This window comes from Arthrobacter sp. YAF17, assembly GCF_052113365.1.
Lineage (GTDB): Bacteria > Actinomycetota > Actinomycetes > Actinomycetales > Micrococcaceae > Arthrobacter.
This window is the reverse complement of sequence record NZ_JBFRDB010000001.1, coordinates 227855-285525: the sequence shown is the minus strand read 5'-3', so window position 1 is coordinate 285525 and position 57671 is coordinate 227855. Positions and strand designations below refer to the sequence as shown.

Annotated in this window: 52 protein-coding genes (2 of these 52 running past the window's edge); 29 read left to right on the top strand and 23 right to left on the bottom strand. The window is 67.3% G+C overall.

Annotation, left to right across the window (positions count from 1 at the left end):
* Together AB4Y67_RS01385 and AB4Y67_RS01380 are read right to left on the bottom strand one after the other, a co-directional pair.
* Window positions 1–940: the 5' portion of an ABC transporter ATP-binding protein gene (locus tag AB4Y67_RS01385; protein ID WP_441404316.1), read on the bottom strand. 773 nt of this gene lie to the left of the window's left edge; the window shows 940 of its 1713 coding nt (coding positions 1–940); the start codon lies at window positions 938–940; the stop codon falls past the left edge of the window.
* A gap of 165 nt (window positions 941–1105) precedes the next feature.
* Entirely contained in the window at window positions 1106–1885 is a 780-nt protein-coding gene (locus tag AB4Y67_RS01380) for a trans-aconitate 2-methyltransferase (RefSeq protein WP_441404028.1), read from the bottom strand.
* Between the two features lie 129 nt (window positions 1886–2014).
* On the opposite strand from AB4Y67_RS01380, the gene AB4Y67_RS01375 reads away from it, so the two are divergent.
* From AB4Y67_RS01375 to AB4Y67_RS01365, 3 genes are all read left to right on the top strand, one after another.
* Window positions 2015–4561, top strand: coding sequence for a DEAD/DEAH box helicase (locus AB4Y67_RS01375; RefSeq protein WP_441404027.1), 2547 nt, complete (start codon window positions 2015–2017; stop codon window positions 4559–4561).
* Window positions 4562–4618: 57 nt separating this feature from the next.
* Window positions 4619–5116, top strand: coding sequence for a GNAT family N-acetyltransferase (locus AB4Y67_RS01370; protein WP_441404026.1), 498 nt, complete (start codon window positions 4619–4621; stop codon window positions 5114–5116).
* Between the two features lie 136 nt (window positions 5117–5252).
* Entirely contained in the window at window positions 5253–6527 is a 1275-nt protein-coding gene (locus AB4Y67_RS01365) for an alpha/beta fold hydrolase (protein ID WP_441404315.1), read from the top strand.
* 39 nt (window positions 6528–6566) lie between these two features.
* Here the strand turns inward: AB4Y67_RS01365 and AB4Y67_RS01360 are convergent, their stop codons facing one another.
* The 4 genes from AB4Y67_RS01360 to coaE form a co-directional block, all read right to left on the bottom strand.
* On the bottom strand, window positions 6567–7970 hold the full coding sequence (locus AB4Y67_RS01360) for an MFS transporter (protein WP_441404025.1): 1404 nt from the start codon (window positions 7968–7970) through the stop codon (window positions 6567–6569).
* Between the two features lie 27 nt (window positions 7971–7997).
* Entirely contained in the window at window positions 7998–9026 is a 1029-nt protein-coding gene (locus AB4Y67_RS01355) for a TerC family protein (protein WP_441404024.1), read from the bottom strand.
* A 177-nt stretch (window positions 9027–9203) separates the two neighbouring features.
* Window positions 9204–11285: an excinuclease ABC subunit UvrB gene (uvrB, locus tag AB4Y67_RS01350; protein WP_441404023.1), complete on the bottom strand. Its 2082-nt coding sequence runs from the start codon at window positions 11283–11285 to the stop codon at window positions 9204–9206.
* A 40-nt stretch (window positions 11286–11325) separates the two neighbouring features.
* On the bottom strand, window positions 11326–12609 hold the full coding sequence (coaE, locus tag AB4Y67_RS01345; RefSeq protein WP_441404022.1) for a dephospho-CoA kinase: 1284 nt from the start codon (window positions 12607–12609) through the stop codon (window positions 11326–11328).
* Window positions 12610–12631: 22 nt separating this feature from the next.
* Between coaE and AB4Y67_RS01340 the strand changes: the two genes are divergently transcribed.
* Window positions 12632–13333, top strand: coding sequence for an IMPACT family protein (locus tag AB4Y67_RS01340; RefSeq protein WP_441404021.1), 702 nt, complete (start codon window positions 12632–12634; stop codon window positions 13331–13333).
* Window positions 13317–13841: a GNAT family N-acetyltransferase gene (locus AB4Y67_RS01335; protein ID WP_441404020.1), complete on the top strand. Its 525-nt coding sequence runs from the start codon at window positions 13317–13319 to the stop codon at window positions 13839–13841. The genes AB4Y67_RS01340 and AB4Y67_RS01335 overlap by 17 nt, the downstream gene beginning before the upstream one ends.
* 608 nt (window positions 13842–14449) lie before the next feature.
* On the opposite strand, the gene rpsA is transcribed toward AB4Y67_RS01335, so the two are convergent.
* From rpsA to polA, 3 genes are all read right to left on the bottom strand, one after another.
* Window positions 14450–15925 carry a 30S ribosomal protein S1 gene (gene rpsA / locus AB4Y67_RS01330; protein ID WP_441404019.1) on the bottom strand — a complete coding sequence of 492 codons (1476 nt, stop codon included), beginning with the start codon at window positions 15923–15925 and terminating at the stop codon, window positions 14450–14452.
* A 213-nt stretch (window positions 15926–16138) separates the two neighbouring features.
* Complete coding sequence (locus AB4Y67_RS01325; RefSeq protein WP_441404018.1) at window positions 16139–17431, bottom strand: GNAT family N-acetyltransferase; 1293 nt, start codon at window positions 17429–17431, stop codon at window positions 16139–16141.
* Between the two features lie 82 nt (window positions 17432–17513).
* Window positions 17514–20276 carry a DNA polymerase I gene (gene polA / locus AB4Y67_RS01320; RefSeq protein ID WP_441404017.1) on the bottom strand — a complete coding sequence of 921 codons (2763 nt, stop codon included), beginning with the start codon at window positions 20274–20276 and terminating at the stop codon, window positions 17514–17516.
* 133 nt (window positions 20277–20409) lie between these two features.
* Between polA and AB4Y67_RS01315 the strand changes: the two genes are divergently transcribed.
* Window positions 20410–20874 carry a hotdog fold thioesterase gene (locus AB4Y67_RS01315; RefSeq protein WP_441404016.1) on the top strand — a complete coding sequence of 155 codons (465 nt, stop codon included), beginning with the start codon at window positions 20410–20412 and terminating at the stop codon, window positions 20872–20874.
* Window positions 20875–20924: 50 nt separating this feature from the next.
* Here AB4Y67_RS01315 and AB4Y67_RS01310 read toward each other — a convergent pair whose 3' ends face one another.
* The 5 genes from AB4Y67_RS01310 to AB4Y67_RS01290 all read right to left on the bottom strand — a co-directional run bounded on the left by AB4Y67_RS01310 (window position 20925) and on the right by AB4Y67_RS01290 (window position 24814).
* On the bottom strand, window positions 20925–21476 hold the full coding sequence (locus AB4Y67_RS01310) for a dihydrofolate reductase family protein (protein ID WP_441404015.1): 552 nt from the start codon (window positions 21474–21476) through the stop codon (window positions 20925–20927).
* Window positions 21477–21550: 74 nt separating this feature from the next.
* Window positions 21551–21772 (bottom strand): hypothetical protein, encoded by a 222-nt coding sequence (locus tag AB4Y67_RS01305; RefSeq protein WP_441404014.1) that lies wholly within the window; start codon window positions 21770–21772, stop codon window positions 21551–21553.
* The gene (locus AB4Y67_RS01300; protein ID WP_441404013.1) at window positions 21772–22986 is read right to left on the bottom strand and encodes an anion permease; all 1215 of its coding nucleotides are present in this window, start codon (window positions 22984–22986) and stop codon (window positions 21772–21774) included. Before AB4Y67_RS01300 ends, AB4Y67_RS01305 begins: the two co-directional genes overlap by 1 nt.
* A 180-nt stretch (window positions 22987–23166) precedes the next feature.
* Window positions 23167–23850 carry a hypothetical protein gene (locus AB4Y67_RS01295; protein WP_441404012.1) on the bottom strand — a complete coding sequence of 228 codons (684 nt, stop codon included), beginning with the start codon at window positions 23848–23850 and terminating at the stop codon, window positions 23167–23169.
* A gap of 94 nt (window positions 23851–23944) precedes the next feature.
* On the bottom strand, window positions 23945–24814 hold the full coding sequence (locus AB4Y67_RS01290; RefSeq protein WP_441404011.1) for a universal stress protein: 870 nt from the start codon (window positions 24812–24814) through the stop codon (window positions 23945–23947).
* A gap of 159 nt (window positions 24815–24973) precedes the next feature.
* Between AB4Y67_RS01290 and AB4Y67_RS01285 the strand changes: the two genes are divergently transcribed.
* On the top strand, window positions 24974–25696 hold the full coding sequence (locus AB4Y67_RS01285; RefSeq protein WP_441404010.1) for a hypothetical protein: 723 nt from the start codon (window positions 24974–24976) through the stop codon (window positions 25694–25696).
* Window positions 25697–25913: 217 nt separating this feature from the next.
* On the opposite strand, the gene AB4Y67_RS01280 is transcribed toward AB4Y67_RS01285, so the two are convergent.
* Window positions 25914–26297, bottom strand: a complete 384-nt coding sequence (locus tag AB4Y67_RS01280) for a hypothetical protein (RefSeq protein ID WP_441404009.1) — start codon at window positions 26295–26297, stop codon at window positions 25914–25916.
* Between AB4Y67_RS01280 and AB4Y67_RS01275 the strand changes: the two genes are divergently transcribed.
* Complete coding sequence (locus AB4Y67_RS01275; protein WP_441404008.1) at window positions 26266–28095, top strand: long-chain-fatty-acid--CoA ligase; 1830 nt, start codon at window positions 26266–26268, stop codon at window positions 28093–28095. The genes AB4Y67_RS01280 and AB4Y67_RS01275 overlap by 32 nt on opposite strands.
* A 13-nt stretch (window positions 28096–28108) precedes the next feature.
* Here AB4Y67_RS01275 and AB4Y67_RS01270 read toward each other — a convergent pair whose 3' ends face one another.
* The gene (locus AB4Y67_RS01270; RefSeq protein WP_441404007.1) at window positions 28109–28933 is read right to left on the bottom strand and encodes a dienelactone hydrolase family protein; all 825 of its coding nucleotides are present in this window, start codon (window positions 28931–28933) and stop codon (window positions 28109–28111) included.
* Between the two features lie 212 nt (window positions 28934–29145).
* Between AB4Y67_RS01270 and AB4Y67_RS01265 the strand changes: the two genes are divergently transcribed.
* Complete coding sequence (locus tag AB4Y67_RS01265) at window positions 29146–31497, top strand: FdhF/YdeP family oxidoreductase (protein ID WP_441404006.1); 2352 nt, start codon at window positions 29146–29148, stop codon at window positions 31495–31497.
* 241 nt (window positions 31498–31738) lie between these two features.
* Here the strand turns inward: AB4Y67_RS01265 and AB4Y67_RS01260 are convergent, their stop codons facing one another.
* Window positions 31739–32056, bottom strand: a complete 318-nt coding sequence (locus tag AB4Y67_RS01260; protein WP_441404005.1) for a DUF6457 domain-containing protein — start codon at window positions 32054–32056, stop codon at window positions 31739–31741.
* A gap of 117 nt (window positions 32057–32173) precedes the next feature.
* On the bottom strand, window positions 32174–33154 hold the full coding sequence (locus AB4Y67_RS01255) for a LysR family transcriptional regulator (RefSeq protein WP_441404314.1): 981 nt from the start codon (window positions 33152–33154) through the stop codon (window positions 32174–32176).
* Between the two features lie 120 nt (window positions 33155–33274).
* On the opposite strand from AB4Y67_RS01255, the gene AB4Y67_RS01250 reads away from it, so the two are divergent.
* From AB4Y67_RS01250 to AB4Y67_RS01200, 11 genes are read left to right on the top strand one after another with little or no spacing between them, the layout of a single operon-like run.
* Window positions 33275–34153, top strand: a complete 879-nt coding sequence (locus AB4Y67_RS01250; protein ID WP_441404004.1) for an FAD binding domain-containing protein — start codon at window positions 33275–33277, stop codon at window positions 34151–34153.
* Window positions 34154–34158: 5 nt separating this feature from the next.
* On the top strand, window positions 34159–34719 hold the full coding sequence (locus AB4Y67_RS01245; RefSeq protein ID WP_441404003.1) for a (2Fe-2S)-binding protein: 561 nt from the start codon (window positions 34159–34161) through the stop codon (window positions 34717–34719).
* Window positions 34716–37109: an aerobic carbon-monoxide dehydrogenase large subunit gene (locus AB4Y67_RS01240; RefSeq protein ID WP_441404002.1), complete on the top strand. Its 2394-nt coding sequence runs from the start codon at window positions 34716–34718 to the stop codon at window positions 37107–37109. Before AB4Y67_RS01245 ends, AB4Y67_RS01240 begins: the two co-directional genes overlap by 4 nt.
* A 1-nt stretch (window position 37110) precedes the next feature.
* Window positions 37111–38058 (top strand): XdhC family protein, encoded by a 948-nt coding sequence (locus AB4Y67_RS01235; protein ID WP_441404001.1) that lies wholly within the window; start codon window positions 37111–37113, stop codon window positions 38056–38058.
* Window positions 38042–38686: a nucleotidyltransferase family protein gene (locus AB4Y67_RS01230; protein ID WP_441404000.1), complete on the top strand. Its 645-nt coding sequence runs from the start codon at window positions 38042–38044 to the stop codon at window positions 38684–38686. The genes AB4Y67_RS01235 and AB4Y67_RS01230 overlap by 17 nt, the downstream gene beginning before the upstream one ends.
* Window positions 38683–39606: an AAA family ATPase gene (locus AB4Y67_RS01225; RefSeq protein ID WP_441403999.1), complete on the top strand. Its 924-nt coding sequence runs from the start codon at window positions 38683–38685 to the stop codon at window positions 39604–39606. The genes AB4Y67_RS01230 and AB4Y67_RS01225 overlap by 4 nt, the downstream gene beginning before the upstream one ends.
* Window positions 39607–39613: 7 nt before the next feature.
* Window positions 39614–40879, top strand: coding sequence for a vWA domain-containing protein (locus AB4Y67_RS01220; RefSeq protein WP_441403998.1), 1266 nt, complete (start codon window positions 39614–39616; stop codon window positions 40877–40879).
* Complete coding sequence (locus tag AB4Y67_RS01215) at window positions 40879–41703, top strand: SRPBCC family protein (RefSeq protein ID WP_441403997.1); 825 nt, start codon at window positions 40879–40881, stop codon at window positions 41701–41703. The genes AB4Y67_RS01220 and AB4Y67_RS01215 overlap by 1 nt, the downstream gene beginning before the upstream one ends.
* Complete coding sequence (locus AB4Y67_RS01210) at window positions 41696–42823, top strand: XdhC family protein (RefSeq protein ID WP_441403996.1); 1128 nt, start codon at window positions 41696–41698, stop codon at window positions 42821–42823. Before AB4Y67_RS01215 ends, AB4Y67_RS01210 begins: the two co-directional genes overlap by 8 nt.
* 10 nt (window positions 42824–42833) lie before the next feature.
* Window positions 42834–43487: a DUF5134 domain-containing protein gene (locus tag AB4Y67_RS01205; protein ID WP_441403995.1), complete on the top strand. Its 654-nt coding sequence runs from the start codon at window positions 42834–42836 to the stop codon at window positions 43485–43487.
* Window positions 43488–43539: 52 nt separating this feature from the next.
* Window positions 43540–44160: an L-threonylcarbamoyladenylate synthase gene (locus tag AB4Y67_RS01200; protein WP_441403994.1), complete on the top strand. Its 621-nt coding sequence runs from the start codon at window positions 43540–43542 to the stop codon at window positions 44158–44160.
* A gap of 11 nt (window positions 44161–44171) precedes the next feature.
* On the opposite strand, the gene AB4Y67_RS01195 is transcribed toward AB4Y67_RS01200, so the two are convergent.
* Window positions 44172–44471 (bottom strand): hypothetical protein, encoded by a 300-nt coding sequence (locus tag AB4Y67_RS01195; protein WP_441403993.1) that lies wholly within the window; start codon window positions 44469–44471, stop codon window positions 44172–44174.
* Window positions 44472–44645: 174 nt separating this feature from the next.
* Between AB4Y67_RS01195 and AB4Y67_RS01190 the strand changes: the two genes are divergently transcribed.
* Window positions 44646–45242, top strand: a complete 597-nt coding sequence (locus tag AB4Y67_RS01190) for a dihydrofolate reductase family protein (protein ID WP_441403992.1) — start codon at window positions 44646–44648, stop codon at window positions 45240–45242.
* Window positions 45243–46077: 835 nt separating this feature from the next.
* Window positions 46078–47019 carry a hypothetical protein gene (locus AB4Y67_RS01185; protein WP_441403991.1) on the top strand — a complete coding sequence of 314 codons (942 nt, stop codon included), beginning with the start codon at window positions 46078–46080 and terminating at the stop codon, window positions 47017–47019.
* 103 nt (window positions 47020–47122) lie between these two features.
* Here the strand turns inward: AB4Y67_RS01185 and AB4Y67_RS01180 are convergent, their stop codons facing one another.
* Window positions 47123–47812, bottom strand: a complete 690-nt coding sequence (locus AB4Y67_RS01180; protein WP_441403990.1) for an SDR family NAD(P)-dependent oxidoreductase — start codon at window positions 47810–47812, stop codon at window positions 47123–47125.
* The gene (locus AB4Y67_RS01175; protein WP_441403989.1) at window positions 47809–48573 is read right to left on the bottom strand and encodes a class I SAM-dependent methyltransferase; all 765 of its coding nucleotides are present in this window, start codon (window positions 48571–48573) and stop codon (window positions 47809–47811) included. The genes AB4Y67_RS01180 and AB4Y67_RS01175 overlap by 4 nt, the downstream gene beginning before the upstream one ends.
* A 253-nt stretch (window positions 48574–48826) precedes the next feature.
* Here AB4Y67_RS01175 and AB4Y67_RS01170 point away from each other — a divergent pair, with 253 nt between their 5' ends.
* The 4 genes from AB4Y67_RS01170 to AB4Y67_RS01155 all read left to right on the top strand — a co-directional run bounded on the left by AB4Y67_RS01170 (window position 48827) and on the right by AB4Y67_RS01155 (window position 52205).
* A complete protein-coding gene (locus tag AB4Y67_RS01170) occupies window positions 48827–49258 on the top strand; it encodes a DUF2975 domain-containing protein (protein ID WP_441403988.1) in 432 nt (143 codons plus the stop codon).
* Between the two features lie 500 nt (window positions 49259–49758).
* Window positions 49759–50190 carry a LexA family protein gene (locus AB4Y67_RS01165; RefSeq protein ID WP_441403987.1) on the top strand — a complete coding sequence of 144 codons (432 nt, stop codon included), beginning with the start codon at window positions 49759–49761 and terminating at the stop codon, window positions 50188–50190.
* Window positions 50183–51475 (top strand): Y-family DNA polymerase, encoded by a 1293-nt coding sequence (locus tag AB4Y67_RS01160; protein ID WP_441403986.1) that lies wholly within the window; start codon window positions 50183–50185, stop codon window positions 51473–51475. Before AB4Y67_RS01165 ends, AB4Y67_RS01160 begins: the two co-directional genes overlap by 8 nt.
* Before the next feature lie 112 nt (window positions 51476–51587).
* On the top strand, window positions 51588–52205 hold the full coding sequence (locus AB4Y67_RS01155) for a dihydrofolate reductase family protein (RefSeq protein ID WP_441403985.1): 618 nt from the start codon (window positions 51588–51590) through the stop codon (window positions 52203–52205).
* Window positions 52206–52220: 15 nt separating this feature from the next.
* On the opposite strand, the gene AB4Y67_RS01150 is transcribed toward AB4Y67_RS01155, so the two are convergent.
* Both AB4Y67_RS01150 and AB4Y67_RS01145 read right to left on the bottom strand, forming a co-directional pair.
* Window positions 52221–53183 (bottom strand): AfsR/SARP family transcriptional regulator, encoded by a 963-nt coding sequence (locus AB4Y67_RS01150; protein WP_441403984.1) that lies wholly within the window; start codon window positions 53181–53183, stop codon window positions 52221–52223.
* 513 nt (window positions 53184–53696) lie between these two features.
* Complete coding sequence (locus AB4Y67_RS01145; RefSeq protein ID WP_441403983.1) at window positions 53697–54677, bottom strand: S1C family serine protease; 981 nt, start codon at window positions 54675–54677, stop codon at window positions 53697–53699.
* Window positions 54678–54859: 182 nt separating this feature from the next.
* Between AB4Y67_RS01145 and AB4Y67_RS01140 the strand changes: the two genes are divergently transcribed.
* The 3 genes from AB4Y67_RS01140 to AB4Y67_RS01130 all read left to right on the top strand — a co-directional run.
* Window positions 54860–55363, top strand: a complete 504-nt coding sequence (locus AB4Y67_RS01140; RefSeq protein ID WP_441403982.1) for an HtaA domain-containing protein — start codon at window positions 54860–54862, stop codon at window positions 55361–55363.
* 130 nt (window positions 55364–55493) lie between these two features.
* Window positions 55494–57293: an amylosucrase gene (locus tag AB4Y67_RS01135; protein WP_441404313.1), complete on the top strand. Its 1800-nt coding sequence runs from the start codon at window positions 55494–55496 to the stop codon at window positions 57291–57293.
* Between the two features lie 235 nt (window positions 57294–57528).
* Window positions 57529–57671: the 5' end (the start) of an ATP-binding protein gene (locus tag AB4Y67_RS01130; protein ID WP_441403981.1), read on the top strand. Its footprint extends 1321 nt past the window's final position; 143 of the gene's 1464 nt are visible here — the first part of the coding sequence; the start codon lies at window positions 57529–57531; the stop codon falls past the right edge of the window.

Genomic DNA, 57671 nt, shown 5'->3' with positions numbered 1-57671 from the left:
TGATCGCCGGCGCCGTGTCGAGGACCGCCTGGATCCGCTCCGCGCAGGCTGCCGCCCGCGGGGCCGTCATAAAGACGTACATGGCCATCATGATGGCGATCAGGATCTGCAGGATATACGCGATGAACGCCGTCAAGGCGCCCAGCCGCATCTCGCCGGCCTCGATCCGGTGTCCGCCGAACCAGACCACACCGACAGAGGACAGATTGACCACCAGCATGATCAGCGGCATCATTCCGGCGACCAGCAGCGCGGACCGCAGGTTGTTCTTCGTCAGGTCCTTGTTGAGCGAGTCGAAACGCCGGATCTCGTAACTTTGGCGGACAAAGCCGCGGATGACATTGGCCCCGATGATCTGCTCACGCAGCATCCGGCTGGTCCGGTCGATGAGTTCCTGGCCCTGCCGGTAGAGGGGCACGAGCCGCCGGACGATCAGGATCATGATGACGGCGAGCACCGGGATCACAGCGACCACGATTCCGGACAGGGCGATGTCCTGGTGCAGGGCCAGCACGATCCCGCCGACAAAGATCGCCGGCGCGGCGACCAGCATCGTGAACACGAGGACCACCAGGTTCTGGATCTGCGCGACATCGTTGGTTGCCCGCGTGACCAGGCTGGCAGCGCCGAACGCGGCGACTTCCTGGGAGGACATGGACTGCACTTTGGCGAACAGCTCTGCGCGAAGTTCCCGGCCCAGCTCCATGGCCGCGACGGCGCCCAGATAGCCGGCGGCAATGGCCGTGACGACCTGCACCAGGGCGATCGCGGCCATCCAGGACCCCAACCGCAGGATCGCCGGGACGTCCCCGCCGACTACTCCGTCATCGATGATGGCCGCGTTCAGGGTGGGAAGGAGGAGGCTGGCAGTGGTCTGCACCAGCTGCAGGAGCACGATGGCGAGCACGGTCCCTTTGTGGGCGGCTAACAGCCGGCCCATCAGGCCTATAAGCACCGATCCTCCATCGCTAATTTAGGGCATGGATTCAGCTTCGCGACTGCAGCGGCCCCCACGCTGCCCCGACATTGTAAGCACGATCACACAGTGCTCTGTTGTCACACGTCGGCCGGCCGCGGTGGCCGTTCAGAAAGGAGCGTCCGCGGGTCATTCCCGCTTGCGGGCCACGGCGAAGATCCGGCGGAACGGGAACACGGTTCCGTGCGGTCCGGCCGGGTACGCCAGGGCCAGCTGCGCCGAGTATTCGGCTTCGAAATCGCTGGCGTCCGGGGCGGACAGGGCGGCCAGCACCGGCCTGAGTCCGGTGCCGCGCACCCACTCCAGCACGGGATTGTCGCCGTGGAGCAGCTGGTAGTAAGTGGTTTCCCACACGTCCGCGTCGCAGTCGGCGTCGAGCATGATCTTCAAGTATTCGTCCGGTTCGCCCACGACGTCGTCGTGGCGCAGCACACCGGCGAGCCGGCCCGCCCACCCTGCGGACTCCGCCAGTCCGCGCATCAGTGCGTGCGAGGGTGCGTTGAAGTTGCCGGGGACCTGCAGCGCGAACCAGGCGCCGGGCTTGAGCGCCGCGAGCCAGCGGGCCAGCAGGTCCCGGTGGCCGGGCACCCATTGCAGGGCGGCGTTGGTGACGACGACGTCCGTCCCGGCAGAGGGCATCCAGCCGGCGATATCCGCCAGGCCGAAGGACAGATGGGGCAGCCGGCGGGTGTGCACCRCAGATCGGGCCAGCATGTCCGCGGACGAGTCCAGGCCGGTGACTTCAGCCGCGGGCCAGCGTTCGGCCAGGGTGGCGGTCAGGTTCCCGGGACCGCAGCCGAGGTCGACCACGTGGCGGGGTTCGTCCGCATGGATTCGGGCTGTCAGGTCGAAGTACGGCCGGTCCCGGTAGTCCCCGAACTGCACATACTTGGCGGGATCCCATTTCACGGTGTTTCCTCCAGTTCCCGTTCCTCCAGCCACCGGCAAACGACGCGACCTCCGAAGCCTATCCCCGGCCGGGACGGCGGCCAAGGAGGCGCGCACCCGGGACAGAGCAGGCCACTAAGCTGGGGAGCGATGAAACTTGTTGAACAGCTCCCCGCCCCGGCCGCCCGGGTCCCAGGCCGGACAGGCCTCGACCCGGACGAGCTCTACACCCGCTTCGTCGAGTGGACGGAAACCCGCGGGCTGGCCCTGTACACCGCCCAGGACGAGGCCATCATGGAGCTTGCCTCCGGCGCCAACGTCATCCTGGCAACCCCCACCGGCTCCGGCAAATCCCTCGTTGCCATCGCCGTCCACTTCCAGGCCATGGCCCGCGGACAGCGCAGCTACTACACCGCCCCGATCAAGGCCCTCGTCTCGGAGAAATTCTTCGCCCTGTGCGAGATCTTCGGCGCGGAGAACGTCGGAATGATCACCGGCGACTCAGGTGTCAACCAGGACGCCCCGATCATCTGCTGCACCGCGGAGATCCTGGCCAATATCGCGCTCCGCGAAGGCGCCGCCGCCGAGCTCGGCGCCGTCATCATGGACGAATTCCACTTCTACTCCGACCCGCAGCGCGGCTGGGCCTGGCAGGTGCCGCTCCTGGAGCTCCCCCAGGCACAGTTCCTGCTGATGTCCGCGACGCTCGGCGACGTCAGCCGCTTCGAAGCCGGCATCACCGAGCTGACCGGCCGCCCGACGACGACCGTCAGTTCGGTGGAGCGGCCCATCCCGCTGCACTATTACTACGAGCAGACGCCCGTCCACGAGACACTCGAGGAACTCCTCGCGACCAAGCAGGTTCCCGTGTACGTCGTGCACTTCAGCCAGGTGGAGGCGATCGACCGGGCCCAGAACCTGATGAGCATCAACGTCTGCACCCGCGAGGAGAAGGACAAGATCGCGGAGCTGATCGCCGGGTTCCGCTTCGCCGCCGGTTTCGGTAAGACCTTGAACCGGCTGGTCCGGCACGGCATCGGTGTCCACCACGCCGGCATGCTGCCCAAGTACCGGCGGCTGGTGGAACAGCTCGCCCAGGCCGGGCTGCTCAAGGTCATCTGCGGGACGGACACGCTCGGCGTGGGCATCAACGTCCCCATCCGCACCGTGCTGCTCACCGCGCTGAGCAAGTACGACGGCGTCCGCACCCGGCTTCTGAACTCCCGCGAATTCCACCAGATCGCGGGCCGCGCCGGACGTGCCGGCTACGACACCGCAGGAACCGTTGTGGTGCAGGCCCCGGAGCACGTCACGGAGAACGTCAAGGCGATGGCCAAGGCCACTGCCAAGTTCGGCGACGACCAAAAGAAGCTCCGCCAGGTGGTCAAGAAGAAGCCGCCGGAAGGCTTCGTGTCCTGGGGCGAACCGACCTATACACGCCTCGTGGAGTCCGTGCCGGATCCTCTGACCTCAAGCTTCACCGTGACCCACGCGATGTTGATGAACCTGATGGAACGGCCGGGAGATCCGTTCAAGGCCGCCCGCCGCCTGCTCACGGAGAACCATGAGCCGCGCTCGTCCCAGCTGCAGCTGATGAAGAAGGCCCTCGGGATCTACCGCGAATTGCTGGCCGCCGGCGTCGTGGAACGGATCCCGTCTGAGGAGCAGGGCACGGACGGCCGCACGGTCCGGCTGACGGTCCATCTGCAGGCCAACTTCGCCCTGAACCAGCCGCTGTCCCCCTTCGCTCTGGCGGCGCTGGAACTGCTGGATCCGGAGTCGCCGTCGTACGCCCTGGACGTCGTGTCCGTGATCGAGTCGACGCTGGAGAAGCCTCGGCAGATCCTGTCTGCGCAGCTGAAGAAAGCGCGCGGTGAGGCAGTCGCCGCGATGAAGGCGGACGGCATCGACTACGACCAGCGTATGGCCATGCTGGATGAGGTCACCTACCCGCAACCGCTCGCGGAGCTCCTCGGCGAGGCCTTCGATGTCTACCGCCGGGCCGCCCCGTGGATCGGTGACTTTGAGCTTGCGCCCAAGTCGGTGGTCCGGGACATGTACGAGCGGGCGATGAACTTCGGCGAGTTCGTCCAGTTCTACGGACTGGCCCGGTCCGAGGGCATTGTGCTGCGCTATCTCGCCGACGGCTTCAAGGCCCTGCGGCAGACCGTCCCGCAGGACGCCCTCCGCGAAGACCTGGAAGACCTCATCGCGTGGCTCGGCGAACTGGTCCGCCAGGTCGACTCCAGCCTGCTGGATGAGTGGGAGGAGCTCACCTCCGGCAAGGCGCCGACGCCGCACGATGCTCCCCCGCCCCCGCCGCCGTCGCTAACCTCCAACGTCCGGGCGTTCCGGGTGATGGTGCGCAACGAGATGTTCCGCCGGGTGGAGCTCTTCGCGGACGAGGACGCCACTGCCCTCGCCGAGCTCGACGCCGGTTCCGGCTGGGATGCCGAGCGCTGGGAGGACGTGCTGGATGACTACTTCGACGAACACGACGACATCGGCACCGGCCCCGACGCCCGCGGACCCGGCCTGCTGATGATCACCGAGGAACCCGGGACGTGGAAGGTGCGGCAGATCTTCGAGGACCCGGCCGGGAACCACGACTGGGGCATCTCCGCGGAGGTCGACCTCGCGGCATCCGACGAGACCGGCACCGCCGTCGTGCGTGTCACGGATGTGAACCGGCTCTAAACGGTCCTGCACGTGGGGTGGGCCCAGTCGGGCCCGGTCAACTTGTAAACTCGAACAATGAGTGTAATCCGGCCCGCGACGGCGAATGATGTCCCCGCAATCCTGCAGATGATCCATGACCTGGCCATCTACGAGAAGGAGCCGGACGCCGTCCGGAACACTCCGGAGATGCTGAGCGAGGTCCTCTTCGGCGAGAATCCGCGCGTGTTCGCCGCCATGGCCGAGAACGAGGACGGCGACGTCCGGGGGTTCGCCCTCTGGTTCCTGAACTACTCCACGTGGGAAGGCGTCCACGGTATCTACCTGGAGGACCTCTACGTGCGGCCCGAGGCCCGCGGCGAGGGCCACGGCAAAGCACTCCTGCAGCATCTGGCCGCGACCGCCGTGGACCGCGGCTACGCGCGCGTCGAATGGAGCGTCCTGGACTGGAACGAGCCCTCCATCAATTTCTACAAGAAACTCGGCGCCAACCCGATGGAGGAATGGTCCACGTTCCGCCTTACCGGCGAAGCGCTTGAAGCCTTCGGGGCCAGCAAAGCCGAAGCCCGTGGCTGACCTGTCTGCGTCCCGGACGGCGGCCGATCTGCCCCTGGCCGACCTGCCCCTGGCCGGATCCGGTGCCGCGGGCCTGCTCGAGGCGGCGCGGCCGCCGGTCCCCCACACCATCAAGGCACGGCACGAATACCGCGGGATGCGCACCGCGGAGCATTACTTCGAGGTGCCGCTGGACCATTTCGGCGGCGACGCGCCGGCCGGCGAGACCATCACCGTCTTTGCCCGCGAATACGTCTCCACGGACCACACCGAGGAGGAGGCCGCCCGGCTCCCGTGGCTGCTCTACCTCCAGGGCGGCCCGGGCGGCCGCGGCAACCGCCTCCCCTCCCTTGGCGGCTGGAGCAAAGCCGCCGCCAAGGACTTCCGCATCCTGATGCTGGACCAGCGCGGCACCGGTCTGTCCTCCGCGATCGACCGCAACACCCTGCCGCTGCGCGGGAACGATGCCGACCAGGCGGGCTACCTGGCGCACTTCCGTGCGGATTCGATCGTCGCCGATGCGGAGTCCATCCGGCTGGCACTGGGGTCCGCGCCGTGGTCCATCTACGGCCAGAGCTACGGCGGCTTCTGCGCCCTCAGCTACCTTTCCTTCGCCCCGGAGGGCCTTCGCGAAGCCCTGATCACCGGAGGGCTCGGCCCCCTCACGGGCCCCGCGGACCGGGTCTACCGCGCCACCTTCCAGCGGGTGGCCGCCCGCAACGCCGAGTACTTCGGACGGTATCCCGAGGACCGTGCGGCGGTCACCCGGATCGCCCGGCACCTCCGCGACACGGAGGAATTCCTGCCCGACGGCGGACGCCTCACCGTGGAGCGCTTCCAGATGGTGGGTTCCTTCCTGGGCGGCAACACGCGGGTGGATGCGCTGCACCACCTGCTGGAGGACGCCTTCGTGGGCACGCCCGGCGGCGACCGCCTCTCGGATGCCTTCCTCGAACAGGTCCGCGGGCTCGTGTCCCGGTCGGCCAACCCGCTGTACGCGGTGATGCACGAATCGATCTACGGCCAGGGCGAGTCCACCGACTGGGCGGCCTGGCGGGTCCTGCAGGACTTCCCGGAGTTTTCCCCGGAGGCCCCCGAGCCGCTGCTTACCGGCGAGATGGTCTACCCCTGGTACTTCGAGCAGGATCCCGCGCTCCGGCCCCTGCAGGGGGTTGCCGGGCTGCTCGCGGAAAAGGACGACTGGCCGCCGCTGTACGATCCCGAACGGCTCGCACTCAACACCGTCCCGGTGGCCGCCGCCGTGTACAGCGATGACATCTATGTGGACCGCGACCTCTCGCTGGAGACGGCCGCGGCCGTCCGCGGCCTGCAGGTCTGGGAGTCTGCGGACTTCCACCATGACGGCATCGCGGACGACGGCGAGGGCATCTTCGCCCGGCTGCTCGGCCTGACCCGGTCCGTCCGGGCCTAGGCGGAGTCCGGGGCAGAGCGGCCACCGGCCCTCCGGCCGCTAGGCTGCCATTTGGAGCCGGCGGACCCTGGCCGCCGCGCGCAGGGCGGCCACAAGCACCGCCGCGGCGACTGCGGCGGCCGCCAGGTTGAGACCCTGATAGCCGACACCGCTCATCACCAGTCCGGAGAACCCTGCTCCGACCGCTCCGGCGACCCCCATCATGGTGTCTGAGACGCCCTGGACCAGGACGCGGTCATCCGCGCCGACACTCTCGGCGAGCAGGGTGGAACCGGCGATGGTGGCAGCGGACCAGCCCAGTCCGAGCAGCACCAGCCCCACCGTCACCAGGGCCGGCTCGGTGTCCCCGAAGCCGGCCACCAGGACGGACAGCAGGATCAGCCCGTGTCCCAGCAGGATGACCGGGAGCCGGCCCGTCTTGTCCGTCAGCCAGCCCATGACCGGAGACAGCGCGTACATCCCGGCGATATGCAGCGAGATGGTGAATCCGATCAGGACCAGGACGTCGGTGCTGGCGGCGTGGGCGTGGCCGGAGGGCATGTCGGCCAGCGGACCCTCGGTCAGCAACTGCAGGTGGAGGGGCGTCATGGACATCACGGCCGCCATGCAGCCGTGTGCGGCAATCACTGCGAGGAGGGCGAGCCGGGCCCGCGGGGCGGCCTTGATGGCGCGCATTCCGTGACGGAGGCCGTGCCGCCGTCGGGCCCCGGAAGTGCCTTTGGCAGCGCCGCCGGCCGCGGCTTTGGCGGCTGGGGCTCCGGTTGTTCCGGTTGCGCGGGGTTGCCCGGCGGAGCGGAGGCGTGCGGCGAGCAGCAGCGGATCCGGCCGCAGGCCCACGATCAGCAGCAATGCGGCAAGTGCCAACCCGGCCGATGAGAACACAAAGGGACCGGCTAGAGCCGGCAGGCCGAGGGCTTCCCCGACCAGGGCGCCGGGGCGGATGAGGTTGGGACCGGCGACGGCGCCGACGGTCACGGCCCACACCACGATTGCCAGGGAACGGCCGCGGTGTTCAGGTTCGGCGAGGTCGACGGCGGCGAACCGGGCCTGCAGGTTGGCGGCCGTGCCGAGTCCCAGCAAGGCCGCGGCCAGCAGCAGCACCGGGAAGCTCCCGGTTACCGTGGATACGATCACCAGCAGTGCGCCGGCCATGGCTGCGAGCAGACCCGTGACCAGGGAAGCCCGCCGGCCGCGGCGTCCGGCCAGTCCCGCGAGCGGAAGGGCGGCCGCCGCGGCGCCGAGGGTCATGGTGGTGGTTACGGAGCCCGCCCAGGCGTTGGAGCCGGACAGCTGGACGGCCAGCAGCGATCCGACGGACAGGCTGGCGCCGTTGCCGATTCCACTGAGCAGCTGCGCGGAGCTCAGCACCCAAACGGTACGGCGCTGGACCCGTTGCGGGTCCAGCGCCGTACCGTTCACAGCTGTTGTGTCAAAGATTTTCACGGTCCGAGCATAGCCGAACCGGAATACCTACTCTGCGTCGCTCAGGCTCTTGCGGGCGTCCTCTTCGAGCCGGGCGTCTAGCTTCGTCTGCGTGGCCTTGGAGCTGATCAGGCTGGCGATCACGGCGACGATGATGGTGCCGATGATCACTCCGAGGGAAACATACGTGGGGATCTCGGGGGCCCATTCGATGTGCTGGCCGCCGTTGATGAAGGGCAGCTCGTTGACGTGCATGGCATGCAGGACCAGCTTCACGCCGATGAACGCGAGGATCACCGAGAGCGCGTGCTTGAGGTAGATCAGGCGTGTCATCAGGCCGCCAAGCAGGAAGTACAGCTGCCGCAGGCCCATCAGCGCGAAGATGTTTGCGGTGAAGACGATGAACGCGCTCTGCGTCAGGCCGAAGATGGCCGGGATGGAGTCCACGGCGAAGAGCAGGTCCGTCAGGCCGATGGTCACGAAGACGATCAGCATGGGCGTGAAGACCTTCTTGCCGTCCACCACGGTGCGGAGCTTGCCGCCGTCGTACTTATCCGACATCGGCAGGACCCTGCGGATCCGGGCGATGAGCGGGTTTTCCTTGTCTTCCTCCTCGTGGCCGTCGTCCTGGGCCTGCTTCCACGCGGTCCACAGCAGGAAGGCACCGAAGATGTAGAAGACCCAGCTGAACTGTTCGATCACAATGGCACCGAGCAGGATGAAGATGCCGCGGAGGATCAGCGCGATGATGATGCCGACCATCAGCACTTCCTGCTGGTACTTACGGGGTACCGAGAAGCGGGCCATGATGATGATGAAGACAAAGAGGTTGTCGATGCTGAGGCTGTATTCCGTCACCCAGCCGGCAAGGAACTGCCCGCCGTACTCGGGGCCCGTGAAGGCGAACATGGCACCGGCGAAGACAAGCGCGAGGGCAATGTAAAACGACACCCACAGGCCGGCCTCCTTCATGGAGGGTTCGTGCGGGCGCTTGAGGACCAGCAGCAGGTCGATGGCCAGGATGATGCCGAGGACGACAAAGGAGCCAACCTCAAACCAGACGGGAAGTTCGGGCACGAAGATACCTTTCGCAGGGTGTGACAGTGCGGTGTAAGTCTCTCCGACTGGCCTGCGTGTCCGGTACCGCGTACCTGGTACTGCCTGGCTGCCCGCTACGCCCGGCAGGGCATCTGTGCCGTGCGTGTTGACGATCGTAGCGCTTGGGATACTCCCCTACGTCCGCCCAACATTACCCTAGGCGTGCCCCGCGGACTGCATTTGACGCAGCTCCTTTTTGAGCTCGCCCACCTCGTCACGGAGCCGTGCGGCGAGTTCAAACTGCAGTTCACCGGCGGCGGCATGCATCTGTTCGGTGAGCTGTTCGATCAGGCCCACCAGGTCCTCGGCCGGCGCGGCCGCCAGGCCGTCCGCCCGGACCTTCGCCGCGCCCTTGCCCTTGCCGCGGGCCTTGCCGGCAGCGGCCAGCAGTTCGCGGGTGTCCGCGTCCTCCTTGTTGATCTGGTCCGTGATGTCGGCAATCTTCTTCCGCAGCGGCTGCGGGTCGATGCCCTTTTCCGTGTTGTAGGCGACCTGGATCGCACGGCGCCGGTTCGTTTCGTCGATCGCGTGCGCCATCGAGTCGGTGATTTTGTCCGCATACATGTGCACCTCGCCGGAGACATTGCGGGCGGCACGGCCGATGGTCTGGATCAGCGAGGTGGAAGAGCGCAGGAAGCCTTCCTTGTCGGCGTCCAGGATGCTCACGAGCGATACTTCGGGCAGGTCGAGGCCTTCACGGAGCAGGTTGATGCCGACCAGCACGTCGAAGACGCCCATCCGGAGTTCACGGAGCAGCTCGACGCGGCGGAGGGTATCGACGTCGGAGTGCAGGTATTCGACCTTCACCCCGTGCCCCAGCAGGTAATCGGTGAGGTCCTCGGCCATCCGCTTGGTCAGCGTGGTGACCAGGACACGCTCGTTCTTCCCGGTGCGGATCCGGATCTCGCCCAGCAGGTCATCGATCTGCCCCTTGGTGGGCTTCACAATCACCTCAGGGTCGATCAGGCCGGTGGGCCGGATGATCTGCTGGACAAAGCCGTCCGCCTTGCCGAGCTCGTACTTGCCGGGGGTCGCGGACAGGTACACGGCCTGGCCCACGCGGTCCTGGAACTCGTCCCACTTAAGCGGGCGGTTGTCCATCGCCGAGGGCAGCCGGAAGCCGTGGTCCACGAGGTTCCGCTTGCGGGACATGTCGCCCTCGTACATGGCGCCGATCTGCGGCACGGTGACGTGTGATTCGTCGATGACCAGCAGGAAGTCGTCGGGGAAGTAGTCGATGAGGCAGTGCGGGGCGGTTCCGCGGGCGCGCCCGTCGATGTGTGAGGAGTAGTTCTCGATGCCGTTGCAGAACCCCATCTGCTGCATCATTTCGAGGTCGTACGTGGTGCGCATCCGCAGCCGCTGCGCCTCCACCAGCTTGTTCTGGCTCTCCAGGACCTGGAGCCGCTCGGCGAGCTCATCCTCGATCCTCTTGATGGCCCGGCCCATACGCTCCGGACCGGCCACATAGTGGGAAGCCGGGAAGACGTACATCTCGGTTTCGTCCCGGATCACCTCGCCGGTCAGCGGGTGCAGCGTGTAGATGTTCTCGATCTCGTCGCCGAAGAACTCGACCCGGATCGCCAGCTCCTCGTACATCGGGATGATTTCGACCGTGTCCCCGCGAACCCGGAACGTGCCGCGGTGGAAATCCATGTCGTTGCGGGCGTACTGCATGGAAACGAACTTCCGGAGCAGGTCGTCGCGGTTCATCTCCGCCCCCTTGCGGAGCGTCACCATGCCGGCGATGTACTCTTCCGGGGTGCCGAGCCCGTAGATGCAGGACACCGTGGCCACAACGATCACGTCGCGGCGGGTCAGGAGCGCGTTCGTGGCCGAGTGCCGGAGCCGCTCGACTTCCTCGTTGACGGAGGAGTCCTTCTCGATGAAGGTGTCCGTCTGCGCGACGTAAGCCTCGGGCTGGTAGTAGTCGTAGTAGGAGACGAAGTACTCCACGGCGTTGTTCGGGAGCAGTTCGCGGAATTCGTTGGCCAGCTGCGCCGCGAGGGTCTTGTTCTGCACCATCACCAGCGTGGGCCGCTGCACCTGCTCGATCAGCCACGCCGTCGTCGCGCTTTTGCCGGTACCCGTGGCACCAAGCAGCACCACGTCCTTTTCGCCGTTCTTGATGCGTTCGGTCAGTTCGGCGATCGCTGCCGGCTGGTCACCCGCCGGCTTGAACTCGCTGATGACCTCGAAGGGCGCCACGACACGGTTGATCTGCTGCGCAAGACTCATGTACCTAATCTACCGCCGGGCTGCGACAGGATGTCCTGATTCAGCTTTGGGCGGTACCGGAGCCGGTACGGTCCGCGCCGGGCTGCGTCTCCGGCCGGGTCCCGGGCTCGGGGGCGGCGTACGACGGCGGCCGCCACCCCGTGCGCCGCGCCCACTCGTCCATCCGCGGCGCGGCGTAGTCCGTGAACCAGCCTTCCTTGTCAGCGGCGTAGCCTGCAGTGGATTTGTCCACGCCGTGCATCTTGGCGACGCGGCGCTTCTCGGCCAGGTAGTCGGCCCGGGCGGCCGCGTCGTCGCGAAGCCAGTCCCGGAAGCAGAGCGCAAACCGCCAGCCCGGGGACCCGACGGCGCGGACGTGGAGGTTGACGGCCCGCCCGGGGTCCGCGTTGCCGTGCATCCGCTTCCACCAGTCAGCCGGGTCCGGGTGCGAGGGCTTGGGGTTGTCGGTGAAGACCCCCGGCCAGCTGGGGAAACCGGCTTCGGCCAGCAGCGGGGCAATCCGCTCCGCTGCAGCCGCGTCCTCCACGCCGAGCTGGAGGTCGAGCACGTCCTTCGCGGCGAGTCCGGGGACGGCAGTGGACCCGACATGGTCGAGGGCCAGGACATCCTCGCCGGCGGCCGCCCGCAGGCGCGCGATGAGCCGGCCGGCCTGCGCCGGCCAGTCCCGGTTGGCGGGTGCCAGCACGGGCCCGCCCGCGCGCGGTGCAAGGCGGTGCTTGGACAGGTTCTCCGCAAACGGTCCCAGCCGGAACTTCCAGAGCCGGTCGACCGCGTCCCGAAGTTCGTCCTTGGAACCCGAGTTGTCCAGGACCACGTCGGCCGCTGCCAGCCGGACGTCACGCGGGGCCTGGGCCGCCATCCGGGCCCTGGCCTCGTCAATGGTCAGGTGCCGGTGCTGCACCATGCGCTGCACACGGACGTCGTCCGGGGCGTCGACCACCACCACCAGATGGAAACTCGCGCCCTGGCCGGTCTCGACCAGCAGCGGGATGTCCTGGACCACCACCGCGCCTTTCGGGGCGCCGGCGGCCAGCGCGGCAGCGCGCTCCCGGACGAGGGGGTGGATGATGCCGTTGAGTACCGCGAGCCGTTCGGGGTTGCCGAAGACGAGGGCGCCAAGCTTCGGCCGGTCCAGGCTGCCGTCGGGAGTCAGGATGGCCCGGCTGAAGGCCCCGACCACCCGCGCGAGTCCCGGTGTTCCGGGTTCCACCACCTCGCGGGCCAGGGCATCGGCGTCGATCACCACCGCGCCGAGTTCGCGCAGGCGCGAGGCAGCCACTGACTTCCCTGAGGCGATGCCGCCCGTCAACCCGATTTTCAGCACCCCACCAGACTAAACTGATCCGGTGCCTGAAGACGTGGTTTCCCCGGAGAGCAGGGCCACCGTTTACACCACCCTGGCCGCGGGTCCGGAGTTCCGCCACGAGATCGAGGTGAAACGCTCGCGCTTCATCACTGTGCTGCACCGCACCGGGGATGAGGAGAGCGCCCGGTCGGTCCTCGCCGGGCTGCGCAAGGAATTCCACGATGCCCGGCACCACTGCTCCGCGTTCGTGCTCGGTCCGGACCGCGACGTCCAGCGGTCCAACGACGACGGCGAGCCGTCCGGCACCGCAGGCATCCCGATGCTCGACGCGTTGCTGAAGCGCGAGACTGCGCCCGGCGTGGCGGACCTCAGCGACGTGACCGCCGTCGTCGTCCGCTACTTCGGCGGAGTCCTGCTGGGCGCCGGCGGACTGGTCCGGGCCTACTCCGAATCTGTGACCGCGGCCCTGGATCGGGCGCCGCTGGCGCAACGGCGCCGGCTGCGGATCTGCACAGTGACGGTCCCCCATGCGACGGCCGGCCGGTTGGAGAATGACCTGCGCGCCGCGGGCTACGTCATGGCCGAAACCAGCTACGAGGCGCAGACTACTGTTCTGAGGCTTGCCCTGCCGGACGACCCGGCGGGACTGGCCATGGCTGGTGACCGGCTCGCCGCGCTGTCAGCCGGCACCGCCGCCTTGCTGCCTGGAGAAACGGAGTGGATCGATGTCCCCCTCAGCTGAGCCCTCCCCCGCCCCGGTCCGGCTCGTCGACGTCTCCGAAGCGGTCCTTGAGCAGCTCCTGACCGTCGCGATCCAGGACGCCGACGCCGACGAGGTAACGCCTCCGCTGGGCAGCGCCGCCGGCTGGAATTCGGAACGAATCAGCTGGTTCCGCGAATACCACCACGCCGCCGCGGGACTCGACGGGCCGGCGCAGCAGAAAAGCTGGGCGATCAGCTGCGACGGGAAACTGGCCGGCTCCATCCGGCTCAAGCGGACCGGCGAAGGCACGCTGGAAACCGGAATCTGGCTGGGCCGGAGCTTCCGGGGCAAGGGAATCGCCCGGGAGGCCCTTAGCCTCGTGATCGACCGGGCCGCGGCGTCCGGTGCCGCGGTGCTCGAAGCCGACACAACGGCAGGAAACACGGCGGCCCTGGTCCTGCTGCGCTCCGCCGGCGCCAGGCTCGACGAGGGCCAAGCCGCCGGTGATGCCGCGGTTCCGGTCAAGGCCAGGATCCCGCTGCGCTGAGCGCGGCCCGGGACCGGCGGGGCATGTCCCCTGCCCGGGCCCAGGACTGGACAGGATGCCACTATGTCCGGTGGTCGCGGCTTCGAATGGGCATGTCCCGTGGGGCGGGTACCCACCAGTGGGCATGTCCCCTGCCGCCCCGGTTCAGGTGGGCCGGGAAGACCCTGGGAAGACAGGGCATGCGCCACGTCCGGGCCCAGGAGTGGACAGGATGCCACTATCTCCAGTGGCCGACCCCAGGAATGAGCATGTCACGTGGCGCGGGTACACACCTCTGGACATGTCCCGTGGTGCGGGTGCCCACCAGTGGGCATGTCCTCCTCCTCGGTTCAGGTGGCCCGGGAAGATCCCGGGAAAACAGGGCAGGCACTCCGCCCGGGCCCGGGACTGGACATTGTGCCGCTATGTCCGGTGGTCGCGGCCAGGAATGGGCATGTCCCGTGGGGCGGGTACCCACCAATGGGCATGTCCCCCTGGAATAGACGCCCGCCGGACATGTCCTTAAACGAAAAGTGGCCGCCCCCGGGGGGACGGCCACTTTTACGGTGTTACTTCAAGCTGGCAACTGCCAAGCCCCGGGGAGCGTGCTCCCCGGGAACGTTGGGCAATTAGTTGCCGGTCAGCTTCTCGCGCAGAGCRGCAAGAGCCTCGTCCGAAGCAAGCGTGCCTGCACCGGTCTCGGTTGCGGCCGGCTCGGAGGAGTAGCTGGTGGTRCCGGAGTCGCTSTCRCCGGACGTTGCWGCTGCAGCGTCGTCGGCAGCGTGCTGGGCAACCTGCTTCTTGTGGGCTTCCCAGCGGGTCTGGGCGTCAGCGTACTGCTGCTCCCAGGCGGCGCGCTGCGTCTCGTAGCCTTCAAGCCACTCGTTGGACTCCGGGTCGAAGCCCTCCGGGTACTTGTAGTTGCCCTCTTCGTCGTACTCTGCGGCCATGCCGTAGAGAGCCGGATCGAATTCGGTGGACTCGGCGTCGACGCCCTCGTTGGCCTGCTTGAGGGACAGCGAGATGCGGCGGCGTTCGAGGTCGATGTCGATGACCTTGACGAACAGCTCGTCACCAACGGAGACAACCTGCTCGGCCAGCTCAACGTGGCGCACGGCGAGCTCGGAGATGTGGACCAGGCCTTCGATGCCGTCTTCAACGCGAACGAACGCGCCGAACGGAACCAGCTTGGTGACCTTACCCGGAACAACCTGCCCGAGGGCGTGGGTGCGGGCGAAGGTCTGCCACGGATCTTCCTGCGTAGCCTTGAGCGACAGGGAAACACGCTCGCGGTCCAGGTCGACCTCGAGAACCTCGACGGTGACTTCCTGGCCAACTTCGACAACCTCGGACGGGTGGTCGATGTGCTTCCAGGACAGCTCGGAAACGTGAACCAGGCCGTCTACGCCGCCCAGGTCCACGAAGGCACCGAAGTTGACGATGGAGGAAACGACGCCGGGACGGACCTGGCCCTTTTCCAGCTTGTTGAGGAACGTGGAGCGGACCTCGGACTGGGTCTGCTCGAGCCATGCACGGCGGGACAGAACAACGTTGTTGCGGTTCTTGTCCAGCTCGATGATCTTGGCTTCGATCTGCTGACCGATGTACGGAGCCAGGTCGCGCACACGGCGCATCTCGACGAGGGATGCGGGCAGGAAGCCGCGCAGACCGATGTCGAGGATAAGACCACCCTTGACAACCTCGATGACGGTACCGGTAACGACACCGTCTTCTTCCTTGACCTTCTCGATGTCGCCCCAGGCACGCTCGTACTGAGCACGCTTCTTGGAGAGGATCAGGCGGCCTTCTTTGTCTTCCTTGGTGAGCACCAGGGCTTCGACGAGATCGCCAACGGAGACGACGTCTCCGGGATCAACATCGTGCTTGATGGACAGCTCGCGGGAGGGAATGACACCTTCGGTCTTGTAACCGATGTCGAGCAGAACTTCGTCGCGGTCGACCTTGACGACGGTACCTTCGACGAGGTCTCCGTCGTTGAAGTACTTGATGGTGGCGTCGACTGCTGCGAGGAAGTCCTCAGCGGTACCGATGTCGTTAATCGCGACTACGGGGGTACCGGGCTTCTCGGTGGAGGTGATGGTCATGTAGTAGGGGCTCCGTTGTGGATAGTTAGTCGGTCAGGCAAACCGCTGCGCCCGCGTCGGCGACACGGGCACAGAACACGGCAAAACGCCGGGTCATCCTGATTTTGTGGATTGTAGATGCGCGCACGTAGTGCACGCCCATTTAGTCTAGTCGCTTTGGTGAAYGGGGGTCAAAGCGCAACGGGACGATGCAACAGGCCGGCGGGGACCCGGCTAGAAGTGCGTCAGGCAGTGCGGTGCGCGTTCGACGGCGAACATGAGGCGCGCTGTCAGCGCCGCCCCGGTAGCGTGCTCGGTGATGCGCCCGGCGGCCGTTAAGGTCACCGGGCAGACGGCGCCGAGGTAGATGGAACCGAGGTCCGCCACATCCAGAGTCAGCTCCGGCGTAGCCTCCGGGGCCGGGGTCACGACCGCTTCTCCCCCGGCAATGTCCAGGGCAAAGGTCCCGGCGGCGAACCCGAGACTGTCGGTGACCGCGAGGACCAGGGACCCGTCGGCCGAGTAGCGCCGGGCGCCCAGTGCTTTCGGCACGTCCAGAACGCGCAGCCAGAGCATGTCCCGGGCGTCCGAGGCGTCCACGCAGCGCGGATCCGTGAGGGCCCACCGCAGCGGGTCGTCAACGGGGGCTTCGTCCCATGTCACGCGCTCGACGAGGTCGATGGCCCCCAGGTATTGCCACAGTTCGAGGTAGGCGGCCCGGGTGGCCGCCACCAGGTCAACGACCTCCATGGTGTACGGGGTGCTGGACCAACCGCCGAACTTGTAGGAGACATAACCGTCCACGTCGCCGTCAGGGCCGTAGTGCAGCGCGACCTTGACCTTGGGGTCTTCACCGTCCTCGCGGCTGATGGAGCCTGAGGCGAACTGCCGATAGAAGTCGTGCCGGCCGATGGACCCCGGCGTCTGGCGGTGCAAGCGCTCGAAGATCACCGGGGCCAGCTCCAGGAGCACCTTGGGATCAGCTACCTCGACGCTGCCCACCGGGGTGTGGTTCACAACGAAACGCGCGCTGGTGTCAACCTTGATCGACTGTTCCGACGTCGCGACGCCGAAACCGAACCGGCCGTAGATCGAGGCTTCCGAGGCCGTGAGGGCGGCCATCGCCAGGCCTTCCTGCTGAGCCAAACCCAGTTCCTCGGCCATCATGCGGCGCAACAGCCCGCGGCGGCGGTGCGAGGTCCGCAYGGTGACCGCTGTCACGAGGCGGGTGTCCACGAATCGTCCGAAACCGACGTTGAGTGTCTTGGTCATGGTGCCGAAGGTCGCCACCGGAACGTCGGTACCGAGTGCGTGGTCGGCGACGGGGCCGGTCTGGTAGGCGCCGGTCATCACGCGCCCGTCCGCGCGCTGCATCTCAAGGCCCCGGTCGACGCGTTCATCGCTGCGCCGGGCATCGTGGAAGCCGAAGGCCACCGCCCGCATCCAGGCCACCGACTGCGCGTAGCCCGGCTCCTCCTTGGCCGCCGGTGTGAAACGCCTGAATTCGTAGTGCTGTGCCACGTGCATATCCCCCTGGAAATTCCTGCAACTTTGAAAGAACTGAAAAGTGGAACCGGGCCAGGCTCTCCGGGCCTGCCGGGTGGCGGGCTTAGTGCCCGGCCTCGTACCAGCTGGAGCCGATGCCGATCTGGACGTCGAGCGGCACGGTCAGCTTCGCTGCTGCGCCCATCTGCTCCGTTACAAGCCTCTCCACGGCCTCACGCTCACCGTGTGCCACTTCGAGGACCAGTTCATCATGGACCTGCAGCAGCATGCGCGATTTCAGGCCCTGCTCGTCCAGCGCGCCGGAAACACCCAGCATGGCGCGCTTGATGATGTCCGCGGCGGAGCCCTGGATGGGCGAGTTCAGTGCGATGCGCTCCGCGTTCTCGCGCAACTGGCGGTCGGTGCTGGTGAGGTCCGGCAGGTAGCGCCGGCGCCCTTCGATGGTGGCGGTGTAACCGTCGATCCTGGCCTGGTCCACCACGCCGCGGAGGTAGTCGCGGACGGCGCCGAAGCGGTCGAAGTAGTCCTTCATCAGGGTCCGCGCCTCATCGACGGAGATCTCGAGCTGCTTGGACAGGCCGAACGAGGTCAGGCCGTAGGCAAGGCCATAGGACATGGCTTTGACCTTGGAGCGCATCGCACTGGTGACCTCGTCGGTGGGCACATGGAAGATGTTGGACCCCACGAACCGGTGCAGGTCCTCGCCGTCCCTGTAGGCCTGGATCAGCCCCGGATCGCCGGAAAGATGCGCCATGATGCGCATCTCGATCTGCGAGTAGTCCGCGGACAGCAGGCAGTCATAGCCTTCGCTGACCACAAAGATGCCGCGGACGCGCCGGCCTTCCTCGCTGCGGATGGGGATGTTCTGCAGGTTCGGGTTATTGGAGGAGATCCGGCCCGTGGCTGCGACGTTCTGCGCGTACGTGGTGTGGATCCGGCCGTCGTCGGTGACCGACTTTTTGAGCGATTCCAGCATCTGCCGCAGCTTCGAGGACTCGCGGTGCGCCATGAGCTGGACCAGGAATTCGTGGCCGGTCTTCTCCAGCAGGTTCTTCAGCGACGCGGCGTCGGTGGTGTAGCCGGATTTGATTTTCTTGGTCTTCGGCAGCCCCAGCTCCTCGAAGAGCACGGTCTGCAGCTGCTTGGGTGACCCGAGGTTCACCTCGTGGCCGATCGCCGCGAAGGCGAGCTCCTGGGCGTTGTCGATCACCTTGGCGAGATCCGCCAGCTGCTCGTCCATGCGCGCCATGTCGATAGCGATTCCCGCGAGTTCCATGTCGGCGAGGACGCGGCTGACCGGCAGTTCAAGTGTCGTCAGCAGGTCCTGGGCTTTGCGTTCGGCCAGTTCCGTCTCGAAGTACCGGCTGAGGGCCTTGACGACGGCGCCCACGTGGACCAGCGCGCCGGCAGCGGCGGCGTCGTCCTCGCCGTCGAACGCCAACTCAAGCTGGCCGGCCTTGGCGGCTTCCGTCGAGACGCTGATGTTGAGGTGGTGCTGGGCCAGTTCGGCGAGCTCATAGCTGCGGCGGTCGGGCTGGATGAGGTATCCGGAGATCGAGGTGTCGTCCACCACGCCTTCCAGGCCAAGGCCCCGGCTGGAGAGCGCTTTGAGGGCAGCCTTGTAACCATGCATGACTTTGGCCGCGGCGGGGTCTTTGAGCCAACCTGCCAGGACGTTTTCGGCGGCGGCGTCCTGGCTGGCGAGGTCGATGTAGGCGGCCCCGTTGTCATGGACGATGGCTAGGGCGGCGGCATCCTCACCAATCCGGCCGGGCACGACGTCGACGGCGACAGCCGCAAGCTTGCCGGCCCCTGATTCGAAGAACGCGCCCAGTTCGGAAGCGTCCGAGGGGATCACGTAGTCCGGGGTGTCGAGGCTTTCGCGTTCCGCTTCAGGAACCTCACTGCCGTAAAGGGCAAAGAGGCGCGTGCGGATGGTCTTGAATTCGAGGGTGTCGAACAGCTCCTCGAGGGCGGCCTGGTCAGGCCGCGGCTCCGCGAGCTCGTCCAGGGTCACCGGGAGGTCGAGGTCCGTGTGGAGCCGGTTCAGCCGGCGGTTGCGCTTGACCTCGTCCACGTTTTCGCGGAGGGAGTCGCCCACCTTTCCGCCGATCGCGTCAAGGTTCTCCAGGACACCCTCCAGCCCGCCGTACAGGTTGATCCACTTGGCGGCCGTTTTGGGGCCGACGCCGGGAACACCGGGGAGGTTGTCCGCGGACTCCCCCACCAGGGCGGCGAGGTCCGAGTACTGGGCGGGGCTGACGAAGTATTTTTCCTGGATGGCCGTCGCATCCATCCGGGGAATGTCGCTGACGCCCTTCCTGGGGTACAGCACAAAGACGTTGTCCGTGATCAGCTGGAAGGCGTCCCGGTCGCCGGAGACGAGCAGCACCTCGAAGCCTGCTTTTTCGCCCATAGCGGCGAGGGTGGCCAGGATGTCATCGGCCTCATAGCCGGGCATCTTTATGGTTTTGATGCCCCAGGCGCCCATGACTTTGTCGATGAGATCAATCTGGCCGCTCATCTCGCGGGGGGTTTCGTTGCGTCCGCCCTTGTAGTCGCTGTACTCGGCCTTGCGGTGGGTGGTGTCGTCCGAGACGTCAAAGGCCACGGCGACGTGCGTGGGCTTCTGCTCCTTGATCAGGTTGATGAGCATGGACGTGAAGCCGTGGATCGCGTTGGTGTGCTGCCCCGTGGCGGTGGAGAACTTGTCCGCGGGCAGGGCGAAGAACGCCCGGAATGCCATGGAGTGCCCGTCCAGGACGAGGAGGCGGGGCTGGTCCGTGATCGGAATTACGGGCGCCTCAGTGGCGGATACAGGCTCGGCGGCCCGGCTGGACTTCCGGGCGGGCTTGGYCGCAGCCACGGCTGTGGTCTCAGTTGCCGGGAGTAGGCCTACGGCGGTGTCTGCTGAAAGGGGGGCCGCAGAATTGAGGGCAGCAGCATCGAGGGCAGGGGCCGGTTTGGTAGTTTCGCTCACAGGTGCCAGCCTAGTTCCCATGACGGACAATTTCACGCCGGGCCCTTACGCGGCCGAGCTCGCGGCTGCCGGGGTTCCCGAGGAAATGCATGAATGGCTGGGTCAATACGGCGTGGGCGCCCTGGTGGTGAAGATGGGGATCCATTTCCTGGAGATGAGTCCCGAGCGGACAGTTGGCACCATGCCGGTGGAAGGCAACACCCAGGTGGCCGGGATCCTGCACGGCGGCGCCCACGTGGTCCTGGCCGAGACCCTGGGTTCCTTCGCCGCCGGAATGCACGCCGGGCCGCGGCGGCAGGCCCTGGGGATCGACGTCAGCGCCACGCATCACCGGGCCATCACCTCGGGCACTGTGACCGGGACGTGCACGGCAATCCACCTCGGCCGGACCCTCACCACGCACGAGATCGTTATGACGGACGAGCTGGGCCGCCGGCTGTCCACAGCGCGCATCACCAATCTGATCCGCGACATCGGCGCTTAGGCAGGACACACAGGCCCGACCCACCCGCAGGCGCCGGAGCGCCCAAGGCACTAGGCCGGGCTGCCCCCGAGGCGGTAGCGCAGCTCCACGATGCCCCGGCCCATGGCGTGCGAGGAGAGCAACTCCAGCGGCGGCGTCGGGCCCGACATCGGCAGTACCGCCTTGCCGCTGCCCAGCACCACCGGAATGATCGAGATAATGATCTCGTCGAGCGCTCCGGCGTCGGCGAACTGGGCAGCAAGGACCCCGCCGCCGACGATCCAGACGTTCTTGTCTCCCGCGTCGGCCTTGAGGTCCTCGACGAATTCGGCCACCGGCCCGCGGACGAATGTCACGTCCGCGCCTTTGGGGGCTGAGTGCTCGTGGTGGGTAAACACCCAGCACGGCGTGGCGGGATACGGCCAGTTGTCCGGTTCGTGTTTCTGCAGCCACGCATAGGTGTCGCCGCCCATGACGATGCAGCCGACCTCCGCCATGAAGCCGTCGTAGCTTTCCTTGCCACCGGCGAAACCGTCGAACTGGAGCAACCAGTCCAGATTGTCGTCGCCGGTGGCGATGAATCCGTCCAGCGAGGACGCCACAAAATACTGAAAACCAGGCATGGCCCCAGCCTAGCCACTTCCTGCCGGGGTGCCCATCCTGCGGAAAACCGCAGCGCAGGCAGACGCCGTTCCGGCTATTTGCTGAAGTAGGGAATGATCAGGTAGAGCCCGAACAGCACGGCCAGGGCGCACAGGCCGAAGCACACGTAAGCGAGCGGCCGCACCCAGGTCGGCTTCCTTTCGCTCACGTCACCGGCGATGGCAGTGAGACGGACCCCGAGGGAGTACAGGACCACGACGGTCACCGCCGCGACGAGCGTTGCGCCCGCCACCTGGATAAGTTCCAGCCACTTCATTACAGTCCGCCCTTCGGCTCGTCCTTGGCCCTGCTGACAGACACGGCTTTCTTCTTTTTGCGGAACCGCACAGCCTGGCCGGCTTCCTCGACCGCGACAGCGTTGTGGTGCCCCACCTGGGATTTCTTGGAGCGGAAGAACATGTAGAGCACCGCACCCGTGCCGGCCACCGCGGCGATAACGACGCCGACGACGCCGGTCAGGACCAGCATTGCCGTGAGCGCCCCCACGATGCCGGCGGCGGGAAGGGTGAAGAGCCAGCCGAGCGCGATCCTTCCGGCGGTTCCCCAGCGGACGGTGGCGCCGCGGCGTCCCATGCCCGAACCGATGACCGAGCCGGAGGCCACCTGGGTGGTGGAAAGGGCGAACCCCAGGTGTGAGGAGGCGAGGATGGCCGAGGCCGTGCTGCTTTCTGCTGAGAAGCCCTGGGCGGGCTTGACTTCGGTGAGGCCGGATCCCATGGTGCGGATGATCCGCCAGCCACCGGAGTAGGTGCCGATCGCGATGGCGAAGGCACAGGAGGTGATGACCCAGAGCTGCGGACCGGTGCCGGGCTCTTGGGTGCCCGCGGAAATCAGCACCAGCGTGATGATGCCCATGGTCTTCTGAGCATCGTTGGTGCCGTGAGCGAGGGCCACGAGGCTGGATGTGAAGATCTGGCCGGTGCGGAAGCCGCCGCGCTTTTGCGTGAGCTTGCTGCCAGACTCCGGGTCGTGGCGGGAGGTCAGTGCGTAGGCCAGCTTCGTGCACAGGTACGCCACGGCGCCGGCGATGATCGGCGCGAAAATCGCGGGGAGGATCACCTTCTGCATCAGGCTCTCGAAGTTGATCGAGTGGATACCGATGCCGGCGATGGCAGCGCCGATCAGGCCCCCGAAGAGCGCGTGCGAGGAACTCGACGGGAGGCCCTTGAGCCAGGTGATCATGTTCCAGAGGATGGCGCCCATCAGTCCGGCGAAGATGATATCCGGGGTGATCTGGACCCCGTCCGATCCTTCTTTGATGATGCCGCCGGACACAGTCTTTGCCACTTCCGTGGACAGGAAAGCCCCCACCAGGTTCAGCACCGCCGCGAGGGCGACGGCCGTTTTGGGTTTGATGGCACCGGTTGCGATGGGCGTGGCCATCGCGTTGGCGGTGTCATGGAATCCGTTGGTGAAGTCAAAAAAAAGCGCCAGGACTATTACCAGCGCCACCATGATGGTGATTTCCACCTGTTGCCCAATCTGCAGAGTCGACGGTCAGAGGTTTCATTCCCCGCTGCCGGCATAGTTCATCCGGGATCTACCGGGAGGAAGTGCGGCGTTCAGCAAAGTTGCCTGACCCGTTAAAGCGTACGGGGCATTGGCATCAGGGCAAAACAAGCGCCGGAGAAGGCCGTGAGCAGCCCTTCGTCAGCCGTGGTGCAGATCGGGCGTCTTCCCAGCGTCGATCATGCTGGCGATCTTCTCCTCCAGCGCGGCCAGGGTGGCGTCCGGCAGCACAATCAGTCCGTCCAGTTCGCGCCGCGCGCGCTTGTACGCCGTTTGCCGTTCCGCCGGGGTGGCGGCGGCATCCGAAGCGATCCGCAGCAGCTTCCGGGCCGTGGCGAGGCGCTCCCGTTCCGGTCCGGTGAAGTTGCTGTCCTTGATCCGCCTGGCTTCCCGCTCGGCGACGTCGAACGCCAGTTCGTAGCTGGTGACGGCCTCGCGGTACTCCGCCAGCCGCGCCGCCGTCGTGATGTCCCCGGGGGCTTCCGGCCGCAGGCCGTCGGCCAGCCGCTTCGCCCGGAGGAAACCCACGGTCAGGGGTTCACGGACATCGGTCATGACCGGAAAGTCGATGAGTTTTCCCACGTCAAGCTCGTAGTCGAGCCACCGCCGGTTGACGGCGTCGTGGCTGTCCATGAGCTGCCTGACTTGGGCCTGGCTGGCCTGCTCCACCTTCGCGGCCTGGTTGCGGAGCTTGTAGAGCTCCACCCTGCGGCGATGCCGGCGTTCGCTGGCCCTGGACCAGGAGCGCGCCCAGCCGCCGAACAGCCCGCTCAACGGGAAGATGAGCCACCAGAAGTGGCCGACGAAATCGAAGAAGGGCTCCACTGCATCATCCTCCCACCCGCCCCGGACAGGCTCAAGAGCCGGTCAGCGGGAGAACCCCCTCGAGTGAGGAGGCTCGCCCGGTGACCGCCGGCCGTCAGTCCTCGTGCTTTACCTTGTGCACCCGCGTGACCAGGGTCGGGCACGGCACGTTGAGCAGGACGGCGTGGGCCGTGGAGCCGAGCACCATCCGCGAGAAGCCACCGCGTCCCCGGCTGCCGATCACCAGGAGCCGGGCCTCTTTGGCGGCGCCGATCAGTGCCTTGGCGGGTTCGGTGTCGGTCTCCAGCTGTTGGTGGACCACGAGGTCCGGGTACTTGTCGCCCAGCCCGGCGACGGATTCCGCCAGGACAATCCGGTCCTCCTCGAGGATCGATTCGGCCAGGCCGCTCTTCGGCAACTGGTTTTCAACCCAGCGCGCCGGCCTGCGGAAGGCGAGGACCACGGCTAACTGGTCGCCTCCCTTGTCCGCTTCCGCGGCGGCGAACTCGACCGCCTGCAGCGACTCCTCGGAGCCGTCCACACCCACCACGACGCCGGCGGCCCCGGCTCCGCGCGTCAACGGGACTACGGCCGCGGGGGTTACCGAGGCGGAGACGATCTGCAGGGCACGATCCGTCAGCGGACCGCCGTCCATCCAGTGCTTGTCATGTTCGCCGACGACCACCATGGACGCTTCTTTGGACACCTCCCGGAGGACGGAGCCGCCGCTGCCGTGACGAAGTTGGATGTCCACCTTCACGCCTGGTGCCTGATCGCCGGCACTGGCTTGAGCCTTCTGGAGCAGGTCCATGCCCGCTTGCCTGATGATCTCGTGGTACTGGAAATCCGGAGAAATCCAGCGGTCGTCCACTGCGTGGATGATGGTGACCGGAAGCTTGTCCCGGGCTGCCCGCTCCAGGGCCCAGGTCAGCGCGGCTTCGCTTCCGGCTGATCCGTTGATACCGACGACGATTGGCTTGTTCATTCTGAATCCTGCTCTTTTCCTGGCGCGGACAATTCTGCATCGCATGATGGGGACGGCAGGACCGCAGGCCGCCGTCGCTTCAGTGTGTGCCGGACACTGACCCCGGGTTAGGGCCATAAGCCCCTCACTCCCCCTGGGTGCCGCGCGTACCGTCGACCCATGGAGCAGGGCCCGTTGACTGAGCGGAGGCCAGCCCACGCAGGAGGACTGTTCCTCCTGGCCGGAGCACTCAGCGGCCTCCTCGCCGCCGCCCTCGGCGTGGCCGGGGGCCTGCTGGAAGGGGCGCTGACCGGGCCATGGCCGGACGCCGCGGACCCCGGCTACGCGGACTATCTGGTGGCGAACCGCGCCCCGATCCTTGCCCAGAGCCTGCTCTTCGTCTTCAGTTCCGCAGCGCTGCTCTGGTTCCTCGGCTACGTCCGGGCCAGGCTGGTCCGCGCCGAGCCGGCGCCGGGCACGTTGTCTGGCATCGCCTTCGCCGCGGGGGTATTGGCGGTGGGGCTGAACATCCTGGGCCAGGCCGCCCAGATCACCCTGACGCTGCCCTCCCAGACGCGGATCCCTCCGAACGTCGCCGCCGCAGTGGCAGATCTGTGCCTCGTGACACTGAACCTCGCCAACCTGCCCGCTGGCGTGATGTTCCTTGCCATCGCGCTGCTGTCCTTGCGGCTGCTGGCCTTTCCCCGCTGGCTGGGCTGGATTGCCGCGGTGGCGGCCGCGGCCGCCTTCCTGTCCACGCTGTCGCTGGTCCCGGCGGACGGCCCGCTGTCCCCGACCGGCGTCGCGACTACCGCGCTGCGGCTGGTGCCGCTTTTCTGGTACGTCCCGGCCGCCGTCGTTATGCTGCGGCGGCCGGGCCGATTGCCGCGGACGGCCGGTTAGAGTCCGGTGGGCCCAGTCTCGAACTCCGGTTCCCGCGGGGGTCCTTAATGGCCCACCGGGGCGCAGCGCGGCCGCAGGCATCCGCTTCGATCACCTCGCCCCGGTGGGAGGCGAGGCCCACCAGCATCACCCCATCCGCGGCATGCCGTTCGCGCAGCGGCTGCCTCACGTTGACGAGTCCGTCTTGGGCCATGTCCGTGTGGTGGTCCCGGATGTTTCAGGACCGGCTGTCGCCGCGGACCATGATCCGGTATTTATGCTCGGCGTTCTGCACCGCACCAAAGGCCGCCTCGTCATGGTCACCGGGACCGGACACCCGGTTCCTGACCTCGGTCAGGAGGGCGATAACGCCAGCTTCACAGGACTGTGGCACCAGCCGGGTGCTCCAGCCGTACTGGTGCAAATCCTCGTCGTGGGGCAGGAAGCACTCCCACGCGCGCATGGCCGCGGGCACCGGCACCAGGCCCCGCCGTGGCCGCCGCGCGGGCCATGCCCCGGCACCGGTAAGATTTTCCGGCAGGCTCTTTGGCTCGCGCACACCCGGCGAATTCCAGCGGCAAGGACTGATCATGAAGAAGAAATCCCCGCGGACAGCCGCCAAGGGCACGGCTTCCAAGGGCACGGCTTCCAACGGCACCGCTGCCAAGGGCGCGGCGGCGGACAACACCGGCCAGGCCCCGGTGCCCTGGAGTGACCGGCCGTGGACCGGCTCCTACGGGCCAGGCGTGCCGGCGCACCTCGTGCTCCCCGAGGGTTCGCTCGTGGACCTCATGGACGCGTCCGTCCGCCGCTACGGGTCGAAGCCCGCCCTGGAGTTCTTCGGCGCCCGCACCAGCTACCGCGAGCTCGGTACCCTGATCAGCCGCGCGGCCGCCGGCCTGAAGAAACTGGGAGTCAAGGCCGGCGACAGGGTCGCCCTCGTCATGCCGAACTGCCCGCAGCACATCATTGCCTTCCATGCCGTGCTGCGCCTCGGCGCCGTCGTCGTCGAGCACAATCCCCTCTACACGGAACGGGAACTCCGCCACCAGTTCGAAGACCACGGGGCCGGCGTCGCGATCGTCTGGGACAAGGCGGTGGAGCGGGTCCGGCAGCTGCCGGCCGACGTCGGGCTCGGCACTGTCGTCTCAGTGGAACTGATCCCCGCGATGCCGCTGCTGCAGCGGCTGGCCCTGCGGCTGCCGGTCCCCGCGGCCCGTAAGGCCCGCGCTGCCCTCTCCGCCGGCAAAGAAGAGCGGCGTGCCCGGCCGGCTCCCGCCATGCGGCCCGTGCTGCTGTGGCGCGGGCTCCTCGACGCCGGGGAACTCAAGAAGAAGCATCCGCGCCCGTCGGCCGGGGACCTCGCCGTCCTGCAGTACACGTCAGGCACCACCGGCCCACCCAAGGCCGCCATGCTTACCCACGCCAATCTGCAGGCCAACGCCGCGCAGGGCCGGGCCTGGGTGCCCGGGCTCAAGGACGGCCGGGAAACCGTGTACGCGGTGCTGCCGATGTTCCACGCCTACGGCCTAACCCTCTGCATGACGTTCGCGTTGAGCATCGGCGCGAAGCTGGTCCTGTTCCCCAAATTCGACGTCGACCTCGTGCTGAAGGCACTCAAGAAGTCGCCCGCGACCTTCCTGCCGGCCGTTCCGCCGATCTACGACCGGATCGCCGCCGCCGCGGYGGAACGCGGGATCGGGCTGGAGAGCATCCGCTTCTCGATCTCCGGGGCCATGAACCTGCCGGCGGCGACAGTGGAGACCTGGGAGAAGGCCACCGGCGGCTTCCTGATCGAGGGCTACGGGCTGACCGAAACCTCCCCGATCGCGATCGGCAACCCGTTCGGCCCCAGCCGCAAGCCGGGCACCGTCGGAGTTCCGTTCCCGCTGACCGACATCCGGGTGGTGGATCCGAGGAACACCGCCCTGGACCGCGCCCCGGGCGAGGAAGGGGAACTCCTGATCCGGGGCCCGCAGGTGTTCGCCGGCTACTGGAACCGGCCGGAGGAAACAGAAGATGCCCTGCTCGACGGCGGCTGGTTCCGGACCGGTGACATCGTCTCGGTGGATGACGACTACTTCATCACGATCCGGGACCGGATCAAGGAATTGATCATCACGGGAGGCTTCAACGTCTCGCCCAGTGAGGTGGAGGACGTCATCGCTACCTTCCCGGGCGTTTCGGAGGTCTCCGTGATCGGGTTGCCGCGCCCGGGCGGCGGCGAGGACGTCGTCGCCGCCGTCGTGCCGATCCCGGGCACCACCATCGACCCGGACGCGCTCCTGGCCTTCGCCCGGAAACATCTGACCGCCTACAAGGTGCCGCGCCGGGTGGTGGTGCTCGATTCCCTGCCCCGGTCGCTGATCGGCAAGGTCCTCCGCCGCGAGATCCGGGACACGCTGGTGGCAGGGCGCTGAACCGCTTCCTGCGTCACTGCCCGTCTGTTGCAGCCCGTGGCGCCGTCCCGGGCAGCAGCCGCTCGCCGATGAACTCGATGGTCCGGTCCAGGGCTTCCCTCGTCGGGTGCCCGGGGGTGTCCACCAGGTCCACCGTCAGCACGCAGTGCGCTGACCGGGCGATGCCGAACCGGTTGCCCGGCGACGAGTCGATTTCGATGCTTTCGAAACTCTCGCCGAACTCCCGCCGCATCGTCTCGAAGCGCGCCGCCGGGCATGCCCGGTCGTCGCTGAACCGCAGGCCGAGCAGTCCCAGTCCCTGGCTGGTCCGCGCCTTCACCCGTGCCAGTTCGCCGTCGTCGAGCCCGACGGCGGCGCGGCGCCGGGCGGTCAGGCCCGCCGGCAGCCCGGGCTGGCTCATGACCGGCGCCAGGACAGCGGGTTCCAGGGCCATGGCGAGGGCAAAGCTCCCGGTCATGCACATGCCGATCGCCCCGACGCCGGGTCCGCCGCATTCCTGATGCGCCTGGGCGGCGAGGGCACGGAGCCATCCCGTCGCCGGGCTGGTCCGGTTCGCCAGCACGGCGAATTCGCGGGAAATGCAGACTTTGGCGATGGACGTCGCGATTCCTGCGCCCGCGGCACCTCCCGGCCGGCCGAACAGCGACGGAAGGTACACGGTGTACCCCCGGCCGATGAGGCGGCGGGCGAGGTCCACCACTCCGGGATGGATCCCCGGGACCTCATGGATCAGGACCACTGCCGGGCCCGCTCCAGCCCGGAAGACCTGGTGGCTGATGCCGCCGTGGCTGAAGGTTGACTCGGTAAACCCCTCCAACGTGTCCCGCTGCTCCGGCATGAACGGTCCTTTCGGTTCCGGGCGGCAGTTTTCGGCTTCCCCGGCCGCCCTGGGTACCGCACATGCTACGGAACGGCAGTGCCGGCGTCGACGGCAGATCCCTTGCGGCACTCCATGCCAGCTGATAGGCCTGTAATGGGCCAAAAGGTAGGGTGCCTTGTAGAAGAGAAGCGCCGGCCTGAACAGGCGGTGGTTGCAGAAGGGAAGTTCACGTGACCCGCAAGAATCCCAAGGTCGAGGAATACGACGAGAAGGACCTGGAGGTCGGAGGCGGTCCAAAGGACTGGGCCGCCGGCATCCCGGGGGTGCTGCACTCCATGACGCCCGCGATCGAGCACATGGGCCTGAACCGGACGCGCAAGACCGTTCTGGCGATGAACCAGAAGAAGGGATTCGACTGCCCCAGCTGCGCGTGGCCGGACCCGGGCCACCGAAAGACCTTCGAGTTTTGTGAAAACGGCGCCAAGGCCGTCACGTGGGAGGCGACGCCGGTGGTCATCGCCCCGGAATTCTGGGCGGAACACTCCGTGACCGAGCTGCGGAGCCGCTCCGAGTACTGGCTGGGCATGCAGGGCCGGCTCACGGAACCGGTGCACAAGCCCGCCGGAGAGGACCACTACAAGCCGGTCACCTGGCCCGAGGCGATCCGGATCATCGTGGACAAGCTCAAGAGCCTGGACTCACCTGACGAGGCCGCCTTCTACACCAGCGGCCGCACGTCCAATGAGGCTGCCTTCCTCTACCAGCTGATGGTCCGCGGCTACGGCACCAACAACCTGCCGGACTGCTCCAACATGTGCCACGAATCCTCGGGCTGGGCGATGGGACAGACCATCGGCATCGGCAAGGCCACGGTCAGCTTCGATGACTACGCCAAGGCCGACCTGATCATTGTGATGGGCCAGAACCCGGGCACCAACCACCCGCGCATGCTGACCGAACTCGAGGCGTGCAAGGAAAATGGCGGCGAGATCGTCGCCGTCAATCCCCTCCCCGAGGCCGGCCTGCGCCGGTACAAGAACCCGCAGAAGCTCAGTGGCATCGTCGGCCGCGGCACGGAAATCGCGGACCAGTTCCTGCACATCCGCATCGGCGGGGACATGGCGCTGCTGCAGGCGCTCTCCAAGCGGGTGTTCGACGCCGAGGCCCGCAACCCGGGCACCGTCCTGGACCACGCGTTCCTCGCCGAGCACTGCGAGGGGCTCGAGGAGCTCCGGGAGCACCTCAGCCTGCTGGACGACGCGGCGGTCCTGGAAGCTACCGGCCTGCGAAGCGAGGAGATCGATGAACTCGCCGCCCGCTACCTGAAGGCCGAGAAGGTTATCATCACCTGGGCCATGGGCATCACGCAGCAGAAAAAGGGCGTGGCCACCATCAAGGAGATCATCAACCTGCTCCTGCTGCGCGGCAACATCGGCAAGCCCGGCGCCGGCGCGTCCCCCATCCGGGGCCACAGCAACGTCCAGGGCGACAGGACCATGGGCATCTGGGAGCAGATGCCGCAGTCCTTTATGGACTCCCTCGGCGAGGAGTTCGGTTTCGAGCCTCCCCGCGAACACGGCGTGGACGCCGTGGAAACCATCAACAAAATGGCCGACGGCGGCATCCGGGCCTTCGTGGCGCTCGGCGGCAACTTCGTCGGCGCCATCTCGGACACGAACGCCACCGAAGCGGCCATGCAGAACACCGAACTGTCGGTGCAGATCTCCACGAAACTCAACCGGTCCCACACGGTGACCGGGGCGGAAGCCCTGATCCTGCCCACGATGGGACGGAGCGAGATCGATATCCAGGAGTCGGGGCAGCAGTTCGTCTCGGTGGAAGACACCGTCTGCGCCGTGCACCCCTCCTGGGGCAGTGTTGAACCCGTCTCGCACCATCTGCTGTCCGAGCCGGCCATTGTCAGCCGGCTCGGCAAGGCGCTGGTCGGGGACAAGGTCAAGGCCGATTGGGACGGTTACGAGAAGAACTACGACCTGATCCGGGACCACATCTCGCGGGTCGTCGGCGGCTGCGAGAACTACAACGAGCGTATCCGGCACGAGGGCGGCTTCATCCTGGCGAACGGGCCGCGGGATTCGCGTACCTTCCCCACCCCGACGGGCAAGGCCGTGCTGACCGTCAACGACCTGGAGCATGTGGATCGGCCGGAAGGCACGCTGATCCTGCAAAGCATGCGCTCCCACGACCAGTTCAACACCACCATCTACGGCCACAACGACCGCTACCGCGGCATCAAGAAGGGCCGCCACGTGGTGTTCGTCAACCCGGACGACATCGCCGAACTGGGGCTGGCCGACGGGATGTTCGTGGACATCCGGGGCGAATACAAGGACGGCGTGGAGCGGATGGTCCGCAAGTTCCGCGTGGTTTCCTACCCCACCGCCCGGGGCTGCGCGGCCGCCTACTACCCGGAAGCCAACGTCCTGGTGCCCCTGAACCACACGGCCGAGGGCAGCAACACGCCGGTGTCTAAGGCAGTGATTGTGAGGCTCGAACCCAGCGAGGACCAGGTCCCGGACGGCTCGACTGCGATGGCATCCGGCGCGGCCCAGAAGCAGTAGGCCGCCTCCACGGGACATGCCCAGTCCGGGTCGCGGCCACTGGACACAACGCCTATATGTCCATCCCAGCGCGCACAGGGAGGGCATGTCCCACGAGGGTCTCAGACCGCTCCACGGGACATGCCCAGTCCTGGCCGCGGCCACTGGACATAATGCCCACATGTCCAGCCTTCGCCACCAACGGAGGGCATGTCCAGCGGGGGTGGAGCAGCAGTGCGGCGTGCGGACCGGCCCCCGCGGGCTACTGGGCCCGCTTGGCCCAGCCCTTTTCGTCGGGGCCGCCGGATTCGCCGTGCTCGCACAGCTCGATGACCTTGTTCGATGCAGCGTGGACGGCGTCTTGGGTGCTCTTCCGTCCGTCGGTCGATGCGGTTCCCGCGGCGTAGCCGACAATGAAGGCGCTGATGGCATCCGCGTGCGGGCCGACGGCATTCCGCGACTCGTCCGCGACCCGGACGATCGTTTCGTGGTCCACTTCGAGGTCAAGGATCTGCAGTGCCTGGATCAGGCGGGCACTCCAGTGCCGCAGTGCGCTGTCTTCATCCCGGGGCAAAGTCATGGTTACTCCTCTTCGTAGGGCACGTCAGGTGATCGTCTACCCCCACAAGGGTTAGCACCGACCTCCGCGAACCGCAATGCGACACAGGCACTCCCGCCGGAGAATCCCGCGGCCGCCTCAGCTCCACAGCGCGACGTGGAACTTGGACCCGCGGCGTTCCAGGCCCCGCGAGCCGCCGGGGGCAACCATCGCGGCGGTCGCGTCTGCGGTGCCGGCAAAGCGCTGCAGCGTCTGCGCCATGGTGGTGGTCCGGCGGTGGTCCAGGGTGCTGGCCCACCACAGCCCGGTGACCGGTGTCCCGACGACGGGAAACCGGATGAGGACCCCGCTCTGGAGTTCGGCCCGGACGATGTGGCCGAGCGCCAGCATGATGCCCTCCCCCGCCCTCACCGCGGCCAGGGCTTCCGTCTCGCTGCTCAGCCGGATGATCTCCGGCGCCACCCCCATCGCCGCCAGCCAGCGGCCTTCCTCCGAGCTGTCCTGGATCCCCGCGGGCCCGGCAAACCAGGGCCTGTCCAGCAGCCGGGCCACCGGAACCGGTCCGTGCAGCGGGGCCAACGGATGTCCCGCCGCGGCGACCAGAGCGCGCTGGTACCGCAGGAACGGAACGCAGTCCAGGCCTAGCTCCGTGACCACCGGCCCCGCGGGCGCCGTCGGCCTGGCACCCAAGGCGATGTCGTATGCGCGTTCGTGCAGGAGCGAGCCAAGGTCCTCAGCGGACTCCACCACCACATCCACCGACGCGCCAGGAACCCGCTTGGTGAACAGGTCCAGGAGCCTGCCCGCCGCATGTTCGGCAAAGGGGGCGGTCGCAACTATCTTCAGCCGGCCGGCGTCGTTCTTGGCGTTGGAAACTTCCCAGCGTGCCTGGTCCGCCAGCCCGACGATGTCCTGGGCATAGTCAGCCAGCGCCCGGCCGCCGGGGGTCAGTGCGATGCCGCCCGCGGCACGCACAAACAGCGGATCACCGAGGTCCTGCCGGAGCGCCGCCAGGGCCGCGGAAACTGCCGGTTCGCTGACGCCGAGGCTCTCCGCGGCAGCGTGCAGGGAGCCCAGGCGGGCGACCAGGGCGAACGTGCGGAGCTGGCTCAATGTCATCGACACGGCGTCATAACCTTTCGCTTATGACGATATTGACACTCCGTATCAGGCGGGGCAAGACTTGCCTCACACTGGTGCTGCGCGACGCTGCCAGCGCCCCGGAGTGAGGTAGGGACTATGCAGATTCCGGCTCCATTCGACTACGTGCGGGCCACGTCCGTGGCCAACGCACTCGAACTCCTCTCCCGCCACGGCCCCGAATCGAGGGTCGTCGCCGGAGGCCACAGCCTCCTGCCGATGATGAAGCTCCGGCTCTCCCGGCCCGAGTGGCTGATCGACATCAACGACCTGTACGAACTCGATTTCGTCCTGCGCGACGGCGACAAACTGCGCATCGGCGCACTGACCCGCCACACCACGCTCCTCGAGTCTGACGAAATCGCGGCGCTCTTCCCCATCGTCCGGGACGCCGAGGCAGTGATCGCCGATCCGATCGTGCGGAACCGGGGAACCATCGGCGGCTCACTCTGCCAGGCCGACCCCGCCGAGGACCTCTCCACGGTCTGCGTCGTGCTCGGCGCGGAAGCAGTGGTCCGGGGGCCCGCCGGCGAGCGGACCCTGACCATGGCCGACTTCCACCGCGGACCCTACGAGACGGCGGTGGGCCAGGACGAACTGCTGTGTGAGCTCCGCTTCCCGGTCCGCCCCCGTTCCGGCAGCGCCTACGAGAAGGTCGAACGCCGGGTGGGTGACTGGGCCGTCGGCGCCGCCGGCGCGTCCGTGACGCTCGCGGAGGACGRCACCATCGCCGACGCCGCCGTCGGACTCACAGCCCTCGGGCTCGACCATACGGTGGCCGGCACCGCGGAACTGCTCCGCGGCCAGCAGCCCGGGGAGGAACTGTTCGCGGAGGCGGCACGGCTGGCCGCGGCAGCCTGCGACCCGGTAGCCGACCAGCGCGGCCCGATTGACTACAAACGGCATCTCGCCGACGAACTCACCCGGCGGGTCCTGCGACAGGCCTGTGCCCGCGCCGCCCAGACACAGGAAGGCTGAAGCGGATGCAGATCAGCATGACCGTCAACGGCAACGAAGTCACATCCGACATTGAGCCCCGCGTGCTCCTGGTCCACTACATCCGCGAAGTCCTGGGCCTGACCGGAACCCACTGGGGGTGCGACACCAGCAACTGCGGGACCTGCGTGGTCCTGATGGACGGCCAGCCGGTGAAGTCATGCACCGTCCTCGCCGCGATGGCCGCCGGACACGACATCCGCACGGTCGAGGGGCTCGCCACCGGCGGCACCCTTGACCCGGTCCAGCAGGGCTTCATGGAGGAACACGGGCTGCAGTGCGGCTTCTGCACCCCCGGGATGATGCTGACCGCCCGGGCACTGCTCGACAAGAACCCGCACCCGGACACCACCGAGATCCGGCAGGCCATTTCGGGCCAGATCTGCCGGTGCACCGGCTACGCCACGATCGTCCGGTCCGTGCAGTGGGCCGCCGCCCACCCGGCAGGCGGCGACAGCGACGCCACGGTGGACGAGGTCATCGACGGCACGGACACCGTGATTGAGGACATCCCGGCAGAGACACAAGACGCAGAGGTGAAGGCATGACCGTCATCCACGAACGGCACGGCAATCCGGCGGCCGGCGACGAGGACCGCCCGATCGGCTACGGCCGGATCCAGCGGAAGGAAGACCCACGCTTTGTCCGCGGCAAGGGCAACTACCTGGACGACATCGTCCTGCCCGGCATGCTGCACGGCGCCATCCTGCGCGCCCCCGTGGCGCACGCAAAGCTCGTCTCCATCGACACCACCAACGCTCTCGCCCACCCCAAGGTCCTCGCCGTCATCACCGGAAAGGACCTGCTCGGACTCAAGCTCGCCTGGGCCCCCACCCTCTCCGCGGACGTCCAGGCAGTCCTCGTGACCGACAAGGTGCGCTTCCAGGGCCAGGAGGTCGCGTTCGTCGTGGCCGAGGACCGGTACGCCGCCCGCGACGCGCTGGAACTGATCGACGTCGAATACGACGTCCTGCCCCCGGTCATCGACGCCCGGAAAGCCCTCGACGCCGATGCCCCCGTGATCCGCGACGAGATCGAGGGCCGGACCGACAACCGCATCTTCGACTGGGAAATCGGCGACAAAGCCGAAACCGAGGCCGCCTTCGCGGAGGCCGACGTCGTGGTGTCTCACGAGATCGTCTACCCGCGCGTGCACCCCGCCCCGATGGAGACGTGCGGCGCCATTGCCGACTTTGACGCCGTCGACGGCAAGCTGACCCTCTACGAAACCACCCAGGCACCGCACGCCCACCGCACCCTGTTCGCGATCGTCGCGGGGATCCCGGAGCACAAAATCCGCGTCGTGTCCCCGGACATCGGCGGCGGCTTCGGCAACAAGGTCGGCATCTACCCCGGCTACATCCTGGCCGTCGTCGGCTCAATCGTCACCGGCCGGCCGGTCAAATGGGTGGAGGACCGTTCGGAGAACCTGATGTCCACCTCCTTCGCCCGCGACTACATCATGCAGGGCGAGATCGCCGCCACCAAGGAGGGCAAGATCCTCGCGGTGCGCACCAACGTCCTGGCAGACCACGGCGCCTTCAACGCCACCGCGCAGCCGACCAAGAACCCCGCCGGCTTCTTCTCCATCTTCACCGGCAGCTATGACCTGAAGGCCGCCTACTGCAGCGTCACGGGCGTCTACACGAACAAGGCACCGGGCGGCGTCGCCTATGCGTGTTCCTTCCGTGTCACCGAGGCCGTCTACCTCGTCGAACGGATGGTGGACATCCTGGCCCGCAAGCTGGACATGGACCCGGCGGAACTGCGGCTGAAGAACTTCATCAAGCCCGAGCAGTTCCCCTACGCCAACAAGACCGGCTGGGTGTACGACTCCGGGAACTACGAACCGGCCATGCGGCTGTCCATGGAGCTGGCCGGCTACGACGAACTCCGCCGCGAGCAGCAGGAGAAACGCGAGCGCGGCGAGCTGATGGGGATCGGCGTCTCCTTCTTCACCGAGACCGTGGGCGCCGGCCCGCGCAAGCACTTCGACATCGTGGGCCTCGGCATGGCCGACGGCGCCGAACTGCGCGTCCATCCCACCGGCAAGGCCGTCGTCCGGATCTCCGTGCAAAGCCAGGGCCAGGGCCACGAGACCACCTTCGCGCAGATCGTCGCCGAGGAACTAGGGATCCCGCCGGAGGACATCGACGTCGTCCACGGCGACACCGACCAGACGCCGTTCGGCCTCGGCACGTACGGCAGCCGTTCGACGCCGGTGAGCGGCGGCGCCGTCGCCCTCGTTGCCCGCAAGGTGCGGGAGAAGGCGAAGCTGATCGCGGCGGCCATGCTGGAGACCCGGCCGGATGACCTCGAGTGGGAGAAGGGCCGCTGGTACGTCAAGGGCGATCCCAGCGCCGGGAAGACCATCTCCGAGATCGCCCTGGCCGCCCACGGCACCATGACGCTGCCCGAAGGGGTCGACGGCAACCTCGACGCCGAGGTCACCTACGACCCGCCGAACCTCACCTTCCCGTTCGGTGCCTACATCTGCGTCGTCGACGTCGATCCGGGCACCGGGCACGTCAAGGTGCGCCGCTTCATCGCCGTGGACGACTGCGGCACCCGGATCAACCCGATGATCATCGAGGGCCAGGTCCACGGCGGGCTGACCGACGGCGTCGGAATGGCCCTGATGGAGATTATCGAATTCGACGCCGACGGCAACAACCTCGGCGGGTCGTTCATGGACTACTTGATCCCCACCGCGATGGAGGTGCCGGACTGGGAAACCGGCTTCACCGTCACCCCGTCCCCGCACCACCCCATCGGCGCCAAGGGCATCGGCGAATCCGCCACTGTCGGGTCGCCGCCGGCGATCGTGAACGCCGTCGTCGACGCGCTGGCCCCCTACGGCGTGGTCCATATGGACATGCCCTGCACCCCGGCCCGCGTCTGGGCCGCCATGCAGGGCCGGGCAAGGCCGCCGATCTGACATGGCGACGATGGGAGATTCCCTCGCGGCCCGGGCGAACGAGCTCGCCTCCCGCCGTGAGCCGTTCGTGCACGCCACGGTGGTCCGCGCCCAGCGCCCCACCAGCGCCCACGCCGGAGATACGGCCCTGGTGCTGCCCGGCGGCGAAATCCAGGGCTTCGTCGGCGGCAACTGCGTCGAGTCCTCGGTGCGGGAGTACAGCCTGCAGGTCCTGGTGTCCGGGGAGCCGCTGCTGTTGCGCGTTCTCCCCGGCGAACCGTCCCGCAGTGCCGTGGAAGGCGCCGTCGAGGTTTCCAACCCGTGCCTGAGCGGCGGTGCCATCGAGATCTTCCTCCAGCCGCGGATCCCGGCACCGCGGGTCCTGGTGGTCGGCACCACGCCAGTGGCGCAGGCCCTCGCGACCCTCGGCTCCGGCGTCGGGCTGGCGGTGGAACTCACCGACGGGGAATCCGCCCGGCCGGGGGCCGACGACGCGGCGCTGATCGTGGCGTCGCACGGCAAAGCCGAGGAGGTCGCGCTCGAGGCGGCCCTGCGCGCCGGAGTGCCCTATGTCGCGCTGGTGGCCAGCGGCACACGGGGCAGCGCGGTGCTGGAGTCCCTCGACGTCGAGCCGGCACAGCGCTCGCGGGTCTTCACACCCGCCGGGCTGCAGCTGGGCGCCCGCACGCCCGGCGAGATCGCGCTGTCGATCCTGGCCCAGCTCATCCAGGAGCGGGCGAAGTCCCGGCACGCCGCACCGCCGTCGGGGCCGGCCCCAGTGGCGGCGCCGCTGCCCGGACCTGGGGCGCAAGCCCCGGCGACGGCAGTCGACCCCGTCTGCGGCATGACCGTCGCTGCGGTGGAATCCTCGCTGCACCTCGAGCACAACGGTGTCACCGTGTACTTCTGCTCGCCCGGCTGCCGCGCTGCCTTCCGCAAAGATCCGGAGCGCTATGCCCTCACTCTCTGACGGCGCCCCCGCACAACACCGGACGGCCGGGCTGGTCCTGGCGGCCGGGGCCTCGCAGCGCCTTGGCCGGCCCAAGCAGCTCCTTCCCTACGGCCGGGGCGTGCTCCTCGACGCCGTGCTGGCGACCGCCCGGGACTGCGGCTTTGACCAGACGGTGCTGGCGCTGGGCGGCGCGGCCGCCGAAGTGCAGGGCACGGTTGACACCACCGGCTGCGAGATCGTGCTCAACCCGGACTTCGGCGAGGGCTGTTCCTCCTCGGTCGCCGCCGGCATCGCCGCGCTCCACCCGGACACGGACGCCGTCGTCCTCCTGCTCGGGGACCAGCCGGAGGTCCGGTCGGCCACCGCACGGGCGCTGCTGCAGCTGCTGTTCGCTTCAGACGCCGGCAACGACAGCCCTGGCGTCGCCGTCTGCCGCTACGACGACGGCGTCGGCCACCCCCTGGCGTTCACCCGGCGGATGTTCCCGGAACTGGCCGCCCTGCACGGCGACAAGGCGGTCTGGAGGCTGCTGGAGCAGCGGGCGGCCGACGCGGTCGAGCTTCCCGTGCCGGGAACGGCGCCCCTCGACGTCGACACGGAAGAGGACTACCGCCGGGTCCTGGCCGCACTGGAGGGCGCACAGTGAGCACCGCGGCGCGCACCGGCGCGGAGGAGGACGTCCAGCGGAGGATTCCCGACGTCGCGTCCCTGGCCTCGGCGCTGGACAGCAGTGACTACCTTGCCGACGCCGGGCTGGCCACCGCGCTGTTCCTGGCCGTCCGGCTGCCGCAGCCCATCCTGCTCGAAGGCGAGGCGGGCGTGGGCAAGACCGAGGCGGCGAAGGCCCTGGCCGACCTGCTGGACACGCCCCTGTACCGGCTGCAGTGCTACGAGGGGATCGACGCCGGAGAGGCCCTCTATGAGTGGAACCACCAGCGGCAGCTGCTCGGGATCCGGCTGGCGGAAGTGCGGGACGCCGCCGTCACCGAAACCGACCTCTTCGGGCCGGAGTACCTGCTGCGCCGGCCGCTGCTGCAGGCCATCGAGCATCCCGGCCCGCGCCCCGCCGTCCTCCTGCTGGACGAGATCGACCGGGCCGACGCCGAATTCGAGGCCTTCACCTTCGAGCTCCTGGCCGAGGCCGCCGTCACCATCCCGGAACTCGGCACCATCCGTGCCACGCACCCGCCGATCGTCATCCTGACGTCCAACCGCACCAGGGACCTGCACGACGCCCTGACGCGGCGCTGCCTTTACCACTGGATCGACTACCCCGGCCCGGAACGGATCGCGGAAATTGTCCGCCGCCGCGTGCCCGCCAGCAGCGGCCCGCTGGCGCTGCAGGCCGCAGCAGTAATCACGAAGCTGCGCACCCTGGACCTCGCCAAACCGCCGGGGATCTCAGAGGCCATCGACTGGGTGTCGGCGCTCGCCGTGCTCGGCATCGACCGCATCGACGCCACGACGGCGGACCGGACCCTCGGCTCGATCGTCAAGAACCGCGACGACCTGGAACTGGTCGGCGCCCGCGGGGCCGACTGGCTCGTGGCGGACACGGGCGGGTGAGCCGCTGATGGCTGGGCCCACCCACACCACAGCCGCAGCACTCCCCGCGGTGGAGGCGGCCACCTTCTCTGCGGCGTTTGTCACCGCCCTCCGCCGGGCCGGGCTGTCCTGCTCCCCGGACCGGGCAGTCCGGCTGGCTGATGCACTCCGCCTGGTCCCGCCCTCCGACGTCGGGCAGCTCTACTGGGCATCCCGCGTGGTGCTGGTGTCCGCGCGCGAGCAGCTGCCGGTGTTCGACGCCGTCTTCGCCGCAGTGTTCCGCGGCGCCTTCTCCCCCTCCGCCGCGCCCCGCAACGCCGCTCCGCGCACCGTGTCGCCGGCCGAAGCCCCCGAGGAGGCGCGCACCCGTACTTCCCCGGCCGAGGACCGCGCCCCCGGGCACCCACCCGCCCACCGGCCCACGGCGCCGGCGATTGCCTCCGCGGGCCCGGACAGCACCGGGGACCGAAACGCGCCCGAGCGGGAGGCCGTGCTGGCCATGGCCTCCGCCGAGGAGCGGCTGCACAGTATGTCGTTCGCCCAGCTCACAGAGGCGGAAGTCCTGGAGATCCGGCGGCTGGCGGCCAGGCTGCTGCTCGCCACCCCGGCACGTTTGAGCCGCCGTACCCGCAAATCAGCCCACAGCAGCGCCCGGCTGGACGTCCGCGCCACGGTCCGCGCCGCCCGGCGCTCGGGGACCGACACCACCCGGCTGCTATATGCCCGCCGGCGCCAGCAACGCCGCAAGCTGGTGATGTTGTGCGACGTTTCCGGTTCCATGGAGCCGTACGCGCGGATCTTCGTGTCGCTGCTGCAGGGGGCAGTGGCGACGGCCGGCGCGGAGGCCTTCGTCTTTTCCACGCGGCTGACGCGCCTGACCCGGCAACTCGCGCTGCGCGATCCGGACGAGGCCCTGGCCAGCGCCGCCGTCGCCGCCCCGGACTGGGCCGGCGGTACCCGGATCGCCGACTGCATTCGGCACTTCGTCGACGAACACGGCCGCCGCGGCCTGGCCCGCGGCGCTGTGGTGGTGATCTTCTCGGACGGCTGGGCCCAGGAGGATCCCGGGCAGGTGGCGGCACAGATGGCGAGGCTGCGGCGTCTGGCGCACCGCATCGTCTGGGTCAATCCCCGCAAGGCCGCCCCGGAATACCGGCCGCTGACCGGCGGCATGGCCGCGGCCCTGCCCTACTGCGACGCGTTCGTCAGCGGACACAGCTACACGGCTTTGGCAGAGGTGGCGGCCGCAATCCGCGGCGACGGCCAGTCATCACTCAAGGGAAGAGGGACCTAATGCAGATTGACAGCACTTTCTCGGTCGTCGCTCCGATCGACACGGTCTGGGAAACCATCATGGACTTTGAACGCGTGGCCGGCTGCGTTCCCGGCGCCAGGATCCTGAACAAACTGTCGGACGACGCCTACCAGGTGGGCATGACCGTCAAACTCGGCCCGGTCAACATGCAGTACAAGGGCCTGCTCAACGTCATCGAGCGGAACGCCGCCGAACACCGCGCCGTGCTCGGAGGCAAAGCCCAGGAAACCCGCGGCCAGGGCACGGCCGAGGCCACGGTGACCCTGCAGCTGGCCGAAGAGGCCGCCGGCACCACCCGCGGCACCGTCAGCGCCGACCTGAAACTGTCCGGCAAGGCCGCGGCAATGGGCAAGGGCGTGATCGGCAGCGTGACCGAACAGATGATGGCCCTGTTCGCCAGCAATCTGCAGGCCATGATCACCTCCCCCGCTCCGGCCGGAGGAACAGAGCCGGCCGAAGAAGCAGACGCCGGCGTTCCCGAACCCGTGCCCGCGGCGGAGGCAGTGGCGGCCAAGGTCGCCGCCGCGACGGCCCCGGCACCGGCGTCGGAACTTCCGGGCGCGCCGGCGGGCACCATTCCCGCAGCGCCACCGAAGGCGTCCGAGCCCACACCGGCGCATGCCCCCGCCGGCAGCCTGGACGCCCTCAGCCTCGCGAAGGGGATGGCGGCGGAGCAGCTGTCCAACCCCGGGAAGGTCCTGGCCCTCGTGGCGGTGGTGGCGTGCCTTTCCTACTGGGCGGGCCGGTGTTCCGCGTTCCGGCTGGTCCGGGCGGTTGGAAGGATGAAGACGGACCGTGCGTGATGTCCTGGCAGCCATGATGCCGGGCTGGCAGAGGGGTGACACCGCCGGCCTGGCCACCGTAGTGAGCACGTATAAGTCAGCCCCGCGGCTCCCGGGCGCGTCCATGCTCGTCACCGCCGAGGGGGAAGCGGTGGGTTCCGTCTCCGGCGGCTGCGTCGAAGGTGCCGTCTACGAGCTGGCCACCCAGGTCAAGGAGGACGGCACCCCCGTCCTCGTGCGCTACGGGATCAGCGACGATGACGCGTTCGCCGTCGGCCTGACCTGCGGCGGGATCATCGACATCTTCGTCGAGCCGGTGTCCCGGCACAGCTTCGCGGAACTCGACGCCGTCAGGGCGGACATCGCCGGCGGGCGCCGCGTCGGGGTCGCCACCGTGATCGAACACCCGGACAGCAGCTGGCTGGGCCGGCACCTGATCGTGCGGCCGGACGGCTTCGACGGCAACCTTGGTTCCGAGCGGGCCAACCACGCCGTGGGCGACGACACGCAGGGCCTGCTCGCCGCCGGACGTTCCGGCATCCTGAGCTATGGCCCCGACGGGGAACGGCTGGACGCCGGGATGCGGGTCTTCTTCGCAAGTTACGCCCCGCCACCGCGGATGTTGGTCTTCGGCGCGATCGACTTCGCCTCGGCGCTGGCCCGTCTGGGCACGTTCCTGGGCTACCGCGTCACGGTGTGTGATGCCCGGTCCGTCTTCGCGACGCCGGCACGTTTTCCCGATGCCGCCGAGGTGGTCAACGCCTGGCCACACCGCTACCTCGCCGGGCAGCTGGAACAGGGGCTGGTAGATGAGCGCACGGTGATGTGCGTCCTCACCCACGATCCGAAGTTCGATATTCCGCTGCTGGAGGTTGCCCTGCGCAGCCGGCCGATCGCCTTCATCGGCGCCATGGGTTCGCGCCGGACCCATGCAGACCGGATCGCCCGGCTGCGCCGGGCCGGTCTGGCCGAGGAGGAGCTTGCCCGGCTGCACAGCCCGGTGGGCCTTGACCTCGGCGCGAGGACGCCCGAAGAGACGGCAGTGTCCATCGCTGCGGAGTTCATCGCCAAGCAGTGGAGCGGAAGCGGCGAACCATTGCGGGAACGCGACGAGCGCATCCACCACGACGAGCAGCACTGACCGGGCACCCTTGATCGAGAACGGGGTCCTGAGCTGGGGGCTGACGGCACTGCTGCTGGCAGCGTCGCTGTACGCGGCGTTCCGCGCCTGCCGCAAGTCGACGCCGGCCACCCGGGCCGGTTTTGGCCTCCATGCCGCGATGATGACCGCCATGGCGTTGATGCTGGCACCCGGACTCCGGTGGCCCGCACTCCCGCAGATCCTGTTCTTCGGCCTTGCCGCGTGGTGGTTCGTCCTCCGCGCCGTCTCCGCGCGGCCCTTCCCCGCCGCCGGGCCGGGGCACCGGAGCCCCGCGGGAGCAGCCGGCCCCGGCAGCTTGCTCTACAACGGGCTAACCATGGCCGCGATGGCGTACATGCTGGCCGCCATGGACGTGCACGGGGGCCAGGGCGCGCTGGCCGGTCCTAATGTTGCCGGGTTTCCGGGCCAGACGTCGCACCATGCCAGCGCCGCCGCCGTGCCGCTGGCCACGGCCCTGCCGGGCTGGAACGGCCTGCCGGTGCTTGTCCTGGCGGTTGCCTTCGGGGTGTCAGCGGTGCTGTGGGCCTTCCTCCTGCTCCGTAGACTTCACCCTCACACCCGCCGGGACAACGGCAACGCGTTCCTGGAACTCGTGTCCGCGGCAGCGATGTCAGTCATGTTTTCGGCGCTCGCCGCCGCCTGACATGCGGCTCGGTCGTCAGGCGGCGCGCCGCCGTCGGGCGTAAGCTCGTCCCATGGCGAGATACTTCGATGTTCACCCCGAAAACCCCCAGGCACGCTCCATCAGCCAGGCGGTGGAAATCGTCCGTTCCGGCGGGCTGATCGCGTATCCCACCGATTCCTGCTACGCGCTCGGCGCGCAGATCGGGAACAAAGAGGCCCTGGACCGGATCCGGAGCATCCGCCAGCTCGACAGCAAGCACCACTTCACGCTGGTCTGCAAGGACTTCGCGCAGCTGGGCCAGTTCGTGATGATAGACAACGACGTGTTCCGCAGCATCAAGGCGGTCACTCCCGGGAGCTACACCTTCATCCTCCCCGCCACCAAGGAAGTCCCCAAGCGGCTGCTGCACCCAAAGAAGAAGACGGTGGGCGTCCGGATCCCGGACAACAAGGTGGTCCAGGCCCTGCTGGCCGAACTGGGCGAACCGCTGCTCTCCAGCACGCTGCTGCTGCCCGACGAGGACGAGCCGCTGACCCAGGGCTGGGAAATTAAAGAACGGCTCGAGCACGTGGTCGACGCCGTGATCGACTCCGGGGACTGTGGTTCGGAGCCCACTACTGTCATTGACTACTCCGGCGGCGCGGCGGAAATCGTCCGTCGCGGCATGGGCGACCCGGCACGGTTCGAATAGGGCGGCCGGGCTTAGGCGGACGCGGTCCCCGATGTTCCCCCGACGCCCGACGCCCGGTTGCGCAGCCAGCGGCGTGACAGGTCCACCACGGCGATAAGGCCAGCGAGAGGCGTCAGCACAGCCGCGGCGTAGACGAAGAGCAACCAGCTGAGGGTTGTCAGGAGCGTCTGGTGGTTGCTCAGCAACGATAGCCCGCCGAAGATCCCGAGGACCCAGAACAAAAGCACTCCGGCCAGCACCGCCGTGGCAGGAAAGTACTCGTTCGCGACTGTGCTTTTCACAGTGCCCTGCAGAATTTTCAATGTTTTCATGGACCCTCCTCATGCCTGGCGGTGGGGAGAATCCGCCGGGGTCATTCCAAGTATGGGGCCGTCCGCCACCGGATTTTCAACGATTCCGCGCGACGTGAGCAAGCTAACGAATTGCACTCCGATTTACTCCTGCCGGCCCGGAGCTTGGCCGCCGGGTGGTGGCATGATGGGCGCATGAGCCAAGTCACATGCGATCTGACGATCTCCCTCGACGGATTCGCCGCCGGCCCGAACCAAAGCCTCGCGGAACCTCTGGGCGAGGGCGGCGAGCGCATGCACAGGTGGCAGTTCGAGGAACCCCACGCCAACACGACATGGCGTGCAGGCATCCTCGCGTCCGGCGCCTACATCATGGGACGGAACATGTTCGCCGGGCCCGGACCGGGGCCGTGGGACGCGGAGTGGCGGGGATGGTGGGGTGAAGAACCGCCGTATCACGCACCCGTGTTCGTGCTCACTCACCATCCACGCGAGCCACTGGAGATGCAGGGCGGCACCACGTTCACCTTCGTCACCGACGGAATCGAGTCGGCGTTGGCCCAGGCGCGGAAGGCCGCTGGCAGCAAGGACGTTGCCATTGCCGGCGGGGCGCAGACCGTCCGCCAGTACCTTTCGGCGGGACTGATCGACGAACTGCGGCTCCACACCGCGCCCATCGTCCTGGGAGCGGGCGAACGGCTGCTCGACGGCGTCACGAACCTCCAGCTCGAGCCAACGGAAGTGAGCGGTACCGGCCTCGTCACCCACGTGCGCTACCGGGTAACCCGCTGAAACGCACGACGCCGGCCCTGCTGCCGCTCGCTTGCCTCGCCGTCATCGCCGTGACCGCAGCCTGCGCGGCTCCGTCGCCAAACGCGGACGCCAACATTCAAGCGGTCGCCCAGCCGCCGGCTGCCTCGGCCGCACCTTCCACGGGCGCCGGACTGCCGCCAGGCATGACCCTCGGGCCGGTCCCATCGGTGCCGCCAGCCCCCGCCGGGCAGGGTGCAGATGAATGCCTGCCCCGGGGTGCAGATGACGCCGCGCCCACCGGAACGCTGGAGTGTCAGTACTTCACTTCCGGGTCCTTGCAGCCGGCTACCGTGCCCCGCGGTTCGGGATTAAGTTCCGGAGACTACGCCGTAAGATTCGGCAGCCTCGGCGGCCGCCCATTGATGACGGTGCGGATCCCGTGCGCCTCCTACGCGGTTAGGGTCAGCATTGCCGACCAGACAATCACGCCGGTTCCGGGAACAATGGAGCGTTTTGTCGGCCCGTGCGGCTTCCCGTGGGACGAGGAACAGGAGCGGATGGCACGGTATATCCAAGCCCCGCTGCAGTTCGTGGAACGTGAAGCCAGTATTGTGCTGCACAACTCCGTATGGGGAGTCACGCTCTCCCGCACTCCCTACGGGACCCCCTAGCCTTCCTCGCCACTCCCGTCGCCGCGGGACATGGGCCGACGTGCCGCCACGGGGATGCCCGACGAGGCCCCGAGGACGGTGTCTGGTAGCGTCGGGCAGCGAACATCTGGGGAAATTGTGAACGGCGACACTACCGGGACGGTTTCTGTCCGGGCCGCCCCTGGCCGTGGTTTTTACCCCATCCGCCAAGAAGATCGGCAACAATGAGCCCTTTTGACCTTCCGGCCCACCGACTCGCCGCTTTCGCCCGCCCGGTACTGGAATACCTTCCGGCCGGGTTCGACGCTGAGGACGCAACGCAAGCCGAGATCGACGACGTCGGGTCCCTGGCCGCTCTTGCCGCACCGGAAGTCGTGGCGGCCAGGATCGGCCGGCTGGGAGTCGACGCAAGCACATGGGACATGACCGAGCGGCTACTTGAGGCCAGCGGCGAGCGCACCGTCGTCTCAGGACTCCGCTACCTCAACCTCGATCCGGCTTTCCCCTTTGTGGCAGTCAAAACCACTGCCCGCGTGAACGATGCTGAGGCTGTCGATGCACTGGCGGCGAAAGTGACTTCGGCCTACCGCGGCGTTGGAGTGCGTGGCTTCACATTTTGGGAGCAGCCGGGCCTCGACCTACCCTCCGCGGAAGGCTGGGCAACAGTCATGGCCGGGTCCCTCAGCGCGGCCGCCGGCGCCAACGAACGGGACCTGATCGGGGCTCTAACGATCTCCTGGCCGGAAGCGGCGGCTGAAGTGTTCACCGAATACCGGCTCGAACATCAGGCGTGGCGGTCCGGCGCCCCGGAGCTCTCACCGTTTGTTTCAGAGTCCGACCAGGCGGGGCTCCAGGAAGCGGCCGACCAAGGCTTGCTGATGTCGCTCCGGGACGACCACGGCTTTGCGGGACTGGCTGCCGCCACAATCTCGCCGCTCTTTGGCCGACCGGCACTCTGCATGCTGGATGTATTACTGACGGAGCGCCTGCGCGGCAGGGGCTTGGCTCCCGCGGTGCAGTCGTCGTTTCTGACCGGTCAACGGTCGGGTGTGGACACCGTATGGGGCCACATCCACGCGAGGAACCTGCCTTCGCTCCGCACGGCGCAAAAGCTGGGCCGCCGCCCGGTCCAGCAGGAGTACTTCGTTAGCCTGCCCGCGTCCTGAAGGCGGCTCCCACCGACTGATATCCCGGTCGGCCGTCCTGACGAATCCGTCCAGGAGACCGACCTCTAAGGATAATCTTGCGCATTCGAGTACCTCCTCGGCACTACCAGTGCAGGTCCTGTTCACCGAGGGAGCAGAAGCGGGGAGAAGTCCGGACGCCTGAATCGACCAGCTCACGGAGTTGGCGGGCGGCGACGCCTGGATCCTTGGAAGCGCCAGGCTGTCCCATGTCAGTCGCCAGTTTGCCCGGGTGAACTGCCCAGCAGCGAACGCGGCCCCGCAGGTCCTGAGCCAACGAGACGGTCAGCATGTTCTGCGCGGCTTTGGAGATTTTGTAGGCATAACTCGTCGACAGATGTGAGAAGTCACCATTGGCCTGGGCAGCAAGGGATCCCAGCCGGGACGTCATGTTGATGATGATCGGATCGGGGGCCGCCAACAGGTTCGGCAACAGGACCTGCACCAGGCGAAGCGGACCGGCGACGTTGACATCAACCGCGTTCAGGATGCCTTCAGGGGGAATCGACCCGAGATCGCCATGGGGTGCCCCCTGCGCCGCGTTATTGATCAGCAAGTCGACAGGGAGGCCGTTCAGCACTTCGAGAAGTTCTGCAGCAATGTCCTTTCGAACATCCTGCCGGACTGTTACGACGTCCCGCGGGTAGGCGCCCGTGCTCTGGGGCCGGGGTGACCGCGCGACGGCGACGACACTCCAGCCGGACTCCACAAACTCGTCCGCCAAAGAGAGCCCCAGACCTCGGTTAGCGCCTGTAACGACAACCAGCTTCTTCATCCGCTCAGGCTAGCCGCAGTGCGGGGCACTTCGTTCATTGGCGGTTCGCGTGCGGACTCAGTCTGCCTCAAGGACGAAGAAGATGAAGGACAGGAACGCTGTCCTCTYGCCTTTGAGGATGCGCGGCGGAGGAGTTCGTGCGGCGTGTCCGGAGCTGGCTCTGGTTCGCTCACGGCGGCTACGCGGTATCCCGCCGACGTGAAGGCGCTGATCATCGCATGAAGGGGCCGGTGCCAGAAGGTCAGGACTGCCGGCTCGCCATCGAACTCGTAATTCTCCGAGTACTGGCGGGTGGCGAAGTAGTCCTCCGTTGGATAGTTGACCACGCTGACCGTGGGGTGGTTGACCGACAGGATCAGGCGCCCGCCCGGCTTCAGCACTCGCCGCAGTTCGGCAAGAGGTGCCGACCAGTCTTCCAGGTAATGCAGGACCAAGGACGAGACGACGTCGTCGAAGGAGCCGTCGGCGAAAGGCAGCGGCTTGCTGAGGTCGGCCACGTGCAGGTCCGCGTCCGCGCCCAAACGCTGTCTTGCCAGTTCCAGCATCGCAGGACTGGAATCGAAGCCGGTCACGACTGCGCCTTTCGCGCCCAGTGCCGCGGACAGGGGCCCGGAGCCGCACCCTGCGTCCAGGACCCGGTGACCGGTCACGTCGCCGGCAAGGCCCACCATCGCCGGGCGCTCGTAGTAGGCGTTGAGGAGGCTGGACTCATTTTCAGCCGAGTAGTTCTCGGCGAAATCGTCATAATGGTCGGATTTCATGTCTATTCCCTTCAGGCGGATTCCTACGGGCGGGACAACAGGGTTGACCCTAGCAAGCAAGAGCCGCCCGACCATGGAACTTCCGGTATCTTGCCCCTTTATCGAATAGCTCCGGCTCCAGCCGTCGAGGTGAAAGGTTGCCGGATGCGGGGCGAAAATGCAGATAGAGCTGGTGTATCAGGGCTAAGGCGTCGGTAATGTGATGGGACGGCAGTGAATTTTCCCGGTAACCAGGCAGCGGCAGGAGGCGCAGATGACTCGTCGAACCTCGTTCGCGCTGATTGCGGGACTTCGCATCTTGCTGCTCATGTCCGTGTTCGCGCAGGTATGGATCATCCCCTCCGCGGTGGAGAGAGCAGTTGCTGTCTTCCCGGAAGTCGAGCCCCTCGCGGTTCCTGCCATCATCTGGGGAATCTGCGCAATTGCCTGCTGGCAAGCCATTGCCGTCATTGGACTGCGGCTGGTCATATGCGCCCGCGACCACGGAGTCGATTCATCCGCTGACAAGTGGCTGCGCGCGATGGTTGGTTGTCTCCTCGCCTTCCTCGCGCTCGTCGTGGCAGCGTTCATCGCTCTGAACGTACTGGCTTACACGCCCCCAGGCGTGATGCTTGGACTCATCGCCGCAGGACTCATCGCTCTGATCGCAGCGAGCTCTCTCGTTACCTCGTCCGTGACAGGTTAGTCCCTGCGGGCTCTAACTGCGTGCACGAGGCGCCCCGCGAAGAAGACGACGGCGACCACGCTCACTGTCGCCAAAATCCACGTGCCATCCGTGCTGAGCGCGGGGCCGCTAGTACACATGCTCGTAGCGCCAGACTCGATTGTGTAGTCAACGCACCCGCCGCTTCTAGACCCCAGAAGCGTTAAGTTCACGGTGATCAAGAGGAGGATCGCAACGGCCCAAGGCCACCATCGCGGTGAACGGAATCGCGGCGTTTCATCCATGCAGTCACCCTACTGCCCGGGCCATCACATTTCTGCCCCCTTCGACGATCTGTTCAGTACCTGCAAATCCTGCGGTCGCAACGGCCGGCCGTGGACTGAAGCCGCCGCACGGCCCAGGCTGTCCCACTGGCGTTCAAGCCGTCCGACGAAGGCCCGCGCCGGCGCCCGGGTCTGCTCAATGTCAGCGCCCGGGGCTACACTGAATGTATCGAACATATATTCGAATAAAGGTGTGTTGTGGGCGTAATCATTGGGCCCCGCGTGATAGACGCGGGCACTTCTCTTCTGTCGGTCCTGATCTCGCCAGTGCCGGTTGCCGCAGGCTACCCTTCTCCGGCCCAGGACTACTTCGACGGCCGCATCGACCTCAACGAACACCTCATCAAGGACATCACCAGCACCTACATCGTCAGGGTGTCCGGGGACTCCATGGAGGGCGCCGGGATCAGCGACGGCGACGAGCTGATCGTAAACCGCGCGCTCGAGCCCCGCGACGGCTGTGTCGTCGTCGCGGTCCTTGATGGCGAGCTCACGGTCAAGAGGCTGCGCATCACGGCCGCGGGCGTAGTGCTGCAGGCCGACAACTCCCGCTACCCGGACATCAGGGTTCCGGCGCTGTCGGACCTTGTCGTCTGGGGCGTCGCGACCCGCTGCCTGCACCATGTCTAGGGCTACCCCCGGCCGGGGCAGCATCGCCTTGGTTGACGTGAACTGCTTCTACGCCAGCGCCGAACGCGCTTTCGACCCCTCCCTGGAGGGACGTCCGCTCGTGGTGCTCTCCAACAACGACGGCTGCGCTGTCACCCGCTCCCCTGAAGCGAAGGCCCTCGGGATCCCCCTCGGCGAGCCTTGGTTCAAGCTCGCACCCCGGGCGAAGGAATGGGGGCTCGTGGCGCGTTCCAGCAACTATGAGCTCTACGGCGACATCAGCGCCCGCGTCATGGAGCTCCTCGGCCGCTACTCCGCCTGGCTGGAGGTTTACAGCATCGACGAGGCCTTCCTTGGCGTCAACGGCAGCCCGGAGGAACTGCAGCGCCTGGGCCACACCATGAAAACGGCGGTGCGCCGGAACGTCGGAGTCCCCGTCTGCGTCGGGATCGCCGGCACCAAGACCCTAGCGAAACTCGCCAACAAGTGGGCGAAACACAATCCGGCGTTCGACGGCGTCTGCCACTGGGACGCTGTCCCCGCCGCCCAGCGCGAGAAGCTCATGGCGGGTCTGTCCGTGGTCGAACTCTGGGGTGTGGCCGCGCGGCTGACCAAACGGCTGAACGCACAGGGAATCCACACCGTGCTGGACCTCGCGCGTGCGGACCCCATCAGGATCAGGGACCGCTTTTCGGTGGTGCTGATGCGGACGGTCCTCGAACTCAACGGGACGCCGTGCATCCCCCTGGAAGAGGAACGAACCGGCCGCGACCAGCTCATCTTCAGCCGGTCCTTCGCGGCGCCGATCACCACCGGCGCCGGGCTGCGCCAGGTGCTGGGCGTCTACGGCCAGCAGGCCAGCGCCCGGCTGGCGCGTCACGGGCTGCAGGCCAAGGTGCTGACGGCGTTCGCCGCCACGTCCTACTACAACCCGGATAGCAGCTCGAACCCCTCCGTGTGCGTGCCGTTGCCGATGCCCACCGCCGACCCCGTTCTCCTGGCGAGGGCAGCCTACGCCCTGCTCCCCCGGATTGACGACGGCGTTAAGTACGTCCGCGCGGGCATCATGGTCACCGATCTGCGCCCCACCGGCAACCAGGCGCCCCTGGCGGTGTTCGAGAATCCACACGAGGAACGCGGCATCGGCCCGCTGCTGGAGGATGTCAGCCGAAGATATGGGCGGGGGTCAATCGGCCTGGGCTACGCCGGAATCCGGGGCGGACCTGATTGGAGCATGAAGCGCGACATGCTGTCTCCGCGCTACACGACGCACTGGGCCGAGCTCCCCGTCGTCAAAGCCGCGTGACTGCCCCCGAAAACAGCGCCGAAAAACACCGTTGCTTCGCACCAGGCACGTGTGCCAGCCTCGAAGTGATTCCGTCGCCGGCCGACGACGGGCGGCACAGAAGGAGCACGGCATGGGACTTATCCATATCGACCTGTTCACCACGCTCGACGGCGTCGCGCAGGCGCCGGGCGGGCCGGAGGAGGACCCTAACAACGGTTTCGCGTTCGGCGGCTGGCAGGCGCCGCTCATAGACAAGGTGGTCGGCGAGCAGATCGACGCAGGAATGGCGGGGATGGACGCGTTGCTGCTGGGACGCCGGACCTACGACATCTTTGCCGCGTACTGGCCGCACGCTGACGGGAACATCGCGCGGCTGTTCAACCGGCTCCCGAAATACGTGGCCTCACGCCAGGGGCCGGACCTGGAGTGGGCCGGCTCCACACTGCTCGGACCCGACGTCGTCGCCGCCGTGCGAGAACTGCGCGACCGGCACACCAACATCCACGTCATCGGCAGTCTCAACTTCGTACAAACCCTGCTCGCCGAGCGGCTCTTCGACCGGCTCACGCTCTGGGTTTATCCGATCCTCCTCGGCAGTGGGAAGAAGGTCTTCGCCGACGGAGTGGTCCCGACAAACCTCAGACTCATCGAGCCGGTGGTCGCTTCACCGATGGGTGCGGTGCTCCAGCGCTACGCGCTCGCCGATGGCACGCCCGGTGTCGGCGATATGTCCGCCGGCGACCAGTAAGGCAGACACGCCCAGTCAGACGGCGGCGGCAAGCGCCTGCTGAAGGAAGGAATCGAGGACCCGGCCGGCATTCTCATGCATGCGCCGGGATTCCTCGGCGGCAAACTGTGTGCGCTTGGGGCCATGCAGACGTTCCCCGAGGTAAAGCAGGGCCGCCAGGACTTCGGAAAGCTCGGTGTTTCCCTCGGCGCGCTGCCGCAGCAGCCTCAAATGCGCGGCCTGCAAGGCCGGACCAGGGGCACAGCCCAGGTCGCGGTCAAACAGCCGGCGGCAGCGTTCGTAGGCTGACAGCCCTTCCACCGGAAGTCCGGCCTGTTCATACCCCGAGACAAGAATGGTCCAGGCACGTTCGTTGAGCGGTTCGGACTGTATGGCCGCCTGTGCGAGCGAAATGGTCAGCTGTGGCTTGTCGAGGAAAGCGGCGGTCTCGGCGGCGAGAATCTGGGCGGCAACCTTCTCGGCAGCATGCCGCGTCCGTGCATCTTCAGCCCAATCGGCCACGAGCTCAAAGCCCAGCAGCGGCTCATCGGCGAGTTTCAGGGCCTGCAGGGCCAGCTCGTGAGCCTCGGCCGGGGCGGACTGCCGGGCCGCATGGACCAGCTGTTGGAACTCCGACAGGTCCAGCTCCACCAGCTGCGGATCCAGTACATAGCCGCCGTTCGCTGTGCGCAGGGGTCCCGTCTTGGTGTTGCCCGGCTGGATCGCCCTGCGGATACCACTGACATAGCTCTCCAGGTTGGCGACGGCGCCGCTGCTGGCCCGTGGTCCCCACAGGATCTCCACGAGGCGCGTCTTGGAGACAGGGGTCCCCAGATTCAGCAGGAGAATTTCCAGGATGTGTCGGGGCTTGCAGCCGCCCATGTCCGCGGCCGTGAGTACGGCGCCATTTCTCCGGATTTCGAAGGTCCCGAATAGCCGGACCGAAATTGCCGGCGCACTTACGCCCAAATTGTCCACATTGATCTCCGATTTCCCCATTTAGAACTTAATCCATATTCGGAGAGTCGGAAGGAATTATTGAAACGCGTGCTGAGACTCATTTCCGTCCGACTTTCTACGGAAACGGTGACACGCAAAGCGGGGCACAACAAGCAATGAAGCTACCCGTTCCTTTACCGTGAGGAAAGTCGAGTACACCCTTGAGCGCCACCAAGTACCGCCCGAAAACAATGTGAGTACTCGGAACCTGTGGCAAGTATCGCCACGCCCAGTCGGCCCGACTTCGGCGGGTAGGTGAATCTGCACCCCTTGCGGACCCAGGAACAGGGACGGCGGCGTCGCCGCAGAGGGGCCGAAGGCCAGTAGCTGAACGGAACTATCCCCCCGTGAGTAGGTGCGTGAGCCGCCCTGCCGCACCTGACCGAGAATTCAGCGGCGCGGGCTATTTCTGCATATTTCCGGCCGCTGCCAAATGACAGTTCACCCCGCCTGCGTACGAAAAAAGTTTCCAGCCGCATTCCCTTAGAAATTTGGAACTGCATTGAAAATCCATCATTCCTCGGACATCTCCTCGGGAACGGTGGTCACCGTGGTTTCCGCGCCGTCGCGCAGGACCGACAACTCCAGGGGCATGCCAATCGCCTCAGCAAAAAGCAGTTTTTGAAGACTCTCGGCATTGGAAACTGCCGTTTCGCCGACGCTGAGGAGCACATCGCCGGGCCGGAGTCCGGCCCCCTCGGCGGGAGAACCAGCCAGAACTTCCACCACCAGCAGACCTTCGCGGCGTCCGGTTCTGATCACAGCGCTTGGCTGCAGCCGGACAGGGGTGTTGACAAGGCCTAGGTAGGCCCGCCGGACGCGGCCGTCCTTCAGGAGGGCAGCAATGATCCGCCTGGACGTGGCGTTCACGGGAACCGCCAGTCCCAGCCCTGCCCCGGCCACCGCCGTGTTGATGCCGACGATCCTGCACCGCGCGTCCGCGAGCGCGCCGCCGGAGCTTCCCGGGTTGAGGGCAGCGTCAGTCTGGATGACGTCCTCGATCATGCGGCGGTTACGGCCGGACCATACGGGGATTGAACGGCCCAGTCCGCTGACCACGCCGGCGGTCACGGACCCCGAGAGTCCCAGTGGGTTCCCGACCGCGATGACCAACTGTCCCACCTGGAGCGACTCCGCATCGCCGAGATCCGCAGGGGCGGCGGTCGGCGCCTTCCCGTGCACCACAGCGAGGTCCGAGAGAGGATCAGAGCCGACCACGTCCACGGCTGTGCGTGTCCCGTCGGAGTACACCGCGCTGCCCCGCTGGGCGCCGGCCACCACGTGGGCGTTGGTCAAGAGGTACCCGTCGGACGTGAACAAAACGGCGGATCCGGCGCCGGTGCGGAACCGGCCGTGCCGGCCCGTGCCGTCCACTTCGAGCGCGGCCACATGCGGGGTCACGGCAGCGGCCACACGGATGACCGTCGCGGAGTAGGAATCGAGAGGGTCCCCGGACGCCTCGGGTCCGGGGATCCGGCTGGTCGCTGTGGCCACATTGCACCTCCAGAGCTGGTACTTATCTAAGTCAACCACCGGCCCCTCGGAGGTAGTCCGGGGCCGCCTACGCCCTCAGAGAAATACTCCGGATGTCGCGCCGACCGGGCGGCAGTTCATCCGGCGGGCAATCCGCCGATAGGCTCAGGAGAGACCAGCCTCACAGCCACAGGAGAACGTACGTGCACCCAGCGAACACCGCGCCCGATCCGCTGCCTCCGCCGGGCCTGAGCTGGGGCATCAAGCGCAGTTTCATCGATTACATCGCCAGCCTGCCGGACGGGTCGGTTTCGGCGACCGCCGGGGCCACCGTGTCCGGATCGTCGCTGTTCTCCTTCAGCCCCGATACGTCCGACTACGACGCCGCGCGCGGCACCGGCGTGTTGCGCTTCCGGGGGGACGTCCGGCTGGCCGGGCACCACGGCATGCTCCTGGTCCGGCTGCTGGACCCCTGGATCACTTTCACCTCCGGCAGCGGCGTACTGTCCATCAGTACCGGCGACGGCGGCGGCCAGGACCGTACCGCCGTCGGTTTCCTTAGCCCTGTGAAACCGCGCGACGCCGACGGGTCCCTCGTCTGGGACCACGTCGACGTCGTCATTTCTCCCGAGGGGTCTGAACTCTTCGACGGCCAGTACGCGGCCGGGCAGCCGATGGATCCGCTGTTCATCCGGGTCGCCAGCTAGACCAACAAAGGAGAACCTCCATGGTTGAAATCGCCGATGCCGTCGAATCAGCCCGCCAGCGCGCCCTCCCCGCTACGGGCCCTGGGCCCGGGCCCGGAGACACAAGGACGCGGCTGATTTCCGGGGCCGCCTGGACGCCCACCTCCCCGAACTGGCGCGGCTGTTCCACGATCTCTACGGCACCCGCGCGGACTGGGCGGACCAGTTGACTGCCCTGGTGCAGCAGGCCGCACAATCGTGGGCCGGGCGGCCGGCGGAGCTAAAGTCCCTCGACGACGTCCGCGGGCAAAACAGCGGCTGGTTCCTGACCAACGAGATGCTCGGCGGAGTCTGCTACGTCGACCGGTACGCCGGGAACCTGGACGGTGTCCGCGACCGGATCCCGTACTTCAAAGAACTGGGCCTTACGTACCTTCACCTGATGCCCTTGTTCCTGGCGCCCGAGCCGCACTCCGACGGCGGGTATGCCGTCTCCAGCTACCGCGAAGTCAACCCAAGCCTTGGCACCATGGAGCAGTTGCGCGCCCTTGCCGCCGAGCTACGGGCCAACGGCATCAGCCTGGTGGTGGACTTCATCTTCAACCACACGTCTGACGAACACGAGTGGGCGCGTAAGGCCTCCGCCGGGGATCCCGACTACAGCAACTACTACTGGATCTATCCCGACCGGACCATGCCGGACGCGTTTGAGGAACAGGTGCGCGAGATCTTCCCGGATGACCATCCGGGCTCGTTTGTTCCGATGCCGGACGGGCGCTGGGTCTGGGCGACGTTCCACACCTTCCAATGGGACCTGAACTACTCCAACCCTGAGGTGTTCCGGGCCATGACGGGCGAGATGCTCTTCCTGGCCAACCTTGGCGTGGACATCCTGAGGATGGACGCTGTTGCCTTCATTTGGAAGCAGCTCGGAACGTCCTGCGAGAACCTGCCCGAAGCATACCTGCTGCTGCGTGCCTTCAACGCCGTGTGCCGGATCGCGGCCCCATCGCTTTTGTTCAAGTCCGAGGCGATCGTGCACCCGGACGAGGTGGCGCAATACATCGACCCGGGAGAATGCCAGCTCTCCTATAACCCGCTCCAGATGGCGCTCATCTGGGAAGCCATGGCCACCCGGGATGTCTCCCTGCTGGCCCAGGCGCTGGAACGGCGGCACAACATTCCGGAGGCCACCTCCTGGGTCAACTACGTCCGGAGCCACGACGACATCGGCTGGACCTTCGCGGACGAGGACGCCGCTGAGCTGGGCATCAACGGCTTCGACCACCGGAGGTTCCTGAACTCCTTCTACGTCAACCGCTTCCCGGGCAGCTTTGCCCGGGGCGTTCCGTTCCAGGACAACCCCCGGACAGGCGACTGCCGCATTTCCGGGACGACGGCGTCCCTCTGCGGGCTGGAGGGCGGCACCGGCCAGGCGGTGGACCGCATCCTGCTGGCACACTCGGTCGCGTTCAGCACCGGCGGAATCCCGCTGCTTTACCTTGGCGACGAGGTGGGGCAGGTTAACGACTACGACTTCCCCCTTGAGGACGGCCACGGCACCGACAGCCGCTGGGTCCACAGGCCGCACTTCCCCGCCGCCCGGTATGCCCGGCGCCATGACACCTCCACACCGGAGGGCGCGGTGTTCGCCGGGCTACGGAACATGATCACCGTCCGCTCCCGCGCGCCCGAACTGGCTGGCACCCGCCTGCTGGATTTCGCAACAAAGAACCCAGGCGTCCTCGGCTACCAGCGGCCGGGGGACGGAACCCGGATCCTGGCGCTGGCCAACTTCAGTGACCTGGCCCAGACAGTGGCGGCGGCCACGCTCTCCGGATTCGTAGTCGACGCCCTCGATATCCTGACCGGAGCCCCCGCGAACCTTGAACACGGCATCGCGCTCGAACCCCACGAGTTCGTCTGGCTTAGGGTAACGCCGCTGTCCTGATGCCCCGCATTGGCGGACCGGAACGGGCACCTCTGGGCGTCACAACGCAAAAAAATGACCGGCCGCACACTGGTTGAGGAGAGAGTGCGGCCGGTAGTCTGTTTTGGACTTCGTCTTGGTCCAACTGTGCCTTAAAGCACCTGAGAGGACGCTGAGAAGGCCTCCGCCGGATCCTGCAACCTAAAAGTGTTCTGTGGCGGTTGTCCGGGGACCGCGGGTGCCGCATTCTTGAAACATGGACAAGCTCACGTCCACTACCCCGTCCGGCCGGTACCGCGGCCGGGCCAGCTGGGGATTGCGCAAGCGATCGACGGCGGCCGCGGTCGCCGTCGTGGCCGTTGCCCTGCTGGTCGGCGGCGTCATCTGGATCGCGCTGCT

What these genes read in the sequence shown, in the direction of transcription:
- AB4Y67_RS01375 (WP_441404027.1), top strand. Translation starts at nt 2,015, where the DNA reads ATGAAACTTGTTGAACAGCTCCCCGCCCCGGCCGCCCGGGTCCCAGGC.
- AB4Y67_RS01370 (WP_441404026.1), top strand. Translation starts at nt 4,619, where the DNA reads ATGAGTGTAATCCGGCCCGCGACGGCGAATGATGTCCCCGCAATCCTG.
- AB4Y67_RS01365 (WP_441404315.1), top strand. Translation starts at nt 5,253, where the DNA reads ATGCGCACCGCGGAGCATTACTTCGAGGTGCCGCTGGACCATTTCGGC.
- uvrB (WP_441404023.1), bottom strand. Translation starts at nt 11,285, where the DNA reads ATGAGTCTTGCGCAGCAGATCAACCGTGTCGTGGCGCCCTTCGAGGTC.
- AB4Y67_RS01335 (WP_441404020.1), top strand. Translation starts at nt 13,317, where the DNA reads ATGTCCCCCTCAGCTGAGCCCTCCCCCGCCCCGGTCCGGCTCGTCGAC.
- AB4Y67_RS01315 (WP_441404016.1), top strand. Translation starts at nt 20,410, where the DNA reads ATGACGGACAATTTCACGCCGGGCCCTTACGCGGCCGAGCTCGCGGCT.
- AB4Y67_RS01310 (WP_441404015.1), bottom strand. Translation starts at nt 21,476, where the DNA reads ATGCCTGGTTTTCAGTATTTTGTGGCGTCCTCGCTGGACGGATTCATC.
- AB4Y67_RS01305 (WP_441404014.1), bottom strand. Translation starts at nt 21,772, where the DNA reads ATGAAGTGGCTGGAACTTATCCAGGTGGCGGGCGCAACGCTCGTCGCG.
- AB4Y67_RS01290 (WP_441404011.1), bottom strand. Translation starts at nt 24,814, where the DNA reads ATGAACAAGCCAATCGTCGTCGGTATCAACGGATCAGCCGGAAGCGAA.
- AB4Y67_RS01285 (WP_441404010.1), top strand. Translation starts at nt 24,974, where the DNA reads ATGGAGCAGGGCCCGTTGACTGAGCGGAGGCCAGCCCACGCAGGAGGA.
- AB4Y67_RS01270 (WP_441404007.1), bottom strand. Translation starts at nt 28,933, where the DNA reads ATGCCGGAGCAGCGGGACACGTTGGAGGGGTTTACCGAGTCAACCTTC.
- AB4Y67_RS01260 (WP_441404005.1), bottom strand. Translation starts at nt 32,056, where the DNA reads ATGACTTTGCCCCGGGATGAAGACAGCGCACTGCGGCACTGGAGTGCC.
- AB4Y67_RS01255 (WP_441404314.1), bottom strand. Translation starts at nt 33,154, where the DNA reads ATGACATTGAGCCAGCTCCGCACGTTCGCCCTGGTCGCCCGCCTGGGC.
- AB4Y67_RS01245 (WP_441404003.1), top strand. Translation starts at nt 34,159, where the DNA reads ATGCAGATCAGCATGACCGTCAACGGCAACGAAGTCACATCCGACATT.
- AB4Y67_RS01240 (WP_441404002.1), top strand. Translation starts at nt 34,716, where the DNA reads ATGACCGTCATCCACGAACGGCACGGCAATCCGGCGGCCGGCGACGAG.
- AB4Y67_RS01235 (WP_441404001.1), top strand. Translation starts at nt 37,111, where the DNA reads ATGGCGACGATGGGAGATTCCCTCGCGGCCCGGGCGAACGAGCTCGCC.
- AB4Y67_RS01230 (WP_441404000.1), top strand. Translation starts at nt 38,042, where the DNA reads ATGCCCTCACTCTCTGACGGCGCCCCCGCACAACACCGGACGGCCGGG.
- AB4Y67_RS01220 (WP_441403998.1), top strand. Translation starts at nt 39,614, where the DNA reads ATGGCTGGGCCCACCCACACCACAGCCGCAGCACTCCCCGCGGTGGAG.
- AB4Y67_RS01215 (WP_441403997.1), top strand. Translation starts at nt 40,879, where the DNA reads ATGCAGATTGACAGCACTTTCTCGGTCGTCGCTCCGATCGACACGGTC.
- AB4Y67_RS01200 (WP_441403994.1), top strand. Translation starts at nt 43,540, where the DNA reads ATGGCGAGATACTTCGATGTTCACCCCGAAAACCCCCAGGCACGCTCC.
- AB4Y67_RS01195 (WP_441403993.1), bottom strand. Translation starts at nt 44,471, where the DNA reads ATGAAAACATTGAAAATTCTGCAGGGCACTGTGAAAAGCACAGTCGCG.
- AB4Y67_RS01190 (WP_441403992.1), top strand. Translation starts at nt 44,646, where the DNA reads ATGAGCCAAGTCACATGCGATCTGACGATCTCCCTCGACGGATTCGCC.
- AB4Y67_RS01185 (WP_441403991.1), top strand. Translation starts at nt 46,078, where the DNA reads ATGAGCCCTTTTGACCTTCCGGCCCACCGACTCGCCGCTTTCGCCCGC.
- AB4Y67_RS01180 (WP_441403990.1), bottom strand. Translation starts at nt 47,812, where the DNA reads ATGAAGAAGCTGGTTGTCGTTACAGGCGCTAACCGAGGTCTGGGGCTC.
- AB4Y67_RS01170 (WP_441403988.1), top strand. Translation starts at nt 48,827, where the DNA reads ATGACTCGTCGAACCTCGTTCGCGCTGATTGCGGGACTTCGCATCTTG.
- AB4Y67_RS01160 (WP_441403986.1), top strand. Translation starts at nt 50,183, where the DNA reads ATGTCTAGGGCTACCCCCGGCCGGGGCAGCATCGCCTTGGTTGACGTG.
- AB4Y67_RS01155 (WP_441403985.1), top strand. Translation starts at nt 51,588, where the DNA reads ATGGGACTTATCCATATCGACCTGTTCACCACGCTCGACGGCGTCGCG.
- AB4Y67_RS01150 (WP_441403984.1), bottom strand. Translation starts at nt 53,183, where the DNA reads ATGGGGAAATCGGAGATCAATGTGGACAATTTGGGCGTAAGTGCGCCG.